Source organism: Janthinobacterium sp. JC611, from assembly GCF_018682595.1.
Taxonomy (GTDB): domain Bacteria; phylum Pseudomonadota; class Gammaproteobacteria; order Burkholderiales; family Burkholderiaceae_D; genus Janthinobacterium.
The window spans coordinates 1-56884 of sequence record NZ_JAFLJN010000087.1 but is presented as its reverse complement, the minus strand read 5'-3'; the positions used below and the strand labels follow the sequence as shown (position 1 = coordinate 56884).

Annotated in this window: 51 protein-coding genes and 1 tRNA gene (1 of these 52 cut by a window edge); 38 read left to right on the top strand and 14 right to left on the bottom strand. The window is 64.8% G+C overall.

Annotation, left to right across the window (positions count from 1 at the left end; all coding sequences use genetic code 11):
* Together J0O65_RS27645 and J0O65_RS27640 are read right to left on the bottom strand one after the other, a co-directional pair.
* On the bottom strand, positions 1 to 1311 hold the 5' portion of the coding sequence (locus J0O65_RS27645) for a sensor histidine kinase (protein WP_215410314.1). It extends 186 nt beyond the left edge of the window; the window shows 1311 of its 1497 coding nt (coding positions 1–1311); its start codon is at positions 1309 to 1311; the stop codon falls past the left edge of the window.
* Entirely contained in the window at positions 1308 to 2030 is a 723-nt protein-coding gene (locus J0O65_RS27640; protein ID WP_152250110.1) for a response regulator, read from the bottom strand. The genes J0O65_RS27645 and J0O65_RS27640 overlap by 4 nt, the downstream gene beginning before the upstream one ends.
* A gap of 214 nt (positions 2031 to 2244) precedes the next feature.
* Here J0O65_RS27640 and J0O65_RS27635 point away from each other — a divergent pair, with 214 nt between their 5' ends.
* The 28 genes from J0O65_RS27635 to J0O65_RS27500 all read left to right on the top strand — a co-directional run bounded on the left by J0O65_RS27635 (position 2245) and on the right by J0O65_RS27500 (position 30277).
* Positions 2245 to 3306: a porin gene (locus J0O65_RS27635; protein WP_215410313.1), complete on the top strand. Its 1062-nt coding sequence runs from the start codon at positions 2245 to 2247 to the stop codon at positions 3304 to 3306.
* A 3-nt stretch (positions 3307 to 3309) separates the two neighbouring features.
* Entirely contained in the window at positions 3310 to 4290 is a 981-nt protein-coding gene (locus J0O65_RS27630) for a Bug family tripartite tricarboxylate transporter substrate binding protein (protein ID WP_215410312.1), read from the top strand.
* Positions 4291 to 4335: 45 nt separating this feature from the next.
* A complete protein-coding gene (locus J0O65_RS27625) occupies positions 4336 to 5433 on the top strand; it encodes an ABC transporter substrate-binding protein (RefSeq protein ID WP_215410311.1) in 1098 nt (365 codons plus the stop codon).
* Between the two features lie 69 nt (positions 5434 to 5502).
* Positions 5503 to 7293, top strand: coding sequence for an ABC transporter permease (locus J0O65_RS27620; protein ID WP_215410310.1), 1791 nt, complete (start codon positions 5503 to 5505; stop codon positions 7291 to 7293).
* 20 nt (positions 7294 to 7313) lie between these two features.
* Positions 7314 to 8387, top strand: a complete 1074-nt coding sequence (locus J0O65_RS27615; protein WP_215410309.1) for an ABC transporter ATP-binding protein — start codon at positions 7314 to 7316, stop codon at positions 8385 to 8387.
* Between the two features lie 2 nt (positions 8388 to 8389).
* Complete coding sequence (locus J0O65_RS27610) at positions 8390 to 9454, top strand: AbrB family transcriptional regulator (protein ID WP_215410308.1); 1065 nt, start codon at positions 8390 to 8392, stop codon at positions 9452 to 9454.
* A 936-nt stretch (positions 9455 to 10390) separates the two neighbouring features.
* Positions 10391 to 11092 (top strand): beta-ketoacyl synthase chain length factor, encoded by a 702-nt coding sequence (locus tag J0O65_RS27605; RefSeq protein WP_353056257.1) that lies wholly within the window; start codon positions 10391 to 10393, stop codon positions 11090 to 11092.
* Positions 11085 to 11876 (top strand): lysophospholipid acyltransferase family protein, encoded by a 792-nt coding sequence (locus tag J0O65_RS27600; RefSeq protein WP_215410306.1) that lies wholly within the window; start codon positions 11085 to 11087, stop codon positions 11874 to 11876. The genes J0O65_RS27605 and J0O65_RS27600 overlap by 8 nt, the downstream gene beginning before the upstream one ends.
* Positions 11869 to 12123, top strand: a complete 255-nt coding sequence (locus J0O65_RS27595) for a phosphopantetheine-binding protein (protein WP_215410305.1) — start codon at positions 11869 to 11871, stop codon at positions 12121 to 12123. Before J0O65_RS27600 ends, J0O65_RS27595 begins: the two co-directional genes overlap by 8 nt.
* 30 nt (positions 12124 to 12153) lie before the next feature.
* Entirely contained in the window at positions 12154 to 12411 is a 258-nt protein-coding gene (locus tag J0O65_RS27590) for an acyl carrier protein (protein ID WP_034750398.1), read from the top strand.
* Positions 12412 to 12414: 3 nt separating this feature from the next.
* Positions 12415 to 12960: a COG4648 family protein gene (locus tag J0O65_RS27585; protein WP_215410304.1), complete on the top strand. Its 546-nt coding sequence runs from the start codon at positions 12415 to 12417 to the stop codon at positions 12958 to 12960.
* On the top strand, positions 12953 to 14782 hold the full coding sequence (locus J0O65_RS27580) for an ApeI family dehydratase (protein WP_215410303.1): 1830 nt from the start codon (positions 12953 to 12955) through the stop codon (positions 14780 to 14782). Before J0O65_RS27585 ends, J0O65_RS27580 begins: the two co-directional genes overlap by 8 nt.
* Positions 14776 to 15864 carry a class I SAM-dependent methyltransferase gene (locus J0O65_RS27575; protein WP_215410302.1) on the top strand — a complete coding sequence of 363 codons (1089 nt, stop codon included), beginning with the start codon at positions 14776 to 14778 and terminating at the stop codon, positions 15862 to 15864. Before J0O65_RS27580 ends, J0O65_RS27575 begins: the two co-directional genes overlap by 7 nt.
* 1 nt (position 15865) lies before the next feature.
* Positions 15866 to 16612 (top strand): glycosyltransferase family 2 protein, encoded by a 747-nt coding sequence (locus J0O65_RS27570; protein WP_215410301.1) that lies wholly within the window; start codon positions 15866 to 15868, stop codon positions 16610 to 16612.
* Positions 16609 to 17607, top strand: coding sequence for a lysophospholipid acyltransferase family protein (locus J0O65_RS27565; RefSeq protein WP_251374035.1), 999 nt, complete (start codon positions 16609 to 16611; stop codon positions 17605 to 17607). The genes J0O65_RS27570 and J0O65_RS27565 overlap by 4 nt, the downstream gene beginning before the upstream one ends.
* A complete protein-coding gene (locus tag J0O65_RS27560) occupies positions 17594 to 19162 on the top strand; it encodes an HAL/PAL/TAL family ammonia-lyase (protein WP_215410300.1) in 1569 nt (522 codons plus the stop codon). Before J0O65_RS27565 ends, J0O65_RS27560 begins: the two co-directional genes overlap by 14 nt.
* On the top strand, positions 19155 to 19622 hold the full coding sequence (locus J0O65_RS27555) for an acyl-CoA thioesterase (RefSeq protein ID WP_502793604.1): 468 nt from the start codon (positions 19155 to 19157) through the stop codon (positions 19620 to 19622). The genes J0O65_RS27560 and J0O65_RS27555 overlap by 8 nt, the downstream gene beginning before the upstream one ends.
* Positions 19619 to 20230, top strand: a complete 612-nt coding sequence (locus J0O65_RS27550) for a LolA family protein (RefSeq protein WP_215410299.1) — start codon at positions 19619 to 19621, stop codon at positions 20228 to 20230. Before J0O65_RS27555 ends, J0O65_RS27550 begins: the two co-directional genes overlap by 4 nt.
* A gap of 5 nt (positions 20231 to 20235) precedes the next feature.
* Positions 20236 to 22620 (top strand): MMPL family transporter, encoded by a 2385-nt coding sequence (locus J0O65_RS27545; RefSeq protein ID WP_215410334.1) that lies wholly within the window; start codon positions 20236 to 20238, stop codon positions 22618 to 22620.
* On the top strand, positions 22620 to 23174 hold the full coding sequence (locus J0O65_RS27540) for a DUF3261 domain-containing protein (protein WP_215410298.1): 555 nt from the start codon (positions 22620 to 22622) through the stop codon (positions 23172 to 23174). The genes J0O65_RS27545 and J0O65_RS27540 overlap by 1 nt, the downstream gene beginning before the upstream one ends.
* Entirely contained in the window at positions 23175 to 24365 is a 1191-nt protein-coding gene (locus J0O65_RS27535; protein ID WP_215410297.1) for a beta-ketoacyl-ACP synthase, read from the top strand. It abuts the gene before it with no gap.
* Positions 24362 to 24835 carry a hotdog family protein gene (locus tag J0O65_RS27530; RefSeq protein ID WP_215410296.1) on the top strand — a complete coding sequence of 158 codons (474 nt, stop codon included), beginning with the start codon at positions 24362 to 24364 and terminating at the stop codon, positions 24833 to 24835. Before J0O65_RS27535 ends, J0O65_RS27530 begins: the two co-directional genes overlap by 4 nt.
* The gene (gene fabG, locus J0O65_RS27525) at positions 24828 to 25553 is read left to right on the top strand and encodes a 3-oxoacyl-ACP reductase FabG (protein WP_502793603.1); all 726 of its coding nucleotides are present in this window, start codon (positions 24828 to 24830) and stop codon (positions 25551 to 25553) included. Before J0O65_RS27530 ends, fabG begins: the two co-directional genes overlap by 8 nt.
* Positions 25550 to 26782: a beta-ketoacyl-ACP synthase gene (locus J0O65_RS27520; RefSeq protein ID WP_215410294.1), complete on the top strand. Its 1233-nt coding sequence runs from the start codon at positions 25550 to 25552 to the stop codon at positions 26780 to 26782. The genes fabG and J0O65_RS27520 overlap by 4 nt, the downstream gene beginning before the upstream one ends.
* Positions 26783 to 26835: 53 nt before the next feature.
* A complete protein-coding gene (locus J0O65_RS27515; protein WP_215410293.1) occupies positions 26836 to 27987 on the top strand; it encodes a serine hydrolase domain-containing protein in 1152 nt (383 codons plus the stop codon).
* Positions 27988 to 28024: 37 nt separating this feature from the next.
* Positions 28025 to 28666, top strand: a complete 642-nt coding sequence (locus J0O65_RS27510) for a hypothetical protein (protein WP_215410292.1) — start codon at positions 28025 to 28027, stop codon at positions 28664 to 28666.
* Between the two features lie 260 nt (positions 28667 to 28926).
* A complete protein-coding gene (locus J0O65_RS27505) occupies positions 28927 to 29523 on the top strand; it encodes a hypothetical protein (protein ID WP_215410291.1) in 597 nt (198 codons plus the stop codon).
* Positions 29524 to 29653: 130 nt separating this feature from the next.
* A complete protein-coding gene (locus tag J0O65_RS27500; RefSeq protein ID WP_215410290.1) occupies positions 29654 to 30277 on the top strand; it encodes a 4'-phosphopantetheinyl transferase family protein in 624 nt (207 codons plus the stop codon).
* Between the two features lies 1 nt (position 30278).
* On the opposite strand, the gene J0O65_RS27495 is transcribed toward J0O65_RS27500, so the two are convergent.
* From J0O65_RS27495 to J0O65_RS27485, 3 genes are read right to left on the bottom strand one after another with little or no spacing between them, the layout of a single operon-like run.
* Positions 30279 to 31058 carry a DUF2145 domain-containing protein gene (locus tag J0O65_RS27495; protein WP_215410289.1) on the bottom strand — a complete coding sequence of 260 codons (780 nt, stop codon included), beginning with the start codon at positions 31056 to 31058 and terminating at the stop codon, positions 30279 to 30281.
* Between the two features lie 4 nt (positions 31059 to 31062).
* The gene (locus J0O65_RS27490; protein WP_215410288.1) at positions 31063 to 31473 is read right to left on the bottom strand and encodes a hypothetical protein; all 411 of its coding nucleotides are present in this window, start codon (positions 31471 to 31473) and stop codon (positions 31063 to 31065) included.
* A gap of 24 nt (positions 31474 to 31497) precedes the next feature.
* On the bottom strand, positions 31498 to 31920 hold the full coding sequence (locus J0O65_RS27485; protein WP_215410287.1) for a hypothetical protein: 423 nt from the start codon (positions 31918 to 31920) through the stop codon (positions 31498 to 31500).
* A gap of 160 nt (positions 31921 to 32080) precedes the next feature.
* Here J0O65_RS27485 and J0O65_RS27480 point away from each other — a divergent pair, with 160 nt between their 5' ends.
* A complete protein-coding gene (locus J0O65_RS27480; protein WP_251374034.1) occupies positions 32081 to 32824 on the top strand; it encodes a helix-turn-helix domain-containing protein in 744 nt (247 codons plus the stop codon).
* A 28-nt stretch (positions 32825 to 32852) separates the two neighbouring features.
* Here J0O65_RS27480 and J0O65_RS27475 read toward each other — a convergent pair whose 3' ends face one another.
* Together J0O65_RS27475 and J0O65_RS27470 are read right to left on the bottom strand one after the other, a co-directional pair.
* A complete protein-coding gene (locus tag J0O65_RS27475) occupies positions 32853 to 34307 on the bottom strand; it encodes a DUF3999 family protein (protein ID WP_215410286.1) in 1455 nt (484 codons plus the stop codon).
* Positions 34304 to 37486: a DUF2339 domain-containing protein gene (locus J0O65_RS27470; protein WP_215410285.1), complete on the bottom strand. Its 3183-nt coding sequence runs from the start codon at positions 37484 to 37486 to the stop codon at positions 34304 to 34306. The genes J0O65_RS27475 and J0O65_RS27470 overlap by 4 nt, the downstream gene beginning before the upstream one ends.
* 231 nt (positions 37487 to 37717) lie before the next feature.
* On the opposite strand from J0O65_RS27470, the gene J0O65_RS27465 reads away from it, so the two are divergent.
* Positions 37718 to 39604, top strand: a complete 1887-nt coding sequence (locus J0O65_RS27465; protein WP_215410284.1) for an MFS transporter — start codon at positions 37718 to 37720, stop codon at positions 39602 to 39604.
* 3 nt (positions 39605 to 39607) lie between these two features.
* Here J0O65_RS27465 and J0O65_RS27460 read toward each other — a convergent pair whose 3' ends face one another.
* A complete protein-coding gene (locus J0O65_RS27460) occupies positions 39608 to 41149 on the bottom strand; it encodes a hybrid sensor histidine kinase/response regulator (RefSeq protein ID WP_215410283.1) in 1542 nt (513 codons plus the stop codon).
* Between the two features lie 8 nt (positions 41150 to 41157).
* Complete coding sequence (locus tag J0O65_RS27455; RefSeq protein WP_251374033.1) at positions 41158 to 42672, bottom strand: ATPase domain-containing protein; 1515 nt, start codon at positions 42670 to 42672, stop codon at positions 41158 to 41160.
* A gap of 420 nt (positions 42673 to 43092) precedes the next feature.
* Here J0O65_RS27455 and J0O65_RS27450 point away from each other — a divergent pair, with 420 nt between their 5' ends.
* The 5 genes from J0O65_RS27450 to J0O65_RS27430 all read left to right on the top strand — a co-directional run bounded on the left by J0O65_RS27450 (position 43093) and on the right by J0O65_RS27430 (position 49773).
* Positions 43093 to 44286 (top strand): efflux RND transporter periplasmic adaptor subunit, encoded by a 1194-nt coding sequence (locus J0O65_RS27450; RefSeq protein ID WP_215410282.1) that lies wholly within the window; start codon positions 43093 to 43095, stop codon positions 44284 to 44286.
* Between the two features lie 15 nt (positions 44287 to 44301).
* Positions 44302 to 47466, top strand: coding sequence for an efflux RND transporter permease subunit (locus J0O65_RS27445; protein ID WP_215410281.1), 3165 nt, complete (start codon positions 44302 to 44304; stop codon positions 47464 to 47466).
* Position 47467: 1 nt separating this feature from the next.
* Positions 47468 to 48916 carry an AdeC/AdeK/OprM family multidrug efflux complex outer membrane factor gene (gene adeC, locus J0O65_RS27440; protein ID WP_215410280.1) on the top strand — a complete coding sequence of 483 codons (1449 nt, stop codon included), beginning with the start codon at positions 47468 to 47470 and terminating at the stop codon, positions 48914 to 48916.
* Positions 48917 to 48979: 63 nt separating this feature from the next.
* Positions 48980 to 49594 carry a TetR/AcrR family transcriptional regulator gene (locus tag J0O65_RS27435; protein WP_215410279.1) on the top strand — a complete coding sequence of 205 codons (615 nt, stop codon included), beginning with the start codon at positions 48980 to 48982 and terminating at the stop codon, positions 49592 to 49594.
* A 102-nt stretch (positions 49595 to 49696) separates the two neighbouring features.
* A tRNA-Pro gene (locus J0O65_RS27430) sits at positions 49697 to 49773 on the top strand.
* 222 nt (positions 49774 to 49995) lie between these two features.
* On the opposite strand, the gene J0O65_RS27425 is transcribed toward J0O65_RS27430, so the two are convergent.
* Positions 49996 to 50241 carry a hypothetical protein gene (locus tag J0O65_RS27425; RefSeq protein ID WP_215410278.1) on the bottom strand — a complete coding sequence of 82 codons (246 nt, stop codon included), beginning with the start codon at positions 50239 to 50241 and terminating at the stop codon, positions 49996 to 49998.
* 124 nt (positions 50242 to 50365) lie between these two features.
* The gene (locus J0O65_RS27420) at positions 50366 to 50779 is read right to left on the bottom strand and encodes a hypothetical protein (protein ID WP_215410277.1); all 414 of its coding nucleotides are present in this window, start codon (positions 50777 to 50779) and stop codon (positions 50366 to 50368) included.
* Here J0O65_RS27420 and J0O65_RS27415 point away from each other — a divergent pair.
* Both J0O65_RS27415 and J0O65_RS27410 read left to right on the top strand, forming a co-directional pair.
* A complete protein-coding gene (locus J0O65_RS27415; protein ID WP_215410276.1) occupies positions 50778 to 52790 on the top strand; it encodes a S9 family peptidase in 2013 nt (670 codons plus the stop codon). The genes J0O65_RS27420 and J0O65_RS27415 overlap by 2 nt on opposite strands.
* A gap of 119 nt (positions 52791 to 52909) precedes the next feature.
* Positions 52910 to 53200, top strand: coding sequence for a DUF6916 family protein (locus J0O65_RS27410; protein ID WP_215410275.1), 291 nt, complete (start codon positions 52910 to 52912; stop codon positions 53198 to 53200).
* A 54-nt stretch (positions 53201 to 53254) separates the two neighbouring features.
* On the opposite strand, the gene J0O65_RS27405 is transcribed toward J0O65_RS27410, so the two are convergent.
* From J0O65_RS27405 to J0O65_RS27395, 3 genes are read right to left on the bottom strand one after another with little or no spacing between them, the layout of a single operon-like run.
* The gene (locus J0O65_RS27405; protein WP_215410274.1) at positions 53255 to 53788 is read right to left on the bottom strand and encodes a phage tail protein; all 534 of its coding nucleotides are present in this window, start codon (positions 53786 to 53788) and stop codon (positions 53255 to 53257) included.
* Between the two features lie 36 nt (positions 53789 to 53824).
* Positions 53825 to 54358 (bottom strand): phage tail protein, encoded by a 534-nt coding sequence (locus tag J0O65_RS27400; protein WP_215410273.1) that lies wholly within the window; start codon positions 54356 to 54358, stop codon positions 53825 to 53827.
* Positions 54359 to 54406: 48 nt separating this feature from the next.
* On the bottom strand, positions 54407 to 54940 hold the full coding sequence (locus tag J0O65_RS27395; protein WP_215410272.1) for a phage tail protein: 534 nt from the start codon (positions 54938 to 54940) through the stop codon (positions 54407 to 54409).
* Between the two features lie 270 nt (positions 54941 to 55210).
* Here J0O65_RS27395 and J0O65_RS27390 point away from each other — a divergent pair.
* Positions 55211 to 56884: Ig-like domain-containing protein (locus J0O65_RS27390; RefSeq protein WP_353056256.1), on the top strand; the 1674-nt coding region annotated here is incomplete at its 3' end.

Genomic DNA, 56884 nt, shown 5'->3' with positions numbered 1-56884 from the left:
TTCGGCCGGCGGGATGCCGGGACCGCTGTCTTCCACTTCCAGTACGGTGTCGCTTTCCTCGCCGTCCTTCTCCGGTGCGCGCACGCGCAGGATCACGCAGCCGCCCTGCGGCGTGTAGCGCAGCGCATTGTCGACCAGGTTGACCAGCAGTTCGTGCAGCAGCAAGGCCTGGCCATGCACGGGCGCTTCGTCGGGCGCTTCCAGCGACAGGTCGATGTGCTTGCCGACGGCGGCCATGGCCATTTCCAGCCCCACCTGCTGCGCCACGTCGCGCAAGGGCACGGTATCCATGGACAGGCTGTCGCCGCCATGCTCGATGCGCGCCAGGGTCAGCAGGCGGTTGGCCAGCAGCACGGTCGAATCGGTGGTGGCGGCGATCGAACGCACGATGTCGCGCAAGGCGGCGATGTCCGGCGGCGCGCCCGCCTGGCGGTCGCATTCGCGCATGGCCAGTTCGGCCTGGGTTTTCAGCACCGTCAGCGGCGTGCGCAGCTGGTGCGAGGCGTCGGCGATGAAGCGGCGCTGGCTGGCGATCAGCTGCTGCAGGCGCGACATGGCGCCGTTCATGGCGCTGACCAGCGGACGCATTTCCTTGTGCACCAGCGTGGGATCGACGTCGGACAGGTCGGACAGGGTGCGCGTCTCGACCTCCGTCTTCAGGCGCATCAGCGGCTGCAGCACCAGGCGCACGGCGAACCACACGAGGGCGCCCATCGCCAGTATCATCGCCGCCTGCCAGATCAGGGTGTCGAACAGGATCTGGTTCGACAGGCCGCGCCGCGCGTCCAGCGTCTCGGCCACCTGGATCAGGGCGATGCCGCGCATCGAGTCGTCGTACACGGGTTGCAGCAGGGCGGCGATGCGGATCGGCTTGCCGTGGTAATCGGCGTGGTAGAAGCGCACCAGGGCCGGATAATTCTGCGAGCGGGGCACGTTCTTCGGCACGGGCGGCAAGTCGCCATAGCCCGACACCAGTTCGCCGTTGATGCCCGTCACCTTGTAGTAGATGCGGCCCAGGGTATCGGTCTCAAAGCTGTCGAGCGCCACGTAGGGCACTTCGGCCACCACCTTGCCGCCGACGATGGAGACGCGCTCGGCCAGCGCCCGCGTCGAGGCCAGCAAGGAGCGGTCGTAGGCCATGTCGGCCGCATCGAGCGCGTTGCGGTAGACGAAGACGGCATCGAGCAGCACCAGCATCACCAGGGGGATGAGGAGCCAGCGCAGCAGCTGGCTGCGCAGGCTGCCCAGCGGCCGGCCCTGCGTCCAGCGCCGGCGCAGGCGTTCGGCCAGTGGCGGACGGGGCGCGCTCATTTTGGCGCGGCCGGCGCCATGGCGCTGCGCGGCTGCAGCAGGTAGCCGATGCCGCGCAGGGTGGTGATCACGGCGCCGTCGGGCGCGCCGCTCTCCACGCCGTTTTCCAGCTTCTTGCGCACGCGGTGGATGTACAGTTCGATGGCGTCCAGGTTGGCGTCGTCGGCCAGCGCGAAGACTTCGTCGAACAGCTTTTCCTTCGACACGGCGCGCCCCGAGCGCGTGATCAGCGCTTCGAGCACGGCGTGTTCGCGCGGCGTCAGGGCCAGCGCCGCGCCGGCATAGCTGAACATGCGCGTGACGGTGTCGAAACTGAGCGCGCCGCAAGTGTGCACGAGGGCTTCGTTGCCCTGGCTGCGGCGCAGCAGGGCTTTCACGCGCGCTTCCAGTTCGGCCAGCTCGAACGGCTTGGCCATGTAGTCGTCGGCGCCCAGGTTCAGGCCCTGCACTTTTTCATCGAGGCCGCCGCGCGCCGTGAGTATCATGACGGGAGTCTTGCCGCGCGTGCCGCCGCGCGCGCGCAGGCGGCGCAGCACGTCCAGGCCATCCATCTTCGGCAGGGTCAGGTCGAGCAGCACCAGCGAGTATTCCTGCGTGTGCAGCAGGGCGTCGGCATCGGCGCCGTTGTGGGCGGTCTCCACCGTCAGGTGCGCGTCGCGCAGGGCCTTTGCCAGCCAGTGCGACAGCTCCAGATGGTCTTCCACTAATAATATGCGCATGGTCTCCGCCATTCGTTTGAAACGGTGCAGTGTAAGCCTGCCGGCGCCGCGCCGACAGGGGCGGCGATGAATATGTTTGTGCTCTTTGTGGCTGGCTGGCGACACCTGTCAGTCTGAAAGCCAATTGAAAGGATCGCGCTCATATAGTGTGATCCTGATTCATGAAATTGATCAGGCATATCACTAATAACTATATCTAAGGGAGATACTCTACATGAAGAAGACCGCATACGCGCTGGCCGCTCTGGCTGTCCTGGCCGCCGCTGGCAGCGCCCAGGCGCAATCGAACGTCACCCTGTACGGCCGCCTGGACGCCGGCATCAGCAACACCAGCAACGCCGGTCCGAACAAAAGCTCGATGACGCAGGTGAGCTCGGGCGGCATGAACACCTCGCGCTGGGGCATCCTGGGCAGCGAAGACCTGGGCGGCGGCCTGAAGGCCGTCTTCAACCTGGAAGGCGGCATCCTGGTCGACACGGGCGCGGCCGACGGCGCGCTGTTCAAGCGCCAGGCCAATGTGGGCCTGGAAGGCGCGTTCGGCCGCGTCGTGCTGGGCCGCTCCTTCACCACCGTGTACGACTTCGTGCTGCCGTTCGACCCGATGGCGTATGCGCCGTTCTACTCGTGGGCCACTTCGGGCAATGCGACGGGTCCGAGCAAGTACGGCATGACGACGGCCTTCGACAACATGGTCAAGTACTCGGGCAAGACGGGCGGCTTCAGCTACGGCGCATCGTACGGCTTCGGCGAGCAGACGACGGGCAGCTCGGACAGCGCCAAGCTGTCCACCGCCGTCACCTACCAGACGGGCCCAGTCAGCCTGCTGGCCACGTATGAACAGGTGAACGGCAACGCCATCGCCGGCGGCGCGCGCGACAAGACCACCGTGTATCACCTGGGCGCCATGTATGACGACGGCCCGTGGAAAGTGCAGGCGGCGGCGCGCGACTACAAGCTTGACCCGGCAGCGGCAGGCAAGGCCGACGTGCGCGGCACCCTGTACTGGGGCGGCGTCAGCTACAAGACCACGCCGGTCATCACCCTGACGGGCGTGATCTACTACCAGGACGTGAAGAACGTGGCGGCCAACCTCGATGCCGATCCGATCATGTACGTGGCGCGCCTGCGCTACGCCCTGTCCAAGCGCACCGACCTGTATGTGGCCGGCGCCTACGCCAAGGCCAAGCACAACCAGCTGGTCAGCCTGTCGCGTGACGATGCCGGTTTCGGCGACACGCAGCGCGGCCTGATCGCCGGCATCCAGCACCGCTTCTAAGCCATGACGATGCTGCGCGCCCTGTTCCTGTCGTTGCTGTGCCTGTTGCCCGCTCTCGCGGCGGCGCAGGCGTCGGCGCCGGCCGAGTGCGTGGTGCCGTCCAAGCCGGGCGGCGCCATGGACCTGACCTGCAAGCTGGCGAAAAAAGGCCTGGCGCAGGAGGGCGTGGCCGCCGCGGGAGCGGCGATGCGCATCAGCTATCTGCCCGGCGGCATCGGCGCCGTGGCCTGGCACTCGATGGGCTCGCAGCGCCGCCGCGCCGAAGCGAACACGCTGGTGGCCTTTTCGGGCGGCTCGCTGCTCAATCTGGCGCAGGGCAAGTTCGGCAACGCCAAGGCGGGCGACGTGCGCTGGGTGGCGGCGCTGGGCGCCGATTACGGCATGATCGCCGTGCGCAGCGATTCGCCCTACAAGACGCTGGGCGACCTGATCGCGGCATTGCGCCAGCATCCGGACAAGGTGCTGATCGGCGTCTCCGGCACCATCGGCAGCCAGGATTGGCTGAAGATGGCGCTGGTGGCGCGCCATGCCGGCATCGATCCGAAAGTGCTGCGTTTTGTCGCGCTCGAAGGCGGCGGCGAAGTATTTACGGCGATGCAGGCCGACTACGTGCAGGTGGTCTCGGGCGACACGTCCGAGGCCACCCTGAACGCCGGCGCCAACCATGCGCGCGTGCTGGCGGTGCTGTCGGAAAAACGCCTGCCCGGCGTGCTGGCCGGTGTGCCGACGGCGCGCGAGCAGGGCTTCGACGTGGTCTGGCCCATCATCCGCGGCGTGTGGATGGGGCCCCAGGTGCCGGAGGCGGACTACCAGCGCTGGGTGGCCACCTTCGACCGCGTCATGGCCACGCCGCAGTTCGCCGAGTGGCGCGCCCAGGCCGGCCTGTACCCATTCGCCCTGACGGGGCCGAAGCTGACCGCGTACGTCAAGAAGGCGGTCGACGAGTATGCCAGGCAGGCGAATGAGCTTGGCCTGATGCGCTGAACGACATCCCATTAAAAAAACCTATTCATAGACGGAGACAAACCCATGCAAACCAAGACCATCCTCAGCATCGCCATGGCTGGCGCATTTGCCAGCCTGGCCGGCGCCGCCTTCGCGCAAGTGCCAGCCGGCTATCCGGCCGACTACCAGAAGGTCATCGACGCCGCCAGGAAGGAAGGCAAGCTGGTGATCTACAGCGCCACCGACAGCAAGGCCGCCGCGCCGCTGATCAAGGATTTCAGCGCCCTGTATCCGGGTATCTCGGTCGAATACAACGACATGAATTCGACGGAAGTGTACAACCGCTTCATTTCCGAAGTGGCCGCCGGCGGCAACACGGCCGACGTGATGTGGTCGTCGGCGATGGACTTGCAGATGCGCCTGGCCTCGGACGGCTATGCCCTGAAATACAAGTCGGTCGAAGCGGCGAAGATTCCCGGCTGGGCCATGTGGGACGACCAGGCCTACGGCACCACGTTCGAGCCGGCCGCCATCGTCTACAACAAGCGCTTGCTCGATGCTAAGGAAGTGCCGAAGAACCACGACGATTTCGTCAAGCTGATCGCCACGCCGAAATTCAAGGACAAGGTCACCACCTACGACATCGAAAAATCGGGCGTGGGCTTCATGTTCATGGCGCAGGATGCCAAGGAATATCCACAGTTCCTGGCGCTGGAAAATGCGTTTGGTACCGCCAAGGTGCGCGTGCAGTCGTCGACGGGCACCATGATGGAGCGCATCTCCTCGGGTGAAAACCTGATCGGCTACAACGTGCTGGGCTCCTACGCCCTGGTGCGCGCCAAGACCGACCCGTCGATCGGCGTGGTGCTGCCGAAGGATTACACGCTGATCCTGTCGCGCGTGCAGTTCATCAACAAGAACGCGAAGAACGTCAACGCCGGCAAGCTGTGGCTCGATTACATCCTGTCGCACCGCGGCCAGACCATCATCGCCAACGGCGCCAAGCTGTTCGCCATCCGCGCCGACGTCACGGGCGAAACCACCTCGGCTGACCTGATCAAGGAAATCGGCGCGGCCAACGTCAAGCCGATTCCCGTGCATCCGATCATCCTGCAATTCCTGGGACCGGCCAAGCGCATGGCCTTCCTGAAACAATGGAAAGAAACAGCCGGCAAAAAATAATGCCGTCCTGGCCGTCCGCGGGCGCCTGCCCGCGGACGGATGCCGCACCCTTCATTCATTGGATTCATCATGCAAACTGCCATCTTGCCGCTGCCTGCACGGTCGCGCTCTCCCTTGTCGCGCCTGAACTGGCCGCGCGGTGTGGTCGTGACGATCACGCTGATCGCCATCTTCCTGCCGTTGTTCCTGATTTTTTACCAGAGCTTTTTGAACGCGCCGTTCTTCATGCCCGCGCGCGAATTCGGCTTTGACTCTTACCGTTTCATCTTCGATGATCCCGATTTCTCGATGGCCTTCAAGAATGGCCTGATGCTGGCCTTGGGCCTGACCGTCATCGCCGTGCCGCTGGGCGGCATGCTGGCCTTCCTGATGGTGCGCACCGACTTGCCGGGCCGCGGCTGGGTGGCGCCCATGCTGCTGGTGCCCATTTTTGTGTCGCCGATGGTGATGGGCTTTGGCTACGTCGTCTCGATGGGGCCCGTGGGCTTCTACTCGATCTGGGCCAAGGAACTGCTCGGCTTCGTGCCCTGGAATATTTACTCCTTCACCAGCATCGTCATCATCGCCGGCCTGACGCACGTGCCGCACGTTTACCTGTACGCCTCGTCGGCGCTGAAAAGCCTGGGCTCGGACGTGGAGGAAGCGGCCCGCGTGGCCGGCGCCTCGCCGGTGCAGGTGATGCTCAATGTGTCGCTGCCGATGATCATGCCGGCGCTCGCGTATGCGGGCGTGCTGGTGTTCTTCCTCGGCTTCGAAGTGTTCGGCCTGGTGCTGGTGCTCGGCGATCCGGAAGGCCACCTGGTGCTGCCGACCTATCTGTACAAGCTGACCAACAAGCTGGGCACGCCGTCCTACCACCTGATGGCCGCCGTCGCCGTCTGCCTGGTGATGGTGACCATGCCGCTGGTGATGATACAGCGCTGGCTGCTCAAATCGGCCAACAAATACGTGTCGATCAAGGGCAAGGGCGCGCGCAGCAAGGCCATGCCGCTGGGCCGCTGGAAGTGGCTGGCGTTTGCCCTGCTGGCGGGCTGGCTGATCTTCACCATCATCCTGCCGTTGACGGGCATCGTGCTGCGCTCCTTCGTGCAGTACTGGGGCGAGGGCGTGCACCTGGCCGACGTGCTGACCTTGCAGCATTTCCGCGATATCTTCGACCAGCCCTCGCTGGTACGCGGCATCGTCAACACCATCCTGATCGGCGTCGTCGGCGGCGCGCTGGCCGTGGGCTGCTACAGCTTCATCGCGCTGGCCATGCACCGCAAGCAGGATGGCATCACGCGCCTGCTCGACTACAGCGTGCTGGTGCCGCGCGCCGTGCCGGGCTTGCTGGCCGGCCTGTCGTTTCTGTGGGTGTTCCTGTTCGTGCCGGCCTGGCTGGACGGCATTTTGAAGGGCATGGACAATGGCGTGGCCCTGTGGCTGAGCGGCCATGTGATCCCCGTGCTGCGCGAACTGCGCTCGACCATCTTCGCCCTGTGGCTCGCGTATTCGGTAGTGTGGATGGCCTACGGCATGCGCCTCATTTCCACCGCGCTGCTGCAGGTGGGACCGGAACTGGAAGAAGCGGCGCGCGCCGTCGGCGCCAGCCGCGGCCAGGTGACGCGCGACGTCACGCTGCCATTGATCAAATACGGCTTGCTGGGCGCCTGGCTGATGGTGTTCCTGATCTTCGAGCGCGAATATTCGACGGGCGTGTACCTGCTCTCGCCGGGCACGGAAGTGATCGGCGCCATGCTGGTGTCGCTGTGGGCGGGCGGCTCGACCGACCTGGTGGCGGCGCTGTCCTTCATCAATATCACCCTGGTGGCCATCGGCCTGGGCATCGCCTTGCGTTTCGGCGTGAAACTCCATAATTAATAGAAGACTGAGACCACATCATGAATGAATTGACCGTCAATGAATTGCACCTGGACTATGGCACGGGCGCATCCGCCAACCAGATCCTGAAGGGTGTCTCGATGCACCTCCAAAAAGGCGAAGTGGTCGCCCTGCTGGGGCCTTCGGGCAGCGGCAAGACCACCTTGCTGCGCGCCGTGGCCGGGCTGGAAAGCCCGAAGGCGGGCACCATCCAGATCGGCGAGCGCAATGTCTTCGACGGCGCGCAGCAGTTCGAGATGCCGGCCGAGCAGCGCAACCTGGGACTGGTGTTCCAGTCGTACGCGCTGTGGCCGCACAAGACCGTGTTCGATAACGTCGCCTACGGCCTCAAATTGCGCAAGATGGGCAGCACGGAAATCGCCGCGCGCATCAAGGAAGTGCTGACGCAGCTGGGCCTGGGTCATCTGGGCGAGCGCTATCCGCACCAGCTGTCCGGCGGCCAGCAGCAGCGCGTGGCGATCGCCCGCGCGCTGGTGTACAACCCGCCCGTGATCCTGCTCGACGAACCGCTGTCGAACCTGGACGCCAAGCTGCGCGAGGAGGCGCGCGCCTTCCTGCGCGAACTGATCGTGCGCCTGGGCCTGTCGGCCCTGATGGTGACGCATGACCAGGGCGAGGCGATGGCCATTTCCGACCGTATTTTGCTGCTCAATAACGGCAAGATCGAGCAGCAGGGCACGCCGCAAAGCATGTATGAAACGCCGGACACCTTGTTTACAGCCGAATTCATGGGCAGCAACAACCGCCTGCCCGGCAAGGTGGTGCAGCGCGAAGGCAATCAGGTGCGCCTGCTGGTCGACGGCGCGTCCATGCAGGGCGTGGCGCGCGGCGCCAACGTGGGTGCGGAAGTGACGACCATGATACGCGTCGAGGAAGTGAAGATCAGCGCCACGCAGGTGGAGAATGCCATCGAGCTGCCGCTGCTGACCTGCATGTACCTGGGCGACCGCTGGGAATGCCTGTTCGAGCGCGGCGGCGCCGAGAACATCAGCCTGCGCGCGTATTCGCGCCACAAGCTCGAGGCGGGCAAGTACTGGCTGCACATGCCGGCCGATAAGCTCTGGGTATTTTAACGGTGCCGTGGTGGCCACGCTGGCGCGCCGTCGGCGCCGCGCTGGCCGCCGGGCTGGCGGGCGCCGCCATCTGCCTGTGGCTGCACACGCCGCTGCCGTGGATGATCGGCCCCCTGTTCGCCACGGCCGCGCTGCGCCTGGCGGGGCGCGAACTGGCTTGCCCCGTGCGCGTGCGCGAGGCGGGCCAGTGGGCCATCGGCACGGCCCTGGGCCTGTATTTCACGGCGCCCGTGCTGGCCGTCCTGACTGTCTATACGCCGTGGATCGCCGGCGCCGTGCTGTTCGCGCTGGCGCTGGGCGCCGCTGGCGCCATGCTGCTGCGGCGCCTCTCCGGCGTCGACCATGCCACCGCCTTCTTTGCCATGGCCGTCGGCGGCGCGTCGGAGATGGCCGTGCAGAGCGAGCGCCATGGCGCCGACGTGGGCAAGGTGGCGGCCGCGCACAGCCTGCGCATGATGCTGGTGGTGGCGACGATTCCGTTCGGCGTGCGCTACTGGGGCAGCCATGGCCTGGCGCTTGGGCATGAAAACTTCGTGCCCGGCGCCGCGCTGGTCGATGATGGCGGGCTGGCGCTGCTGGTCGGCATCACGGTGCTGGCGGCCCTCGCATTGAAACGGGGCCAGGTGCCCAACGCCTGGGTCATCGGCCCGCTGCTGGCCGCGCTGCTGCTGACGGCCTGCGGCATCCATCTGACGCGCCTGCCCGAGTGGATGATACGCGCGGGCCAGCTCTTCATCGGCATCGCCCTGGGCACGCGCTTCAGCCCCGCCTTCCTGCATGCGGCCCCGCGCTACCTGGCCGGCGTGGCCCTGTGCAGCTTGCTGATGCTGTTGCTGGCGGCCGCCTTCGGACTTGGCCTGGCGCACTGGCTGGAGATTCACCCCGGCACGGCCATCCTGGCCACGTCGCCCGGCGGCATCGCGGAAATGTCGCTGACGGCCAAGGCCCTGCATCTGGGCGTGCCCATCGTCACGGCCTTCCACGTGGCGCGCATGGTGGTGCTGGTATTGCTGATCGGCCCCCTGTTTTCATTGCAGGACAGGCGGCGCGGCCGCAATGGAAGCTGATGTCAGCGTCAAGTGGGGAGGGCGCTCCCGGCCTGGTTGAGAGTAATGCCGCTGGCGAATGGCTGCGCCGGACAGCGGGCAGTCATCGCCTCCCGGCTAATTCGGCAGGCGGCCGTGATGGCCATTAACGTCCTGCGTGCAGGGTGTCCCGGATGGCTGATGCCGCCCCGGCGCCGGGGGGGGGGGTCCAGCGGACGAGCTGTGCGATAAACCGCGGCCATCTGGCTGGCCGCATGGCGATTCGCTGCAAGCAAGTATGCGAAATCAGGGCACGCAATCACGGAAAGATTCCGGTATTTTCCCTGCGGGCCGATGGCAGAGTCAAATTGAATGCAGGGCGGGCAGAACCGGATAAAGCAAGTGCTCGTTTTTTCACGTTTTAGCGCCATATTTCATCCAATATCCCCTGTATTGCTGCTACTTTCCCACGCCGGTGGCCGAGAATGCCGTGCGGCGCTTCCGGCTTATGTGCAGGGCGGGGCGTGCGCACATTCTTGCTCGAAGCGCAGTGTCAATCTGGCACCGTGGGCGATGTTGCGGCGGGGGTGCTGCTTGTTATCTAAAAACAACGCTCGCGGCATGGATTTGACACGCTGGTTTTTATCGTTGGTAAAAAATCCTTTTTTTTAAAATGCGCTTTATCTGCTGGAGAAAAGCCGTTTCTCAATCGCAGGGTATTGTCGGTGATGTTACAAATAGTAATTGGCGCCGATGGCGATTAAATACGGGGTGATTCTGGCTGTCTTAAAAAAGTTGCCCCAAGGCCATTTATTTTAGTTATTTTGACTTCCTTCGTTTATAATTTGAAAAGAACGCCGGCGGGGCTTTTTGCGCAGTTTTGACGTGAGTTCGACCTTTTTTGAACTCAGGGAAATGTATATGCGCACCGACGGTGTCCGTTTTTCAATTGTCAGACATGCTGCCTGGGCACCGGGAGTGGAAACGCCGCAGCAATGGCTGGCCTGGGCGCAAGCCGCCTCGCCCGTCGCGCCGATCGCCGTCGCCGGTGAGCCGGGCGTGCGCGGCATGGCACCCCTGCTGCGCCGCCGCGCCGGCCAGTTGGGCAAGATGGCGCTCGAAGTGGCCTATGCCTGCCTCGGCGAGCAGCGCGATACCCCCCTGGTCTTTTGTTCGCGTCACGGTGAAGTGAGCCGCGCCGTCGACCTGTTGTCGGCCCTGGCGCAGGGGGAACCCTTGTCGCCGACGGCATTTGGCATGGCCGTGCACAATGCCAATGCCGGCCTGTTCTCCATCGCCCGCGTTGATACCGCACAGCAGGTGGCCATGGCCGCGGGTGCCGCCAGCGTCGAGGCGGCGGTGATCGAAGCGTGCGCCTTGCTGGCCGATGGCGCGCCGCAGGTCTTGCTGGTGGTGGCTGATCGTCCCTTGCCTGCCCCTTTTGCCTCCTTTGAAGACTGTCATGAGCAGCCGCACGCATTTGCCTGGCTGCTGCAGGCGGCCGACGTGCCGGGCGCCGTTTTTGGCCTTTCCTGGCGCGCGCGCGGCAGCGCCGATGCGCCACGGCCGGCCAATGCCATGCCCGCCAGCCTGGCCGCATTGCGCTTCATGCTGGGCGATGCCGCCACGTTTGAGCATGTCGCCAACCGCCAGTGCTGGCGCTGGAGCCGCCATGCATAAGCTGGCGCGTTTCCGTGCCAGCGCTTCGCTTGTCTGGCGCACGTTTGCGACGGCACTCAGTTTTGCCGCCTTCGGCGTGGGCGGCCTGCTGCTGCGCGTGCTGGTCTTCCCCCTGCTGCACCTGCTGGTGTGGCGGCGCGAGGCGCGCGTCGCTGGCGCACGCGCCATCATTCGCTGGAGTTTTCGCCTGTATATCGGCCTGATGCGATTGCTCGGCGTGTTGCGCTACGACTTGCGCGGCCTCGACAAACTGGAGCGGGGCGGCCTGCTGATCCTGGCCAACCATCCGACCCTGATCGACACGATTTTCCTGATGGCGTATGTGAAGCAGGCCGACTGCATCGTCAAGTCCGACTTGTGGAACAACCCGTTTACGCGCGGTCCCGTGCGGGCCGCCGGCTATATCAACAACACGGGCGGTGCCGAACTGGTGGACGCCTGCCTGGCGTCGCTGGCGCGTGGCAATAACCTGATCATTTTCCCGGAAGGCACGCGTACGCCGTACAGCGGCGAGATCGTGCTCAAGCGGGGCGCGGCGAATATCGCCGTGCGCGGCCGCCGCGACGTGACGCCGGTGCTGATCCGCTGCCTGCCGAAGACCCTGGGCAAGGGGGAGCAGTGGTGGCGCGTGCCCGCCCGCCGCGCGCATTTCGAGATCGCCGTGCAGGACGACCTGGCGATCGGCGAGTTTACCGGCGGTGGCGCCAGCGACGTGATGGCGGCGCGCACTTTGACCAATCATCTGCAACATTACTTTAGCGGGAAACAGGAACAACATGCTTGAACAAGAAGTGAAGGAACTGATCATCGAGGCGCTGCAACTGGAAGACATGAGCGCCGCCGACATCGACACGGATGCGCCCCTGTTCGTCGAGGGCCTGGGTCTCGATTCGATCGATGCGCTGGAACTGGGCGTGGCCCTGCAGAAAAAATACGGCATTTCCCTGTCGGCCGAGTCGGCCGATACGCGCCGCCACTTTGCCTCGGTACGGGCGCTGGCGGCCATGGTTGACACTCACAGAAAGAAGTAAGGGAGCAGCAAAATGGTAGATATGAGCGCAATGAGCCGCGACGAACTGTACGCGTGGGTAGTGCAACTGCTGGCCGAGATGTTCGAGCTGGATCCGGCGGCGCTGACGCCGCAGTCGAATCTGTACGCCGAACTCGATATCGACAGCATCGACGCGGTCGACCTGGCGGTCAAGCTGAAACAGCTGACGGGCAAGCGCCTGCAGCCGGAAGTGTTCAAGACCATCCGCACCATCGACGACGTGGTCGAGGCGTTGCGGGCGATGTCGGTGTCGGAACAGGCGGCATAACGCGTGCTGCTCAATGCCGTCGCGTTGCTGCTGACCGTGCTGTATCCGCTGGCGATCTGGTTTGGCCACGGACTGGTCGAGCCGCGCTGGCTGGCGCTGCTGCTGGTGCTGGCCATCGCCTGCCGCCTGCCCGCGCTCAAGCTGCAGCGCGCCGCGCGCTGGTCGGCGGCGGCCGCGCTGCTGCTGGTGGCCGTTGCGCTGTGGAGCAATCTGCTGCTGCCGCTCAAGCTGTATCCGGTGCTGGTGAATGCCGTGCTGCTGGCCACCTTCGGCTACAGCCTGTGGACGCCGCAGTCGATGGTGGAGCGCCTGGCACGCCTGCGCGAGCCGGATTTTCCGCCGGCGGCCATGCGCTACACGCGCCGCGTGACGCAAGTCTGGTGCGGTTTTTTCATCGTCAACGGCGGCATCGCCCTGGTGACGGCAGTGTGGGCCAGCGACGCCGTCTGGTCGCTGTACACGGGCGTGATCGCCTATATCCTGATGGCCCTGTTATTTGGCGGCGAGTACCTCGTCCGCCTGCGTTTTAAGCGTTTGCACCATGCCTGAATCCTCCCTGCCGCAAGCAGCATCCCCGATTTCCCCGTTGGCGCGCCTGGCGCAATGCCTGCATGCTCACCCGCCCGCCCGGGTGGCTGGCTGGCGCGATGGCGTGGCGCTCGATCATGCGCATCTCGCCGCGCGCATGGGGGCGTGGGCCGGTATGCTCGAACGCCAGCCAGGCCGGCATTTCGCCCTGTACCTGGATGACAGCCTTGAATTTGGCGCGGCCTTGCTTGGCGCCTGGCAGGCAGGCAAAACCATCTGGCTGACGGCCGATACACTGCCGGCCAGCTGTGCCTCGCTGGCCGCGTCGGTCGACGGCTTTCTTGGCCAGTTCCCGGCCGCGCATGCGCCCTTGCCGGTACCGGCCGGTGGCGCGCCGGCGCCTGCGTGGAGCGAGCTTGCCGACGATTTCCCCGCGCTGGTCGTGCACACCTCCGGCAGCACGGGCGTGGCGCAGGCCATCCCGAAAAAGCTTTTGCAGCTGTGCAGTGAGGTGGCGACCCTGGAACAGCTGTTCGGCGCCCATGCGCATGGCGCGGCCGTTGTGGCCACCGTCACGCACCAGCACATCTATGGCTTGCTGTTCAAGGTCTTGTGGCCGCTGGCCGCGGGGCGTGCCGTGCATGCGCACAGCGTGGACTTCCCGGAGCAGCTGGCTGCGCTGCTGGCGCAAGGACCCTGCGTGCTTGCCGCCAGTCCCGCGCACCTGAAGCGCCTGCCCGAGCACCTGGACTGGACTGGCGCGCGCGCGCAGCTGCGCGCCGTGTTTTCCTCGGGCGGCCCGCTGGCTCTCGATAGCGCGCTGGCGGCGGGAACGTTGCTGGGCCGCGTGCCGCGCGAAATCTATGGCAGTTCGGAGACGGGCGGCGTGGCCTGGCGCCAGCGCTCGCAGGAGCATCCCGACGACGAGAGCTGGCAAGCGTTTCCCGGCGTGGCCTGGCGCCTGCAGGACGACGGCGCGCTGGCGGTGCGTTCGGCGCACCTGGCCGACGATGGCTGGCTATGCCTGGCCGACCGTGCGCGGCACGCGTCGGCGGGGCGCTTCCAGCTGCTGGGGCGCAGCGACCGCATCGTGAAGATCGAGGAAAAACGCATTTCGCTGAGCGCCATCGAGGCCGCGTTGCTGGCCACGCCGTTGGTGGACGAGGCCAGAGTGCTGCTGTGCGATGCACCTGCCGGAGAGCGCCAGAAAGTCGCTGCCTTCATCGTCTGCACCGCTGCTGGCCAGGCGCTGCTGGCCGCCGACGGCAAGCTGGCCCTGAACCGCCAGCTGCAGCTGGCGCTGGCTGGCCAGGTGGAGGCGGTTGCCGTGCCGCGCCGCTGGCGCTACCTGGAACGACTGCCCATCAATGCGCAGGGCAAGACGACGCAGGCGCTGCTGCTGGCGCTGCTGGAGCACAAGGATGCTGCGCCGCGCCTGCCGCATGCGCAGCTGCTCGAAAGCGAGACTGGCGGCGTAGCTTCGCGGCTGCTGTTCGAACTGCGCGTGCCCGCGAACCTGTTCTATTTCGATGGCCATTTCACGGATGCGCCGCTGCTGCCCGGCGTGGTGCAGGTGGAATGGGCGCTGCACTACGCGCGCCTGCACCTGGACTTGCCCGCGCAGTTCCGTGCCATGCATGCCTTGAAATTCCAGCAGCCGGTGCTGCCGGACCGGCCCGTGCGGCTGACGCTGGAATTTGACGCATCCAAGGCCAGCCTGCAGTTTCGCTATCTGTCGGACGCCGGCCAGCATGCCAGCGGCCGCATCCTGTTTCACCCGCAAGCCGCCACCGTTCCCGGTGTCGGCGCCGATACACCCACTCCAGCAGCGAGCGCATGTTAGATAAAAAATTCTCACCCGAACGCCAGACCGCCTTTGCCGCCCGTTTCGAGGCGCAAAAAATCGCTTTCGGTCCCGTCGTCTTTCAATGCGTGCGCTATGCCTGGAAGCGCGGCATGCTGCAGGCGCTGGCCGACACGGGGCAAAGCGGCTTGAGCGTGGCCGACATGGCCGCCAGCGGCCGCTGGACGGAATATGCGCTGAAGGTGGCGCTCGAGTCATGCCTGTCGGCCGGCGTCGTCTCGCTGCGCGAGGGCGCGTATGTGCTCGACAAGGTGGGTTTCTGCATGCTTACCGACAGCATCACCCAGGTCAACCTGGACTTCATGCACGACGTCTGCTACCAAGGCTTGTTCGACCTGGACCGCTCGCTCGACGCCGAGCAGCCCCTGGGGCTGACGGCGCTGGGCGACTGGCCGACCCTGTACCAGGGCCTGTCGGCGCTGTCGGAACCGGCCAAGGGCAGCTGGTTCGCCTTCGACCATCACTATTCGGACACCTCGTTCCCCGAGATTTTCCCGGACGTCTTCGCCACGGCGCCGCGCCGCATCATGGACATCGGCGCCAACACGGGCAAGTTCGCCAGCGCGGCGTTGGCCTACCATGCGGGCGTGGAGCTGCACCTGGTCGACCTGGAACGCCAGCTGGCGGTGGCCGACCGGACCTTGACGGATGCGGGCGTGCGCGAGCGGGCCCATTTGCATGCCTGCGACCTGCTCGACGACGACGCTGCGCTGCCGGCCGGCATGGACCTAATCTGGATGAGCCAATTTCTCAGCTGCTTCTCCGAGGCGGCCATCGCCAGCATCCTGCGCCGCGTGGCGCGGGCGCTGGGACCGAACGGGCAAGTGCTGATCATGGATACCTTCTGGGACCGCCAGCAGTATGACATCGCCGCCTACTGCCTGATCAACACCTCGCCATACTTCACGGCCATGGCCAGCGGCAACAGCAAGATTTACCAGAGCGCCGACTACATCCGCCTGGCCGGGGCGGCCGGGCTGGAACTTCTGACCACGCGCGACGGCATCGGCTATTGCCACTCGCTGCTGCGCTTTGGCCGTGCCGGAGCACGCGGTGACTGAAATGCGTTTCCTTCCCTGCATCGTCATCCCCGTGTTCAACCATGAACATGCGATCGGCGCCGTGGTCGGGCGCCTGCTGGCGCACGGCGTGCCGCTGATCCTCGTCGATGACGGCAGCGCCGCTGCCGGCGCACGCACGCTCGACGCGCTGGCGGCTGCGCACCCGTCGCGCGTGACCCTGCTGCGCCATGCGCACAACCAGGGCAAGGGCGGCGCCGTGCTGACCGGCTGCCGCCATGCGCAGGCGCAGGGCTACAGCCATGTGCTGCAGATCGATGCCGACGGCCAGCACGAGACGGACGATGTGCCGCGCTTCCTGGCGCAGGCGCAGGTCGCGCCGGCGGCGGTGGTGGTCGGCTATCCGGTGTACGATGAATCGGTACCGGCTTCGCGCTTCTACGCACGCTATGCCACGCACGTCTGGGTATGGATCAATACCCTGTCGTTGCAGATCCGCGACTCCATGTGCGGTTTCCGCGTGTATCCGCTGGCGCCCTTGATGGCGCTGGCAGGGCGGCGTCAGCTGGGACAGCGCATGAATTTCGATACCGATGTGCTGGTGCGTTTGTACTGGGATGGTTTGCCGATGGCGAACCTGCCGACGCGAGTCGGTTATCCCAGCGACGGCGTCTCGCATTTCCAGCTGTGGCGCGACAACGTGCTGATCTCGCGCATGCATGCACGCCTGTTCTTCGGCATGCTGTGGCGCGCGCCGCGCCTGCTGGCGCGTCACTGGCGCGCGCGATGACGATGGCGTCGCAGCAGCAAGAGCGGCAAGCGCAACAGCGCGGGCACTGGGCCGGCTTCAACGAAGTGAGCTTCGTGGCCGGCATGCGCCTGCTGTTCTGGATCTGCCGCGTCTTTGGCCGCTGGCCGTTCCGCATCGTGCTGTATCCGGTGCTGGCCTGGTATGTGCTGACGCATGCGCGCGCGCGCCGCGTCTCGCGCGCCTACCTGGCGCGCATCGCCGCCTGTGGCGGACCGGCGAAGCTGGGCGTGCTGCGGCATTTCGGCGCGTTTGCCGAAACCATCCTCGACAAGATGCTGCTGTGGGGCGGCCTGTACGACACGCGCGGCGTGAGCCTGCACGGCGTCGATGGCCCCGATGGCCCCGATGGCATCGACCGCTGCATCGACGAGGGCCGCGGCGCCTTGCTGGTGTGCGCCCACCTGGGCAACCTGGAGCTGTGCCGCATGCTGTCGCAGCGCGATATGCGCCTGAAGCTGACGGTGCTCGTGCATACGCGCCATGCGCAGGCGTTCAACCGCATGCTGGCGCGCCTGAACCCCGACAGCCAGCTCAATCTGATGCAGGTAACGGAAATCACGCCCGCCACGGCCATGCTGCTGGCCGAGAAGGTGGCGCAGGGCGAATTCGTGGTGATCGCCGGCGACCGCATTCCCGTCTCGCCGCAGCCGCGCGTAGCCGTGGCGCCTTTCCTGGGCCAGCCGGCCGCGTTTCCGATCGGCCCGTATGTACTGGCCAGCGTGCTGCAATGCCCCGTGTATTTACTGTTTTCGATGCGCATCGGCCAGCGCTCGGAAATTCATTTCGAGCGGCTCCGCGAGTCCCTGCACCTGCCGCGCAAATCGCGCGAACCGATGCTGGCCGAACTGGCCGCCGCCTATGCCGCGCGGCTGCAACACCACTGCCTGCGCGCGCCGCTCGAATGGTTCAATTTTTACGATTTTTGGCAACTCCCCGATACTTCAAGACTGGATATTCCCGATGCAACTCGCTGACCTGAAAAACACCCGGCGCGCCGTCCGCTTCGACCGCGAGCGCCTGCGCATCGAAGACATTACCGATATCGCGCACGGCCGGGCCAGCGCCGAACTGTCCAGCGATCCCGTCTTTCTGGCGGCGATTGCGCGCGGTGCCGATTTTCTCGACCGCCTGCTGCGCGAGGATGGCACCATCTATGGCGTGACCACGGGCTACGGCGATTCGTGCACGGTCACCGTGCCGCCGGAACTGGTGGCCGAACTGCCGCACCACCTGTACACCTATCATGGCTGCGGCCTGGGCGAATTTTTCACGCCCGCGCAGACGCGCGCCATCATGGCGACGCGCCTGGCGTCGCTCTCCAAGGGTTTTTCCGGCGTCAGCGTGGAACTGCTGGCGCAGATCGCGCGTCTGCTCGACGCCGGCCTGCTGCCGCTGATTCCGTCCGAAGGCTCGGTGGGCGCCAGCGGCGACCTGACGCCGCTGTCCTACCTGGCGGCGGTGCTGTGCGGCGAGCGCGAAGTCTGGCGCGACGGCGTGCAGGTGCCGGCGGAACAGGCGCTGCGCGAAGCGGGCATCACGCCGCTGCGCCTGCGTCCGAAGGAAGGCCTGGCGATCATGAACGGCACGGCCGTCATGACGGCCCTGGCCTGTCTGGCGTATGAGCGTGCCGAATACCTGGCGCGCCTGACGACGCGCATCACGGCCATGGCCTCGTTCGCGCTGGACGGCAACGCGCACCATTTTGATGAAACGCTGTTCTCCGTCAAGCCCCATCCCGGCATGCAGCAGGTAGCGGCCTGGCTGCGCGCCGACTTGCCTACCGATAGCTGGGAACGCAATGGCAAGCGTCTGCAGGACCGCTACTCGATCCGCTGCGCGCCGCACGTGATCGGCGTGCTGGCCGATGCCTTGCCGTGGCTGCGCTCGTCCATCGAGAATGAGCTCAACAGCGCCAACGACAATCCCATCATCGATGCCGAAGGCGAGCGCGTGCTGCATGGCGGCCATTTCTACGGCGGCCATATCGCCTTCGCCATGGACAGCATGAAGAACACGGTGGCCAACCTGGCCGACCTGCTGGACCGCCAGATGGCCTTGCTGGTCGACAGCCGCTACAACCAGGGACTGCCGGCCAACCTGTCGGGCGCCACGGGGCCGCGCGCGGCCATCAACCATGGCTTGAAGGCGCTGCAGATCAGCGCATCCGCGTGGACGGCCGAGGCGCTGAAGCTGACGATGCCCGCCTCGGTGTTCTCGCGCTCGACGGAATGCCACAACCAGGACAAGGTCAGCATGGGCACCATCGCCGCGCGCGACTGCCTGCGCGTGCTGGAGCTGTGCGAGCAGGTGGCTGCGGCCCTGCTGATCACCGTGCGCCAGGGTGTCTGGCTGCGCTGCAAGGGCAACCCCGACGTGCTGCCGCAGGCGGCGCTGACGGCCATGATGGATGCGCTGGCGGCCGATATCGCTCCCGTGGAAGAAGACCGCCGCCTCGACCCGGAACTGCGCGTGCTGCTCGAACGCATGCGCGCCCAGGCGTGGCCGCTGTACGGAGCCGAGCATGGCTGACCTGCAGAACGCTACGCACAAGGTGCGCGACAGGAAGGCCGCGCCCAGCCGCTGGCACGCGGAAGTGGAGATGCAGGTGCAGTTCTTCGATCTCGACCCCATGGAAATCGTCTGGCATGGCCGCTACGTCAAATACCTGGAAGTGGTGCGCTGCGCGCTGCTCGACAGCATCGGCTACAACTATGTCGACATGAAGGCGTCCGGCTACGCCTGGCCCGTGATCGACATGCACTTGCGCTACGTGGCGCCGGCCACGTTTGGCCAGCGCCTGACCTTGCGCGCCGACCTGGTGGAATGGGAAGACCGCCTGAAGATCGAGTACCTGGTCAGCGACAGCGCGACGGGCAAGCGCCTGAATCGTGCCAGCACGACGCAGGTCGCCGTCGATATCGCCAGCGGCGAGATGTGCTTTGCCTCGCCGCCCGTATTGTTTGAAAAATTGGGATTGAAGGCCGTATGAAAAACCAAATCAACATCCTGCTGGCAGGTGTGTGCCTGCTGGCGCTGTCCACCGTGCACGCGGCCGCGCCCGTGGCGAAGATCGAGTCCATGCTGGCCAAGCCGCAGCAGCTGTGCGGCCGCTTCGACCAGAGCAAGCAGCTGGCAGGCATGAAGAAGGCGCTGGCCTCGAATGGACGCTTTTGCGTGGTGGCGGGCAAGGGGGTGCTGTGGCGCACCTTGCAGCCATTCCCGAATACCCTGCGCCTGACGCGCGACGAGATCGTGCATTTCCAGGGCGAGCGCGTGGCCATGCGCCTCGATGCGAAGACGGAGCCGGTGGTCAAGATGATCAACAGCGTGCTGTTCTCGCTGCTGGCCGGTGACCTGGGGCAGCTCGATACCCTGTTTGAAGTCGATGGCAGCATCGATGGCGGCACCTGGCAGGTGGCGCTGAAGGCGCGCCAGCCGGCGCTGGCCAAGGCCATCGGCAGCATCCGCCTCGATGGCGGCGCCTTCGTGAAGAATATCAGCATCAGCGAAGCAAGCGGCGACCGCACCAGCATCGTGTTTTCCGCGATTGAAACGGGACCAGCCGCCATCACGGCGCAAGAGGCGGCCCTGTTTTGAACGCACTGACGAAGCACGGCCGCGACGCGGGGCGCCTGCTTGCCATCGCCTGGGCGCTGGTGGTGGCGCTGCTGCTGGCGCATAACGCCTACCTGTGGCTGGGCAAGCGCATCGCGCCGGAAACGGACATCCTCGCCCTGCTGCCGGTGCAGGAGCGCAACCCGGTGCTGCAGGCATCGTTTACGCACATGGTCGACGCGGCGCAGCAGCGCCTGGTGGTGCTGGTCGGCGCGCCCGACTGGGCCGATGCCAGGCGCGCGGCCGACGCCTACGGCGCCGTGCTGGCGCACCATGCGGACCTGTTCCAGTCCACGCCGCTCGACGAGCAGACGCAGAATGACTGGCTGGCCCTGTTCCAGCAGCATCGATTGACGCTGCTGGCGGCGCCGCAGGAAACGCAGCTGCGCCAGGAAGCGCCCGCGTACTGGCGCGATGCCGCCCTGAGCCAGCTGTATAGCCCGTTTGGCGGGCCGAAGCTGGGCGCCTGGCAGGACGATCCTTTCGGCCTGTTCAGCGGCTGGGTGCAGGAACGGGCACAGGAAACCCCCGTGCGGCCGCGCGACGGCCATTTGTTTGTCGCCGACGGCGAGCGCCAGTACGTGCTGCTGCCGATGACCTTGACCTTGCCCGCCTTTTCGCTGGGCGCGCAGGAAAGCGTGCTGCCCGTGCTGGCGCAAGCCGAGGCGGCGGCGCGGCAGGCCGTGGCGGGCGTGGACATCATCAGCGCCGGCGTGATCCTGCACGCGGCCGCCGCCAGCAGCCAGGCGGCGGGCGAAATGTCGACCATCGGCCTGGGGTCGCTGGCCGGCATCGTCCTGCTGACGTGGCTGACCTTCCGCTCGATCAAGCCGATTTCGCTGATCCTGCTGTCGATCGGCATCGGCTGCCTGGGTTCCCTGTCCGTGTGCTGGCTGCTGTTCGGTAAAGTCCACCTGATGACCCTGGTGTTTGGCGCCAGCCTGATCGGCGTGGCGCAGGATTACGGCATCTATTTCCTGTGCAACCGCCTGGGCGCCGATCCCGCGCTCGATTCGCGCACCCTGCTGCGCCGTTTGCTGCCGGGCCTGTGCCTGACCCTGCTGGCCGCCGTCATCGGCTACATGGGGCTGGCATTGACGCCCTTCCCGGGCCTGCGCCACATGGCCGTGTTTTCCGTCCTGGGCCTGGTGTTCGCCTGGCTGACCGTGGTGTTCTGGTTCCCCGCGCTGGTCAGCGGCGGCACCTTGAAGAGCGGCGCGCTGGTCGAACGCTACGGCGCGGCGCGCGCGCGCTGGCCGCTGCTGCGGGCCAACCGCGCCACTCTCATCGGCGGCGTGATGTTCTTCCTGTTTGCCGCCTTCGGCATCAGCCGCCTGGGCGTCAACGACGACATCCGCTTGCTGCAAACGCCGCCCGCACACCTGGTGCGCGACCAGATCAAGTTGAGCAAGCTGCTCGACGCGCCCACGCCGGTGCAGTTCTACCTGGTGCGCGGCGACAGCGCGGAAGCCGTGCTGCAACGCGAGGAAACCCTGAAACAGCGGCTGCTGCCGCTGATCGCGCAAAAGCACATCAGTGGCGTGCAGGCCATGTCGAACTGGGTGCCGTCGCTGCGGACGCAGGCGGAGCGCCGGGCCTTGCTCGGCACGGCCATCCTGCAGCCGGGCGCCGCGCTCGACCTGCTGGCGCAGTCCGTCGATGAAGGCCCCGAGTGGGCTGGAAAAGTGCGCGCGCAATTGGCGCAGACGGGTGCGCCGCTGTCGATCGACGCCTTCCTGCAGGTACCGGCCAGCGAACCGTGGCGCCATCTGTGGCTGGGCAAGGTCGACGGCGGCTATGCCTCCATCGTCGCCCTGCGCGGCATGCAGTACGCGGCCATTCCCCTGCTGGCACAGGCGGGCGAGGGATTGCCCGGCGTGCAGTGGGTCGACAAGGTGAGCGAGATTTCCTCGGTGCTGGGACGCTACCGCGTCTACATGGGCGCCGTGGTGCTGGGCGCCTATGTGGTGGTCTTCGGCCTGCTGCTGCCCCGCTACCGGCGCCGTACCTGGCGCGTGCTGGCGCCCACGGCGCTGGCCAGCGTGGCGGCCCTGGCCCTGCTGGGCTATTTGAATCTGCCGCTACAGCTGTTCCACGTGCTGGCGCTGATGCTGCTGCTGGGCGTGGGCGTCGACTACGGCATCTTCATGCAGGAACACCCGGATCGCCGCAACAACACGCCATGGCTGGCCGTGGGACTGTCGGCGGCCAATACCATTCTGTCTTTCGGCTTGCTGGCACTGAGCAAGACGGCCGCATTGCAGGCATTTGGCCTGACCATGCTGATCGGCACGGCGCTCGTATGGCTGCTGTCGCCATGCTTTGCCGAAGCGGACAACCGTAGCGCGGCCGATGCCGCAGGAGAAATCTGATGTTCTTGCACTGTCAACGATGGGCGCCGGCACTGCTGCTGGCACTGGCCGGCTGCGCCAGCACGCTGCCCACGGCGCCGGCGCGCCTGGGGTTGAAGCTGGCGCCGCAGGCGCTGGGCGCCGCCGTCAGCGTGCAGCAGCACCTGGTCGTCGAGCGGGCAGGGCGCATCGATGAACTCGACGCGGCGCTGGAGGTGGAAGCGTCGCACCTGGACCTGGTGGGCCTGGCGTTCGGCCAGCGCGTGCTGTCGCTGCATTACGACGGCAAGAAAATGACGTCGTGGCGCCACCTGATGCTGCCGGCGCAGGTGCGCGCGGAGGATGTGCTGGAAGACATGCAGCTGACCCTGTGGCCGCGCGAGACGATCGAGCAAGCCTTGCCGGCCGGCTGGCGCATCGAGGACAGCGGCTTGCGCCGCACCCTGTTCCTGCACGACGAGGCCGTGACGGTGATCGACTACAGCGCCATGCCGCGCTGGAGCGGCACGGTGGTGCTCGACAACCTGCGCTACCGCTATCGCCTGACGATACAGAACGCACCGGAAGGAAGCTGAATGACTGGCTTGACCGTGTATTTGAATGACTGCGGCATCGTCTGCGCGCTGGGCGCCAGCCGCGACGAGGTGCGCGCGCGCCTGTTCGCCGCGGACAGCGGCGTGCTGCCTACCGACCGCCACACGCCGGGCCGCGTGCTGCCGCTGGGCGTGGTCGATGCGGCCCTGCCAGCGATGGCGCAGCACGGCATCGCGGCGCGCAGCCGCAACAACCGCATGGCGCTGGCGGCGCTGGCGCAGATCCGCCCGGCCGTGGAACAGGCCATCGCCCGCTACGGCGCGGACCGGGTCGCCGTGGTGATCGGCACCAGTACCTCGGGCATCGGCGAGACGGAAGAGGCCATCTGCCAGCATGTGGCAGGCGGCGGCTTGCCGGACGCTTTTCATTATGGCCAGCAGGAGATGGCCTCGCCGGCGCTGATGCTGGCAGATGAACTGGGTATCGACGGCCCGGCCCTCGTGCATTCGAGCGCCTGTTCGTCGAGCGCCAAGGCGATGGCCAGCGCGGCCCGCCTGATCCGCATGGGCTTGTGCGACGCCGTGCTGACGGGCGGCGTCGATACCTTGTGCGGCTTTACCGTGGCCGGCTTTTCCGCGCTGGCGTCCGTCAGCGAACGGCGCTGCAATCCGCTGGGCGCGGACCGCGACGGCATCAATATCGGCGAAGGCGCGGCCCTGTTCCTGATGACGGCGCAACCGGCCGCCGTGGCCTTGCGCGGCTGGGGCGAGTCGTCGGACGGCCACCACATGTCGGCACCCGATCCCGAGGGCGGCGGCGCGCGCCTGGCCATCGGCCAGGCACTGGCACGCGCGGGCATCACGGCGGCACAGGTCGATTACGTGAACTTGCACGGCACGGCCACGCAGCAGAACGATGCGATGGAGTCGCGCGTGGTGGCGGAGCTGTTCGGCGGGCACGTGATGGCCAGTTCCACCAAGCCGCTGACGGGCCACGCGCTGGGCGCGGCGGCCGCCATCGAGGCGGCGCTGTGCTGGCTGGCGATGCAGGACGATAACGAGCAGGGCTTGCTGCCGCCGCACCTGTGGGATGGCGTGGCGGACGACGCCCTGCCGGCGCTGCGCCTGGCCTTGCCCGGCGCGCGGCTGGGGCGTCCGCTCGACTGGGCATTGAGCAATTCGTTTGCCTTCGGCGGCTCGAACGCCGCCCTGCTGTTCGGGAGGGGCGCATGAGTTTTCCTCCTATCCGCGAGCTGGTGCCCCATTCCGGCGCCATGGTGCTGCTCGACCGGGTGCTGTCGGCCGATGCGGAAAACCTGTGCGCCGAGGTGGCCATCCATGCGGGCAGCGTGCTGTATGACGCCGCGTCCACGGGCGTGGGCAGCTGGGTTGGCATTGAATACATGGCGCAGGCGATCGCCGCGCATGCGGGCTACCGCGCCCGTTTGGCCGGTGCGCCCGTGAAGATCGGTTTCTTGCTGGGGGCGCGGCGCTACGAAGCGCAAGTGCCCCTGTTTGCCGCTGGCAGCGTGCTGCAGGTGCATGTGCAGCAGGCCTTGCAGGGCGAGAATGGACTGGGCGCGTTCGAGTGCCGTATCGAGATGGCCGGCACCGTGCTGGCGCAGGCGACGATTACGGTATTCCAGCCCGAAGATGCAAAGCAATTTCTGCAGGAGAGTATGAATGGAGCGCAGCATGAGTAAAAGTGTGTTGGTAACGGGATCGTCGCGCGGCATCGGCAGGGCGATCGCCTTGCGCCTGGCGCGCGATGGCTTTGACGTGGTACTGCATTGCCGCAGCGCGCGCGCCGAAGCCGAGGCGGTGGCGCAGCAGGTGCAGGCGCTGGGACGCGCGGCGCGCGTGCTGCAATTCGATATCGGCGACCGTGCAGCGGCAGCCGCCGCGCTGGAAGCCGATATCGCTGAACATGGCTGCTATTACGGCGTCGTGTGCAATGCGGGCGTGGCGCGCGACAATGCGTTCCCTGCCATGTCGGGCGAGGACTGGGACATTGTCCTGCAAACCAATCTCGATGGTTTCTACAATGTGCTCAACCCGCTGGTGATGCCGATGGTACAGCGCCGCAAGCCGGGGCGCATCGTCACCATGGCGTCCGTCTCGGGCCTGATCGGCAACCGCGGACAAGTCAATTACAGCGCCGCCAAGGCGGGCATCATCGGCGCCACCAAGGCGCTGGCGCTGGAACTGGCCAAGCGCGCCATCACGGTCAACTGCGTGGCGCCTGGCCTGATCGAGACGGACATGATCAGCGAGGTGCCGCTTGAGGAAGCACTCAAGATGATTCCCGCGCGCCGCGTCGGCACGCCGGAAGAAGTGGCCGCCGCCGTCAGCTTCCTCGTCGGCGAGGAAGCGGGCTACATCACGCGCCAGGTCATTTCCGTCAACGGAGGCATGGCATGAGCCGCCGCGTCGCAGTGACCGGCATGGGCGGCATCAGCCCGATCGGCAACGACTGGCCGGCCATCCGCCAGCGCCTGGGCGAGTACCGCAACGCCGTCGTGCGCATGGACGAATGGGCCGACTATGAAGGCCTGAACACCCAGCTGGGCGCACCGGCCGCGCCGTTCGCGCTGACGGACCGCTATAACCGCAAGGCCGTGCGCAGCATGGGGCGCATCGCGCTGATGGCCACGCGCGCCAGCGAACTGGCGCTTGAGCATGCTGGCCTGGCCGGCCACCCCGTGGTCAAGAGCGGGCAGATGGGCATTTCCTTCGGCTCGTCCGCAGGCACGCCGAGCGCCATCGGCGACTTTGGCCGCATGATGGAAGAGCGCACCACCAAGGGCATCAACGCCACCACCTACATCAAGATGATGGCGCACACGGCACCCGTGAATATCGGCGTGTTCTTCGGCGTCACGGGCAGGGTCATCACCACGTCGAGCGCCTGCACCTCGGGCAGCCAGGGCATCGGCTACGCCTACGAGGCGATCGCCGGCGGCAAGCAGCTGGCGATGATCGCCGGCGGCGCCGAGGAGCTGTGCGCCACCGAGGCGGCCGTGTTCGACACCCTGTTCGCCACCAGCACGCGCAACGACGCGGGCCACACGACGCCGCGCCCCTTCGACGCCAGCCGCGATGGTCTGGTCATCGGCGAGGGGGCCGGCTGCCTGATCCTGGAAGAATTCGCGCATGCGCAGGCGCGCGGCGCCACCATCCACGCGGAACTGGTGGGCTTCGGCACCAACAGCGATGGCTGCCACGTCACCCAGCCGAACGCCGCCACCATGCGCCAGGCGATGCAGCTGGCGCTGGCCGACGCAGGCCTGCAACCATCGGACATCGGCTACATCAACGCGCACGGCACGGGCACGCAGCAGGGCGATATCGCCGAATCGCAGGCCACGTTCGAGGTGTTCGGCGACCGTACGCCCATCAGTTCGCTGAAAAGCTATATGGGCCACACTCTCGGCGCCTGCGGGGCGCTGGAAGCGTGGATCAGCATCGAAATGATGCGCGAGGGCTGGTTCGCGCCCACCATCAATCTGCAAGAGGTGGACCCGCAATGCGCGCCGCTCGACTACATCGCCGGCGAAGGCCGGGCGATTGAAACCGAGTACGTCATGTCGAACAACTTTGCCTTTGGCGGCATCAATACGTCGCTGATCTTCAAGCGCTACCGGCCGTGACCTCGTTGCGATCTGCCTGCCAGCGCTACGCAGGCCGTGCATGCCTGCTGGGCATGCTTCTGGCGCTGACGGCATGCGGTACCCTGTCGCGCATGGAAATCGATACCGACAATGCGTCGGGCGAGCGCTATGCCATCAGTGGCGACTTGCGCAAGGAAGTCGATGCGCTGGCGCAGCCGCTGATCGACAAGGGCGCCACGCCGGGCGTGGTGGTCGGTGTCCTGCTGCCGGATGGCAGCGTGCAGAGTTTCGGCTATGGCACGACCGAGCATGCCGTCAGCGGCCACCGGCCCGATGGCGATACCCTGTTTGCCGTCGGCTCCATCAGCAAGGGTTTTTTGAGCGCCACCACGGCGGTCCTGGTGCAGCAGGGGGTGTTTTCCTGGGATGACACGCTCGCGCAGCTGCTGCCAGCCGGGACGCCCTTGAGCGCATCGGCGCGCAAGATCACCCTGCTGCAGCTGGTCACGCATACCTCGGGCTTGCCGCGGCAGCCGTTCACGCCGCAGACGCTCCTGTATTTTGTCGAGTATCTATTTACGGGCGAAAGCTTTTACCGGCATTTCGACCGCGACTACCTGCTGGCCTACCTTGCTGATTTTGATGCGCCGGCAACGGCGGCGCCCAACTATTCGAATATCGGCTACGGCCTGCTGGGCCATCTGCTGGAATTGAAGACGGGGAAAAAGATGGATGCCCTGGTCAGGGAAACCATCTTGCAGCCGCTGGCGCTCGATCACACTGGCTACCACCCGCAGGGCTTGCCCGGCTATGCCGCACGCGCGCATGGCCACGTGGGGGACCAGCCAAAGTTCATGCGGCGCGGAAGCGAAGCGCCGGACTGGGAATTTACCGACGTGCTGACGGGCTCGGCGGCCCTGTATTCGACGGCGAACGATTTGCTGCGCTATGCGCGGGCGAATCTCCAGGGCAGTGACGATCCGGTATTGGACCGCGCCTTGCACGATACCCTGAGCGTGCGTGTCGACCGCCCCGTCGAGGCGGCGGCACTGGCCTGGCTCGTCGATGACATCGACGGCAACAAGATTACCTACCAGGTAGGTTTCGTGGCGGGCTACTCGAGCTATATCGGTCTCGATGTCAAGCAGCGGACGGGTGTGGTGGTCTTGCAAAACAGTTTTAACTGGACGAACAGCATCGGCCACCGTCTGTTGTTGAGAATTTCCAAGCGGAAACATATTTAAGCGTGAAATTGCAGTTCAGATAATTAATGGAGTAATTGTGAAGCCAGTTTCCAAGCTGTTATTCGTGATGATGTGCGGCATCGCCGTAGCCGGATGCAAAAGCCGGCCCGTGCCCCATTCGGCCTATCAGACGACCTTGCCGCCGGTGGGCACGGTGGCGACCACCGGCATCGGCGAGAAAATGCTGATCAATAGCGATGCGGTGGAAACCCGGGCACTGGTGCTGGCCCAGGACCAGCCGCTCGGCGAGTTTATCGTGCGCAAGGGAACGTACCCGCTAATTGCGGACAAGGCAGAGTACCAGACCTTTGGCGGCGTGGTGATGGCCACCGCGGCCGGCACGGCGGCCAAGCAGAACAAGCTGCATCTGTTCAGCAAGGACGGCAGCATCTGCATCGGGCGTGCGCCATGCGCCAAGTTCGATTACGTGATGGGCGTGACCACCAATTATCAGGCGGCGAGCTTCCAGACTACCTTGATCTACAGCGGACGTATCGGCGACAAGATCACCTTGGGCTACCGCGAATTCCAGCGCAACGTGGCACGCCCCGCCTTCAATAACGACGTGACCTACGATTTGTCCGAGTCCATGATTCTGGGCTACAAGGGCGCACGGCTGGAAGTACTGCACGCGAGCAATACTGAAATCAGCTACAAGGTGCTGGCAGGCTTCGATTGACGCTTGCCCGGCTTGGCGCAAACGGCGGCAGCAGGAGGCGCGATGCCGATCCTGGCAGTGCGGCGGCCATGCCGTCTGTCGCAAACAGGCCGCAAACCAGCGGCACGCAAGCAGCAAACCAGTCGCAAAAAAGCAGCAAACGAGTAGCAAGCAGTAGCAAGCAGTAGCAGGCAGTTGGCAGGGAAGTCGTCCAATCGGTGACGGGGGCCATCTGGCAAGTCGATGGCACCGGGAACCATCCTAAAAAATAGAAAGAGAATATGCAAAAAGTATCAAAAGCAGTCATCCTGGCAGGCGCACTGCTGTCCGTGTCGTTGTTGCAAGGTTGTGCCACCAGCATCAGGGCATCGTCGACCTACAATCCGGCACCGGCCGAAGCGTTCTCGTCGTTCGGCCGCATCGAAGTCAAGTCGACGGTGTTTGCCGCAGGCTACCAGGGCAACCAGGCCGCCATGAGGAAAATCGATGAGAATATCCGCAAGAACCTGGCCGAATCGCTGACTACCTGGAATGCGGGTGCGACCAATGGGCGCGTGCTGATCATTGAGCCGGTCGTCGAAGAGATCCAGTTTACAAGCGGCGCCAAGCGCGTATTCTTCGGGCCGTTGGCCGGCAGCTCGGGCGTGCGCATGCGCGTGATGATCCGCGATAGCAAGGGGGCGTTGGTCGCGACACCGGAATTCTTCCAGCGTGCCGGTGCCATGGCGGCCGGTTTTACTCTTGGCGTGCACGACAACCTGATGCTGACGCGCGTGGCTAACCTGACCAGTTCGTACATCAAGGCCAATTATGTGCGTGCCGAAGGCGGTCCGACGGGCGCCGATGAGAAGGCAATCGAAGCATCGATGACGAACTAGGACGGGCGCGGCGCGCAAGCGCACGCACCCCTGGCGGCAATGGCAGCGACGGGCAACCGCGTTGCCATTTTTTTGCCGCATGCCTGCGCCGATTTGTGGCAGACTGCATTTTTGTTTTCCCATCCCGTTCATGTCCCCAGTCTTGCCCAATGGCGGCGCCAGCATCTGGCTGGCCGATCTGCGCACTATCGACGTCGCACAATTGCGCGCATGTGAAAGCTGGCTGGGTGCGGCGGAAATGGCCCGCCACGCACGTTTCGTGCGGCCGCTGCGCCAGCGCCAGTTCCTGCTGGGACGCGTCTTGCTGCGCGTGGCGATGGGGCTGCTGCTGGACGTGTCGCCGGCCGCCATCGTGCTGGAAGAGCGCGCCGGCCAGGTGCCGCTGCTGCTGTCGCCCGCGGAGGGCGCGCATTTCAGCATTTCGCACAGCGGCCACTGGGTTGCCTGTGCACTGAGCATTACTACGCGGCTGGGGCTCGATATCGAGCTGCGCGATCCGGGCCGCGACGTGCTGGCCCTGGCCCGCCAGGCGTTTGGCGCGGCCGTGGCCGACGAGCTGCAAGGATTGCCGGAGGATGCACGGCTGGCGCTGTTCTACCGGCGCTGGAGCGAGGCCGAGGCGCGCTACAAGCTGGGCGTGGAAGCGGGCAGCTGCATGGCCGTGGCGCACGCCGAGCTGTCCATCGTGCTGTGCAGTGCGGACCGCCTGGCGCGGCCGCCCGTGCTGGTCTTGTCGGGACTGGCACAGGCTTAACTCAACGCACGACGATTTCCTGCGCCTGCGGTTCGCGCTGGCGCACGAAGCGCACGATCGAGTCGACGGTGACGACGTCGATCTGGCGCGTCATGCGGCGCTCGAACGGGTGGTCGTCAAAAGCGATATTGGCGCGGAACATGCGCGCGCCCAGGCGCGTGGCGGCGGGTATGCTGAGCGTTTGCGGCGCGTAGCTGGCGCTGCGCAGCCAGCCTTGCGCTTCGGCGCGCGTCTCGATCTTGCCCGGCTCGTTGCTGGCGGCGGCCAGGGTTTCCAGCACCCACTGGTTCGAATTCTGGTACTTGGTGGAAAACGGGTAGGCCAGCATATTGTAGTGCGGCTCATGCAGGCGCTTGGGCGTGTTCGACGCCAGCAGTCGCACCAGTTGCTGCTGCGTATCCTGGCCGGGAATTAGGATCAGGGTTTCATACATGAACACATCATCCATGAAGAAATTGCCCAAGCCTTCGTTGTACAGCGACGACTGCGCCGTGCCGCACTCGTTGAGTTCATGCACGACCAGCCAGCGGCCCTTCGGATGGTCGCGCCAGGCCAGCGCCATGTGCGAATAGCGCAGATGGTATTTCGACAGGTCCTGGCCGGCGCGCGCCACTAGTGCCACCTGCGCGCCCGAGGCGTCGAGCGCCTGCAAGGTCTTTTGCGCCAGGTCCATCGATTTGACGAGGGTGGAGGCATCCGTTGGCTTTTCCTCGCACGAGCGTCCCGCATGGGCGGCGCCGGCCAGGGCCAGGCTGATGATCATGACAGTCAGGCGTTTCATGGGTTCACGCTTTCGAATGGTGAAGGATGGCATTGCCGGCCGCATCCGGCACATAGGCGATGGCCTTGCCCGACAGCACCAGCATGTGGCCCGTCGAGACGGCCACTACCTGGATGGCCGTGCCGGCCGCCAGCGACAGGCCTTGCGTGGCTTGCTTGCTCAGCTTGACGGAGGCCGTGGCCGCCTGCGAGGCGCCCTTGGCCGCGCTCTTCAGCACGAGGACGCTGCCGTCAGCCACGTCTTCCACCTTGTCGATGACGATCTCTCCGGCGGCGGCCAGCACCGACATGGAGCCGACGAGCACGATGGCCGAGGCCATGCTGGCGTTGTCGGACGCGTTGGTGGTATCGGAGTTGGCGGCCTGGGCCGTCAGGGTGGCGGCGCACAGCAGGGCGGTGGCGAGCAACTGTTTCATGGAATGGCGGCTTTTCATGGGTGTTTACACTTTGGAATGGTGCAGCAGGGCCTTGCCCAGTTCGTTCGGGATGAAGGCGATGGCCTTGCCGGACAGCACCAGCATGTGGCCGGTGGACAGCGCCACCACATTGACCACGGTGCCGGCCGCCAGCGACAGACCCTTGGCCGCTTGCGTGCTCATCTGGATGGACGCGCCGCCCGCCTCGGAAGCGCCCTTGAGCACGATGACGATGCCTACGCCCACCGTTTCCACGCTGGCGACCACCACCTGGCCGGAGGCGACCAGCATCGACATGGAACCGGCGACGACGACGGCGGAACCCTGGCTGAGGTTTTGCGAGCCGTTCGACAGGTTTTCCGAGGCGGCGGCGTGGACCAGGCCGGGAGCGGCCGCGGAGAGCGTCAGCAGCGACAGGGACAGGCAGAGGGGCAGCAGGCGTTTCATGTGTTTCTCCTTCAAGTGTGCCAAGTGGCAGCGCCATCATTGTAGACTGTGGGCAATTGGTCAATGAAAACGCTACTCGTAGCGGGCAGGCATACCGCAGGTAGCGTATTGCGCTACTTTTTTGCTGCCAGAATCGATGCCATTTTTATAAAGGAAGTGCATGCCGCAAACCCACGCCTTGATCGAAGCCTTGAAACGCCTGTTGAAGGCGCGCGCCGTCACGTATGCCGAGCTGGCCCAGCGCATCGGCGTGTCCGAAGCCAGCGTCAAGCGGATGTTTTCGCAGAAGCAATTTACGCTGCAGCGGCTGGACCAGATCCTGGTGGCCATCGGCAGCGATTTCCAGCAGCTGGCGCTGGCCGTGCAGGCATCGCAGGCCGCGCCCACCCTGATCACGGGGCTGACGTATGCGCAGGAAAAGGAAATCATCGAGGACACCCGGCTGTTCGTGGTGGCCGTGTCCGCCCTGAACCTGCTGCCGCTGGAGCAGATCGTCGCCATCTACGACATCAGCGAGGCGCAAGCCGTGAAATACCTGCTGCGCCTCGACAAGATCGGTTTTTTGGAACTGCTGCCGAATAACCGGGTCAAACTGTTGGTGGCGCGCACGTTTGCGTGGATACCGAACGGTCCCATCCATACGTATTTCAAAAAGGAAGCCTATGGCGACTACTTGAATTCGCAATTCGATGGCGAGACGGAATTGTTGCGCCTGGTAAACGTGATGCTGTCGAAAAAATCCACGGCCGCCCTGCTGGAACGCTTGAAGCAAGTGGCGGTGGAATTCTCGCAGCAGCACCAGGAAGACGCGCGCCTGCCCGGCGATGAGCGCCTGGCCATCAGCTTCATGCTGGCGGCGCGGCCATGGATGCCGCAGACGTTCAAGGCGCTGCTGCGGCAGTGAGGCAGCGATATTGATCGCGTCCGCGCGGCTAATGTTCCTGCTTGTTGCTACTGCCTTGTTCCTCTTTCATCTGTGACAGCAAACGCCAGGCAAAAAAGCCCAGCACGGCCACGCCCAGCAGCAGTGCCGCCCATAGCGCGGCCAGGCGCAAGCCTGCGCCGTCGGGCGTTTTCTCGACGGGGGCGTCGCTGGTCAGCGCCACTACTTTGGCTGCCGTGGCGACAGGCAGCGCCAGCAATTCTTCCTGCGTGAAGCCGGGCGCCACCTGCGACAGGGGCAGTGCTGCCGAGGTTGCGCCATTCTTGCCGAAAACCAGTTGATATGGCCCCTTGCCGCTGGTCAGGAACACCAGGCTGGCCGGTGTCCAGCCCAGGCGCAGGACGGAGTTGAGGTTCGGGTTCGTGCCGCTTTGATATTGCGGGCGCAGCACCCATTGCGCCGTTTGCACGACGGGCATGGACAGGTCGCCGGACACGCGTTCCTTGCCATCCATGCTGATGCGGTAGAAGGTGGTAGTGAGCAGTGGCTCGAAGTAGGCCGCTTGCGTGGCGCGCGCCTGCGGGCGCAGGTGCAGGCGATGGCGCGGCGCTTCGCTGGCCGGGTGATACACGCCCAGGGTGACGGGCATGGAGGTGTTGCCTTCATCCAGCTGCAAACCGATGCTGTCGGCGGGAATGGCGATCGGCGTGGCATACAGGCGCTCGTCCACGCTCTTGCCTGTCGTTCCTTTCAGCGCGATGGTGGCGCGCGGCGGGACAAGGGCCGTAACACTGACTTGCTGCGCGGCGATGCTGGCGAAAGTGATGGGGTCGCCATATTGCCAGCTCAGCCGCGCATAGCGGAAGCTACGCGGGGAGAATTCGATGCGGTCGTTGGCCAGGGTTTGCGTGTCGCTGTTGCGCAGCCAGTTCAGGGCGGTGGTGGCGATGGCGTCCCATTGCTTCAAATCGTCGCTCACTTCCAGCAGCACTTGCGCATTGTAGTTGTCGGTTCCCGGTGGCAAGGTAAAACGCAGGGCGTCGATGCGGCTGTCCTTGGCGGGCGGACCCGCGTCGAGGATCAGCTCCTGCAAGCCCGGCGTTGCATCGTGCGCACTGCCGCCACGCGCCGTCACGGATAACAGGCGGCCGTCATTGCCGGTGCGGATATCCACGTTGTCCAGTTCGTAGTAGCCGATGTGGCTGCCGTTGACGGGAAAGATGCGCATGGCAATCGTGTCGCGCTGCGTGCGCGACTGCGTTGGCGGGGCCGTCAGGGCGAACGCCAGTGGCTTGCCCGTCGCGTCAAACAGGCGCACATCGGCCAGGCTGGCCGAGCGCGCGTGCAGGTACACGTCGGTGGGCACGCTTATGCGGCTCAGGCCGGCACCTGGCTGCAGCGTTAGCGCGATGCTCCAGCGATAATCCTGTGGCCTGTCCTGAGGCTGGGCGGCCAGCGCGGCGCCAGCCAATAACCATGTGTAAAAGAGGAATGCGGCTTTCATGCGGCTCCTTGTTGCGGTTCGGCCGGCGCTGGCGCGGCAGCCTTGGGGAAGGGGGCCAGGTAGCCGATCAAGACCATCAGCAAGCCGACGCCGACAAACGAGACGATGCGTTCGATGCCGCCCACGTTCGACAGGTCGATCAGGAACAGTTTCACGACAACCAAGCCCAGCAAAACGGCGCCGAGGCTCCACTGCTGGCGCCGTTGATGGCGCGCCGCGTGGCGCATCAGCAGCAGGGCCGTGACGCTCCACACCAGCGACAGCATCGCCTGCACGAATTGCGAGGCCAGCATGGCGTCGAAGGTATACGGCACGCCCAGGTAATTCGACACGGTGCGCAGCAGCATCAGGTTGAACCAGCCATACAGCAGGCACGCGGCCATGACGGGCAGGCGCGCCTGCCACACGGCGGGCAAGGGCGACAGCTTCGCGGGCAGCAAGCGGTAGCTGGCGATGGCCAGCAGGACGGCAAATCCCGTGCTCAGGTCCAGCGGATTGAGCAACGGCAAATAGGGCAGGGGCGCCATGGCGCCGTCGTCGAGGATGTTCCACGCGGCGATCAGCAGCAGCGACCACAGCGCGCCCAGCGGTATCAGGGTGCGCTGGTACCACGCGGCGATCGGCGCCACCGGCCAGGCGCCGGCGCGGCAGCGGCGGATCAGCCAGGCCAGGACCAGCATCATGGCCCAGGCCGGCAGATAACGCGACCAGGCGGGGCTGACGCTGCCTTCATGCTGTGCCAGCCAGGCGTCGAGCTGGATGGCGCCGACGGGCCACAGCATCAGCCATGGTCCGGCCGCGCGCACGGTGTGCAGCAGGCGCAGCACACGCGGGCTCAGGTGCCAGCCGGCACGCGGCCAGGTATGCAACATGAACTCTCCGGAGGCCAGCGCGCAGGCCAGCGCCAGCCAGCTCAAGCCCGTCGGCAGGTAGTCGAGCAGATACAGCGCCAGCAGCACGGTGGCGCTGTACAGGCCCAGGCCGAGCCAGACGGCCACGCTGATCCAGCGCAGTTGCGGCCAATGGAGGCGCCGCGCCAGGAGGGCGAACGCGGGCGTCGTGACGGACACGGCGATCAGGTACAGCGCCAGCCAGTATTCGCCCGCGTGCGGCTGCATGGCGAGGTCGCCGTCGATCAGGCGCAGCAGCCAGCTGACGAGCGGCACGAGGATGGCGGCAAACCACAGCAAGCCGCTCCAGACCAGCAGGGGGCGTGCTACCAGGGCCAGCAGCTCGTCGCCGCCACGCGCGCGCAGCGCAAGGAAACGGGCGCTGGCAAAGGCGGCGGCGCCCAGCAGCAGGGCGCTGAGGAAGGAGCCGTCGAACAGGCTGGCCGGATGCTGGTCCCAGGCCCAGCTGGCGCGGCTGAGCAAGATCATGCCGGCGAGGACCTGCACGGCCAGCAGCAGGGCGCGCGGCGCATGCCATTGCTCGCGCCGCGCCAGCCATGCCAGCAGGGCGGTCACGGCCAGCGCGCTGACGGTCAGCAGGTTCAGTTGCGTGGATGCATCCGTGCGCAGCAGGATTTCGCTCCAGATACCGCCCAGCAGCCAGGCCGTGGCGGCCGTCAGGAACAGCACGGACAGGCTGCTCATGAACTCAGGATGCAGGTGGCTGGCGTGGCGGCGGAAATTGTAGGCCATCACCAGCGCGGCGGCGGCCAGCAGCGCGCAGCCAAGCCAGATGTTGGCCTGCAAGGCCGCCGCCGTATCGAGTCCCTGCATGGCGCCAAGGAAGGCAAGCCAGGCAGCCCCCTGCACCAGCAGGCCGAAGGCCCAGGCCAGGGTCTGGCGCTGGCGCAAGCCGACCCAGACGATGGCCGCGCCTTCCAGCGCCCAGGCGGCGGACGTCCAGCGGCCGTCGAGGGCGAACGGGATGGCCAGGGTGCCGAAGACGACACCCAGCGCGAGGAAGGCTTCGGCCAGCAGCTTGAAGCCATTCCTGCGCCACAGCGCCACGGCCAGGCCCGTGTAGGTCAATCCGGCAAGCAGCGCGGAAAACGCCAGGCCGAAGTCAAAGTGCCGGACCAGGCCGTATTGCAGGCCCATGGCCGCCAGCGGCGTGCCGAAGACGAGCGTGCCATCCACATAGTGTTTCAGGCGCGGCGCCTGGCGCGCGCAATAGGCGATGGCGATGCCGATATAGAACAGCACGAACAGGATCAGGAACAGCTGCGTCGACAGGTAGTGCTCGGGCGTGTAGCGCAGCAGGCCCCAGGTGGTGGCGACGACGAAGGTGAAGCCAAAGCTCAGCACATTGAGCACGCGCCAGGCGCGTCGCAGGGCGATGGCGAAGACGCCCGCATTGAGCAGCGCGTAATAGCTGAACAGGCCGATATGGTTGCCGCTGCCCGTCGACACCAGCAGCGGCACGGCAAAGCCGCCGACGATGCCGAAGACGGCCAGCCAGACGGCGTTTTGCAGCACGGCCAGCAAGCACGTGAACGCCGTCAGCACGAACAGCACGGCAAACGCCAGGCCGGCCGGGATCAGCTCATACAGGCGGAAGGCGCCAAACGTCACCAGCATCAAGATCGCCAGCGCCGTGCCCTGCAGCGGCAAGCTGATGCCGGGACGGCTGAGGCGGATGCGCCAGGCCCAGGCCAGCAGGGCGATATCGGCCAGCGCGATACCGGCCAGGCGCAGTTCGATGGGCAGCGTCACCTGCGCCGACACGTACTTGAGCAGGAAACTGACGCCGAGGAAGAGGATCAGCAAGCCCAGCTTGGCAACCAGGTTGCCCGTAAATAACCAGTTCTTCGCCTTGGCAACGAGACCGTCAGGGTGGGCGATCCAGGAAGGGGTATTGGGGACGGCGGGAGCTGGCCTGGCGGGAACCGGCGGACTTGCCGGGATTGGTTTCGGCGGCACCGGTGCGGCTGGCGCGGAAACTGCTGCCGGCGCGGCCTGCGCCACCTCGGCCACCTTGATCGGGGCCGCTTGCGGCACGGGCAGGGCCACGGGCTGTGGCTTGGCCTCCGGCGCCACGCTGGCGGGCGCGGCCACTGGCGCTTCGGCCTGGCCTTCCAGCGCGCGCAGGCGCTGCCCGATGGCGTCGACTTCCTTGCGCAGGCGCGCCGTCAGCAATTCCAGATCCGCTACTTTCCTGCGGTGCTGCAGCACCAGCACGAAGGCGGTGACCAGCAGGGCCAGGATGGTCAATGATGTGAATCCAGACATGGAGGCAGCTTTCGGAGGGGCGGGCAGGGGCGCCAGCGATATGCGCACATTACCTTATTATTAAGAAACAGGCGATTTCTGTCGTGTCAGGGAAAGGCGTCGGGTGCGGGGCCAGCACGGCGCGGCGCGGCGCTTTCGGTATTGATGCCAAGCAAGATGACGACATTCAGATTGTCGTGCGCAAGATAGTGCTGTATTTTAGCAATTCCTTAATTGCCGGTCCCCCATGCCATGAGTCAAAGCAGCCAGTTTTCCTTATTGTCGCAGCGCCGTTTCGGGCCCTTCTTCTGGACCCAGTTCTTCGGCGCCTTCAACGACAATCTGTTCAAGACGGCCCTGATGGTGATCCTCGCCTACGATGCGCTGAGCTGGACCACGCTCGACCCGTCCACCATCACCAACCTGATTCCCGGCCTGTTCATCCTGCCTTACGTGGTGTTTTCGGCCACGGCGGGCCAGCTGGCCGACAAATTCGAAAAAGCGGGCCTGGCGCGTTTCGTGAAATGGATGGAACTGGCCATCATGGCCATGGCCGCCGCCGGCTGGATGACGCATACCCTGTGGCTGCTGGTGGCCGCCGTGGTAGGCATGGGCGTGCATTCGACCCTGTTCGGTCCCGTCAAGTATGCCTACCTGCCGCAGCAGCTCAAGCCCGAGGAACTGGTCGGCGGCAACGGCCTGATCGAGATGGGCACCTTCGTCGGCATCTTGCTCGGTGAAATCCTCGGCGCCGTGCTGATCGTGCACAAGCCGCTGGGCGTGGAACTGGTGGCCGGCGCGACGATTGCCGTGGCCGTGTTCGGCCTGGTCGCCAGCTACCGCGTGCCGCGCACGCCCGCGCCGGAGCCGGACTTGAAGGTGAGTCTGAACTTCGTCGCCGAATCGTTGCGCAACCTGAATTTTTCGCGCAAGAACCGTCCCGTCTTCCTGGCCATGCTGGGCAACTCCTGGTTCTGGTTTTACGGCGCCCTGATCCTGGCGCAGTTCCCCGTGTATTCGAAGGATTTCCTGCATGGCGACCACAGCGTGTTCGTGCTGCTGCTGACCGTGTTTTCCGTCGGCATCGGCACGGGCTCCCTGCTGTGCGAGCGTTTGTCGGGCCACAAGATCGAGATCGGCCTGGTGCCGTTCGGCTCCATCGGCCTGTCGCTGTTCGGCATCGACCTGTATTTCGCCAGCAATGCGTATGCGAACACGCAAGTGGTCGATGCGCTGGCTTTTGTGGGCCAGGCGGGCGTGCCGCGCATTTTGCTCGACATCGTCATGATCGGCGTGTTCGGCGGCTTTTTCATCGTGCCCCTGTTCGCCCTGATCCAGACGCGCTGCGACCCGAAACACATTTCGCGCACGATCGCCGGCATGAATATCCTCAACGCGCTGTTCATGGTGGCGGCGGCCGGCGTGGCCATCGTGCTGCTGGGCCAAGGATTTACGATTCCCCAGCTGTTCCTCGTCACGGCCATTTTGAACGCGCTGGTGGCCGCCTACATCTTCTCGCTGGTGCCGGAATTCCTCATGCGCTTCCTCGCGTGGATACTCATCCAGACCGTGCACCGCGTGAAAGTCGTCGATGGCGAGCGCATCCCCACGGAAGGGGCGGCCGTGCTGGTGTGCAACCACGTCAGCTATGTGGACGCCATCGTCATCATGGCGGCCAGCCCACGCCCCATCCGTTTCGTCATGGACCACCGCATCTTCAAGATGCCGCTGATGGGCTGGATTTTCCGCACGGCCAAGGCGATCCCCATCGCGCCCGCCAAGGAAGACCCGTTCCTCATGGAAAAGGCCTTCATCGATATCGCGCAAGCGCTGCACGAAGGCGAACTGGTGTGCATCTTCCCCGAAGGCAAGCTGACCCGCACGGGCCAGATCAGCGAATTCAAGGGCGGCATCGCCAAGATCGTCGAACGCAGCAAGGTGCCCGTGATTCCGCTGGCGCTGCGCGGCTTGTGGGGACATTTGTTGAGTCATCGCAATGGTCACTTGTTCGAGCGCGCCTTCAAGGCCGGCTTGCGCTCGCGTCTGTCGCTGGCCGTCGGCATGCCCGTGCCGCCCGAGGCCGCCACGCCGGAACTGTTGCAGCAAAAGGTGCAGGAACTGCGCGGCAAGTGGAAATAAGCGCTATGGCGCTCGCGTAGCCGCGTCCGCACCCCGCGCCAGGTGCTGTTCCAGCAGGGCGGTGATGGCGGCGAAATCCACCGGTTTCGTCAGGTGATGGTCGAAACCGGCTTGTTCCGTGCGTGAGCGTGCCTCACCCTGTCCCCAGCCTGTGAGGGCGATCAGCAGCACCGGGCGTCCCTGCGCGCGCTGGCGTATCTGGCGTGCCGCCTCGTAGCCATCCATGTCCGGCATGCCCAGGTCCATCACGACCAGTTGCGGCCACGCCTGGTCGACGGCGGCCAGCGCCTGTGCGCCGCCATATGCGGCGCTGGCGGCATAGCCCTCGAGCAGGAACAGGCTTTGCAAGGAATCGGCCGCGTCGCGGTTGTCGTCCACCACCAGCACCCGCACCGGCTGGCCAGCGCTGGCGGGTGCCTCGCTCCTGGCGGCGGCCGACATGGCGGCCGGGGCGTTGCCGACGCTGGCCGGCAAGGTGACGATGAAGCGGCTGCCACGCCCGGGGCCGTCGCTATAGGCTTCGATGCTGCCGCCATGCATCTCGGCAAATTGGCGCGCCAGGCTCAAGCCGATGCCCAGGCCGCTGGCCATCTGGCCCGCCACGGTGGGTCCCTGTTCGAACATGGAAAAGATGCGCGCGATGGCGTCCGGGGCGATGCCGATGCCATTGTCTTCGACCGTCGCCAGCAAGCGGTCCTGCACTTGGCGCGCCGTAATGTGGATGTGCCCGCCATCCGGCGTGAACTTCACGGCATTCGAGACGATATTGGCAAAAATCTGCACCACCCTGGCGTAGTCGGCGTGCAATGTCACTGCATGCGGCGGCAAGTCCTGCGTGATGCGGATATGCCGGCTGGCGGCTGCGGGCTGAGACAACTCGATCACATGGTCGAGCACTTGCTGGAAGGTGAACTCTTTGCGCTGCAGCATGACCTTGCCGCTGGTGATGCGCGCCACGTCGAGCAAGTCATCCACCAGCCGCGTCAGGTGCGTCACCTGGCGCTCGATCACGTCGCTCACCTTGCCGACCTGCTCCGATGCCGGATACAGGTGCTTGAGCAGGGCCACCGAGGTCTTGATGGGCGCCAGCGGATTGCGCAGTTCATGCCCGAGGCTGGCAAGGAATTCGTCCTTGCGCCGCTGCGTCTCGCGCACCTGGTACTGACGTTGGCGCGCGCGCAGCATGGCCTGGGCCGAGGTGATCAGGGTCAAGATGTGCACGGGGCGTTCCAGCAGGGTCAGGTTGCCCAGGGTGGCGACGGCTTGCCGCAAGGGCAGGGAATCGAGTCCCGCGTGCGTCAGCAGGATGATGGGCAAATCGGACCAGTCCGGCTGCTGGCGGGCGTAGGCGTCGAGCACGGAGTACATGCCGGCGGGCAGGGCTTCCTCCACCGTCAGCACGCCGCCGGCGCCCAGCGCCAGCTGTTCGGCCAGGTCGCCGGCGGAGCGGCAGGCGTGGCAGGAAATGCCTTCGCCGGCGAGCACCCTGGCGGCCAGGGCGGCGTCCTGGCCGCCAGGCGCGTAGATCAGGATGCGCTGCTCCATGATCACTCCTAGGGGAAGGGCGTGCCGCCGATGGTGGGCAAGCCCGACAGGATGCCGTGAAAGCCGGCCAGGGGCGGGCCGATGCGGATGCCTTGCGGGCTGATCTGGAAGGGGCGGATGCTGCGCTCGTGCGCGCTGCCGCGCTTCTTGAACACGGAAATGGCTTGCCGCACCTCGCCTTCCGTTTCGTAATAGCGCAGCATGATGACGCCGTCGGCCAGGTAGCTGGCGTCGGCCGCGGTCGTCATCGAGGTGCCCAGCATGTTTTGCTGCACGCCGACGAGCAGGGTGGCCACGCCGCGCTGGCTCAGGTAATTGAGCAGTTCATGCAGGTAGGTGCTCTGGAAGCGCTCGTCGGGCACGGCGTGCATGTAGCCGTTCAGGCTATCGATGACGATCACCCGGGCGCCCCGTTCCGCCGCGTCGACCACGGCCTGGGCGAACTCGCCGGGGGTCAGCTCGGCCGGGTCGACTTGCTGTACGCTCAGCAGGCCGGTGTCGAGCGCCGCCTGCAGGCGCATGCCCACGTTGTCGGTCCGGTTCAGCAGCTTGCTGCGCGCTTCCTCGAACAGGAACATGGCGCACGGTTCGCCGCGCATCGTGGCCGCATGCACGAATTGCGCCGCCAGCGTGGACTTGCCGCTGCCGGCGGGGCCGGAAATGAGCGTGCTCATGCCCTCTTCCAGGCCGCCGCCTGTCATGGTGTCGAGTTCCGGCACGTCGCTCGACAGGCGCCGATGGTCGCCATCGCGGCGCGTATCGGCCGCCACCAGGCGCGGATAGACGACCAGGCCCTCGTCGGCGATCTTGTAGTCATGCGTGCCGCTGCGAAACGACACGCCCCGGTATTTCACCACCCGCACGCGACGCCGGTCATTGCCATACGCCTGGTGCTGCAATTCCAGCGCGATCACGCAATGGGCCACGCTACGCACTTGCAAGCCGTCATTGAGGGCGGAACGGTCGTCGATCAAGAGGGTGGTGCAGTGCCGGCTGGCAAGGTATTGCTTCAACGCCACGACCTGGCGCCGGTAGCGCAGGGGGTTTTCCGCCAGCAGCTGCAGTTCGGACAGCGAGTCGAGCACGAGGCGTGCAGGGCGGTGTTTTTCGATGGCGGCGAGGATGCGCTGGTTGGTCGACGCCAGTTCGATTTCCGACGGGTGGAAGATGGTGTACTGGCGCTCGGGGTCGAGGATATCGTCGCTGGGCGCCACCTCTTCGATGGCGATGCCGGCCAGGTCCCAGCCATGCGACAGGGCCGCGCCACGCAGCTCGATCGCGGATTCCGCCAGGGCGATATACAGCACGGACGCGCCGCTGCGCGCGCCTTCGGCCAGAAATTGCAATGCCAGGGTGGTCTTGCCCGTGCCGGGCACGCCTTCGATCAGATACAGGCGCTCGGCCAGCAAGCCGCCCGTCAGGATGGTATCGAGGCCGGCGACGCCGGTCGACAGCAGTGGCGGCGTGCCTGGGCCGTGCGCGCCATCGTGCTGTGTTTCTCCTTGCGCCTGTGCCGTCATCATCGCGCCTCCGCTCCGCCACACCATGGCCAATATAGTAGCGCGTCCGTCGCGGCATGTCTTTTCGATACCATTGGTAAAGAATTATTTTTTCGACGCCTGCCTGGCGGCCGGTGCCGCACCCTTGTCGTTCAGTTCAGCAAAGAAATCTTGACCCTGCTACAGTATTCACTCAATCCACCTTTACCGCATTGCCGTTTTTGCCGTCGTCCGCCAGGTTCGTAGCTGACTTTGCTGGCGTGCCGCCGCTGTCGCTGTCCTCAATCTGTTGCCTCATTGATAATTTAATTCGCTTGATAGTTACTATGTTTCAATTGTAACGATGCTTGACGATTTTAGAATGATCGTTCATTCTTTGATCTGCGTTAATAAATTTAGTCATTTCTAACGACACTAGCCAGCTTCTTTTTCAGAAAGTCCAAGATGCAACCAACCTTTTCCTTGACGTCGCCGCGTACGAGCGGCGCTATTGCCGTTCTGTGCGCCACTGTAATCATGGCCGGCTGCAGTAAAAAACAGGAAGCACCTCACGCGCAGCAAGCGCCACAGGTGGTCGTGTTTACTGTTAATCCGGCCGCGTTGCCGATGAGTGCCGAATTGCCCGGCCGTACGAATGCCTACCAGGTCGCCGATGTGCGTCCGCAAGTCGGTGGCTTGATCCAGAAGCGCCTGTTCGTCGAGGGTAGCGATGTGAAAGCGGGCACGGCCTTGTACCAGATCGATTCCGCCACCTACCAGGCTGCCTATAATTCGGCCAAGGCCGCGCTGTCGAAAGCCAAGGCCAACCTGCTGACGGCCGGTCCGAAAGCGTCGCGCTACAAGGAACTGGTCGCCATCGAAGGCGTGAGCCGCCAGGAATACGATGATGCCGTCGCCGCCTTCGAGCAAGCCAAGGCCGATGTCGAATCCGCCACTGCGGCGCTGGAAACGGCCAACATCAACCTGCGCTACAGCACCGTGACGGCGCCGATCAGCGGCCGCACCAGCCGCTCGACCGTGACGGCCGGCGCGCTGGTCACGGCGGGCCAGGCGGAAGCCCTGACCACCGTGCAGCAACTCGATCCGATCTATGTCGACGTGACCCAGTCGAGCACGGACCTGCTGCGTCTGAAACGCCAGATGGCCGACGGTTCGCTGAAAAAAGTGGGCGAAGGCCAGGCCAAGGTCGACCTGATCTTGCCGGACGGCAGCAAGTATGGCGAATCGGGCAAGCTGCAGTTCGCCGGCGTGACGGTCGATCCGACCACCGGCAACGTGGTCTTGCGCGCGCTGTTCCCGAACCCGAAAGGCGAATTGCTGCCTGGCATGTACGTACGTGCCCAGCTGGAAACGGGCGTCGATGAAAAAGCCATCACCGTGCCGCAGGTGGGCGTGACGCGCAACCAGAAGGGCCAGGCCACCGCCCTGATCCTGAACAAGGAAAACAAGGTCGAGCAACGCGTGCTGACCACCAGCGGCACCGTCGGCACCGACTGGCTGGTGACGTCCGGCCTGGCCGCAGGCGACCGCGTGATCGTGGAAGGCTTGCAAAAAGTCAAGCCAGGCGCGCCAGCCGTTGCCGTGCCGGCCAAGGCCGCCGCCGCTTCTGCCGCCGCATCGGTTGCCAGCGCCCACTAATCCAGGAGAATATTAATGGCCCGTTTTTTCATTGACCGCCCGATTTTTGCCTGGGTGGTCGCGATCGTCATCATGCTTGCCGGCGTGATTTCGATCCTCAGCCTGCCGATCGCGCAGTACCCGAGCATTGCTCCGCCGTCGATTTCGATCAGCGGCTCCTACCCTGGCGCTTCCGCCAAGACCGTGGAAGACGCCGTCACCCAGGTCATCGAACAAAAGATGAAGGGCATCGATGGCTTGCGCTACATGGCTTCGTCGAGCGATGCGACTGGCGGCATCAGCATCACGCTGACGTTTACCAGCGGCACCAATCCCGACATCGCCCAGGTGCAGGTACAGAACAAGCTGCAGCTGGCCACGCCACTGCTGCCGACGGCTGTCACGCAACAGGGTCTCGTCGTGTCGAAAGCGACGAAGAACTTCCTGATGGTGTTCGGCTTCATTTCCGAAAACGGCAAGATGGACCAGACCGACTTGAGCGACTATGTGGCCGCCAACGTCGTCGATCCGCTCAGCCGTGCCGCCGGCGTGGGCGACGTGACCCTGTTCGGTTCGCAGTACGCGATGCGCATCTGGCTCAATCCGGCCAAGCTGCAAAGCTTCAACCTGACCCCGGCGGACGTGATCACGGCCGTGCAGGCGCAGAACGCGGAAGTGTCGGCCGGTGAGCTGGGCGGCACGCCATCCGTCAAGGGCCAGCAGCTGAACGCCACCGTGTCGGCCCAGAGCCGTCTGCAGACGGTCGAGCAGTTCGGCGCCATCTTGCTGAAAACCACCACCGACGGCGCCATGGTGCACCTGAAGGACGTGGCTACCATGGAACTGGGCCGCGAGAATTACAACACCGTGGCCCGCTACAACGGCCATGCGGCAACGGGCGTGGCGATCAAGCTGGCGACGGGCGCCAACGCGCTCGACACGGCCAACGCGGCGAAAGCCATGCTGAGCAAGCTGAGCAAGCAATTCCCTGAAGGCATGACCTACCAGGTGGCGTTCGACACGACCCCGTTCGTGAAACTGTCCATCGAAGAAGTGGTCAAGACCCTGGTCGAGGCGATCATCCTGGTGTTCCTGGTGATGTACCTGTTCCTGCAAAACTTCCGCGCCACCCTGATCCCGACCATGGCCGTGCCGGTCGTGCTGCTCGGTACCTTCGGCATCCTGAACGCGTTCGGCTATTCGATCAACACCTTGACCATGTTCGCCATGGTGCTGGCCATCGGCTTGCTGGTCGATGATGCGATCGTGGTGGTGGAAAACGTCGAGCGCGTGATGAGCGAAGAGGGCTTGTCGCCGCTGGAAGCGACGCGCAAGTCCATGACGCAGATCACGGGCGCGCTGGTCGGTATCGCCATGGTGCTGTCGGCCGTGTTCGTGCCGATGGCCTTCTTCGGCGGCTCGACGGGCGTGATTTACCGCCAGTTCTCGATCACCATCGTGTCGTCGATGGTGCTGTCCGTCATCGTCGCGCTGGTGTTTACGCCGGCCTTGTGCGCCACCCTGCTGAAACCGGTCGAGAAGGGCCACCACGCCACCAACAAGGGTTTCTTCGGCTGGTTCAACCGCAGCTTCGACAGCAGCAGCAACACCTACCAGGGCTGGGTCGGCGCCATGATCACGCACCGCGCCCGCTCGATGCTGCTGTACGTGCTGTTGCTGGCCGGCCTGGTGTTCATCTTCATGCGCCTGCCGACGTCCTTCCTGCCGGAAGAAGACCAGGGCATCCTGTTTACGCAGATTCAATTGCCGACGGGCGCCACGCAAGAGCGCACCCTGAAAGTGATCGAGCAGGTCGAAGACCACTTCATGAACAGCGAGAAAGACAACGTCGCTTCCGTGTTTGCCGTGGCCGGTTTCAGCTTCGGCGGTAACGGCCAGAACACGGGTATCGCCTTCGTGCGCCTGAAGGACTGGGCGTTGCGCAAGGACGTGTCACAGAAAGCGCCGGCCGTAGCCGGTCGCGCCATGGGCAAGTTGTTGCAGATCAAGGATGCGATGGTGTTTACGTTTGCGCCGCCCGCCGTGCTGGAACTGGGTAACGCCACCGGTTTCGACATGCAACTGCAGGATATCGGCGGTGTCGGCCACGACGCCCTGATGGCGGCGCGTAACCAGCTGCTGGGCATGGCGTCGCAAAACCCCGTCATGGTGGGCGTGCGCCCGAACGGCCAGGAAGATACGCCGCAGTACAAGATCGACATCGACCAGCAGAAAGCCACCGCGCTGGGCTTGCAGATCTCGGAAATCAACCGCGTGCTGAGCGTGGGCTGGGGTAGTTCCTATGTCAACGACTTCCTCGACCGTGGTCGCGTGAAGAAAGTGTTCATCCAGGGCGATGCCAGTTCGCGCATGCTGCCGGAGGACTTGAACAAGTGGTTCGTGCGCAATGCCGCCGGCCAGATGGTGCCGTTCTCCGCCTTTGCCACCGGCAAGTGGATCTACGCGTCGCCACGCCTGGAGCGCTACGAAGGCTTGCCGTCGGTCGAGATCCTCGGCACGCCGGCGCCGGGCCAGAGCACGGGCGCCGCCATGAACGCGATGGAAGAGATGGTGGCCAAGCTGCCGCCTGGCATCGGCATGAGCTGGACCGGCGTCTCGCTGGAAGAGCGCGAATCCGGTTCGCAGACGCCGCAGCTGTACGCGCTGTCGCTGCTGATCGTGTTCCTGTGCCTGGCCGCGCTGTATGAGAGCTGGTCGATTCCGTTCTCCGTGCTGCTGGTGGTGCCGCTGGGCGTGATCGGCGCCGTGCTCGGTACGTGGATGTTCGGCCTGTCGAACGACGTGTACTTCCAGGTGGGCTTGCTCACGGTGGTGGGCCTGTCGGCGAAGAACGCGATTCTGATCGTCGAGTTTGCCAAGGAAATGCAGGAATCGGGCATGTCGCTGCTGGACGCGACCTTGCACGCGGTGCGTCTGCGTCTGCGTCCGATCCTGATGACCTCGATCGCCTTCGGCCTGGGCGTGTTGCCGCTGGCTATTTCCAGCGGCGCCGGTTCCGGCAGCCAGAACGCCATCGGTATCGGCGTGCTGGGCGGCATGTTGACGGCCACCTTCCTCGGTATCTTCTTCGTGCCGGTGTTCTTCGTGCTGGTGCGCGGCTTCTTCTCGAAGCAGGACGCGCCCGCCACGCCGGCGACGCCTGGCTCGCCAGCCGTCACGCTTTCCAAGGATGCACATTAATATGAAAAAATCGCTACTCTCCATGGCGGCGCTGGCCTTGCTGGCCGGCTGCAGCCTGGCTCCCACGTACGAGCGTCCGGCTGCGCCGGCGCCCACGGCCTGGCCGACCGGGCCTTCCTACAAGGCCGATGCGGCCGCCGCCGACGCCAAGCCGGTGGCGGACCTCGCCTGGCGCGAGTTCTTTGCCGACGCGCGCCTGCGCCAGGTGCTGGAACTGGCGCTGGCCAACAACCGCGACCTGCGCGTCTCGATCCTGAACATCGAGAAGGCGCGCGCCACCTATGGCATCGAACGCGCCGCGCTGATCCCGACCCTGTCCGCTTCCGGCGGCCAGTCGGCCAGCCGCGTGCCGAAGAACGCCAGCGCCAACGGCGAAGCGTCCATCAACCGCCAGTACACGGCGAACCTGGGCGTGTCGGCCTACGAGCTGGACTTCTTTGGCCGCGTGCGCAGCCTGTCCGACAGCGCGCTGGAGCAATACCTGGGCACGCAAGAAGCCCGCCGTGCACAGCAGATCAGCCTGGTGGCCGAAGTGGCCAGCACCTATCTGAACCTGGTGGCCGACCAGCAGCGCCTGCGCGTGGCGCAAGATACCCTGAAGAGCCAGCAGTCGTCGTATGACCTGGCCGTGCGCCGCTTCAGTGCCGGCGCCACTTCCGGCCTGGACAAGTACGACGCCCAGACCAGTGTCGAGTCGGCCCGTTCCGACGTGGCCGTCTACACGAGCCAGGTGGCGCTCGATCAAAACGCGCTGGTCTTGCTGGTGGGCGGCCCGGTGCCGGCCGAGCTGTTGCCGCAAGGCGAGTTCGGCGCCGTGACGGCGCTGGCGGACATTCCGTCCGGCGTGCCGTCGGACGTGCTGCAACGCCGTCCCGACGTGCTGGCGGCCGAGCGCACCTTGCGCGCCGCCAACGCCAACATCGGCGCGGCGCGCGCGGCCTTCTTCCCGCGCATTTCGCTGACGGCCACGGCCGGTTCGCTGAGCGACAACCTGTCGGGCCTGTTCAAGGCGGGCAGCGGCACGTGGAGCTTCATCCCACAGATCAGCTTGCCGATCTTCGATGGCGGCGTGAACCGCGCCAACCTCGATATCGCCAAGGTGCAGCGTGAAATCTCCGTGGCGCAATACGAAAAGGCGATCCAGGTCGCCTTCCGGGAAGTGTCCGATGCGCTGGCGCAGCGCGGCACCATCGACGAGCGCCTGCAATCGCAGGTCTCGCTGGTCGAGGCGTCGACGAAGAGCTACACTATCCACGACGCGCGCTACAAGCAGGGTGCCGAGTCCTACCTGAACGCCCTGGTGGCCCAGCGCGCGCTGTACGCGGCGCAGCAAAGCCTGATCACGGCGCGTTTGGCCAAATCGACCAACCTGGTGACCTTGTACAAGGTGCTGGGCGGCGGTTGGCAGCCTGAGCAGACAGCCGTCGCGGCGGCTGGCGGCGTCCAATAATCACGGGGACGCCGACGCCGGCCTTGCCCGCAAGGGCAGGGCCGGCGCGCTACTGGAAAAGTCATGAACCAAGTTGAAAAGAAGCATCCGGATCCCGAACGCGCCAACACGCGGCGCAAGCAGGTGCTCGATGCGGCCGAAAGCTGTTTCAGCCGCCGCGGCTTCCACGGCGCCAGCATGGCCGAGATCTCCAAGGCGGCCGGCATGAGCGCGGGCCACATCTATAATTATTTTGACAGCAAGGATGCGATCATCGCCGCCTTCGTCATGCAGAATACGGAGCGGGTCTCGAACCTGATGCAGGACCTGGCGCAGCGCGACGACCCGCTGCAGGCCGTGATCGACAATGCGGGCGAGCATGTGCTGGAAGCGCTGGATCCGAAAACGTGGATGATGCCGCTGGAAATTTTTGCCGAGGCATCGCGCAATCCCGCCATCGCCGAAATGCTGCAATGCTCTGACCGGCGTTCACGCCAGATGTTCCTGTCCATTATCAAGGATGCGCGCATCAAGCGCGGCTTGCCGGCCGACGAAGAGATGCTGCAGGGGCGCCTCGATGCCCTGGTCGCCATGTACCAGGGCTTGCCTGTGCGCTTCATTCATAATCCAGACGTCAAGGTGGAGCCCCTGATCGCCGGTTTCCGCATCGTCCTGACGGCGCTGCTGCTGAGCGAATAGGCCGCTTGCCGGGGGCATGCAAAAAAGTTTGCGCAGTTCGATATGAATCATGCGTAAAGCATGGCAAAAACCTAAAAGCGTCTGCTATAATTCTCACCTCGTCGGGGCGTAGCGCAGCCTGGTAGCGTACATGCATGGGGTGCATGGGGTCGGAAGTTCGAATCTTCTCGCCCCGACCATTAGATTCAAGGACATACAGATTCATCTGTATATAAACCCGGTACTAACAGTATACGTTTGTATACTATTAGTACCGGGTTTTTCCGTTTACGCGGCGTAGGATTTTCCGTGCCTTTGCCGTCGTCGCGTTCGGCCATTGCAGCCAGCGCGCTTGTCGCCATGGCGGCGCGGTCCGGCTCCGCCATTTCCGACTGTTGACATCGCCCGGCCATGCTTCGGCATCAGGGGAAGGTCATCTCCAAACCGACCGTCTTGACGACGAAGAAGGTGACGATTCCCAGGGCCAGCAGCGATAGCATGAAGATTGCGACGACCTTGCCGCTTGCGCGCAGCACCGCGCGATTCTGCTTCGCCTTATCCTTGTCCTTCTTGCCTTGATCGTAATGCCACTTGATGGCGAAGAACATGCCCGTGCAGAGCACGAGAGCCTTGAAGGTAACGAAGACTATAGGGGTCCAATCCAGCATTTTGAGTATTTCCAGGCTATTACTTGAGACTATCCATTGTGAGGAACACTCCCTCAACACGCTGCTTCAGCAGCCACATTTTTTTCTAACCATCCCCCGGCAGGCATCCGGTTTGAAGCTTTCATTATATCCAGCCATGAAACAAGCAGGGCATCAGGCGCAGTGATGTGCCGAATGCGGATGAGAGGGGCGACAAGGCCAGCGACCACCATGCAAGGGTGAGGTGCAGCACCTTCCGATGCATACTACTTGAAAACAATTTCCATACATTGAGACAAAATGTCCCAGTTGAAAACCATGCAAGATGCAGATTTGGCAATTTGATTGCCGCGATTTCCCGGCAGCAAAGGGCCATGTTTCCTGCAGATTGCGGATGCCTTCCAGGCTGCGCCGCCAGCCAGGCCCCATTTTCGCCATTCCATCCCCCGATTTGCGTCCCCTGTCGCCTGGTCAACCTGGCAATACGGTTTTGGCCTATGCTGTGCTGGCACATGTACGTGTGAAGTTTTCCTTCATTCATCAACCATGAGGTGTCCATGATTCGCTATGCCCTGCCTGCCCTGTTGTTTGCCGGCGTACTGCCGGCGCACGCCCAAGCCCCCGTCAACGATACGCCGCTGATCGAGCGGGCGAAGATATTTGGCAATCCCAGCAAGTCCGGTGGGCGCATCAGTCCGGACGGCAAGTGGCTGTCGTGGATCGCGCCGCGCGACGGCGTGCTCAATGTGTGGGTGGCGCCGTCCAGCGACCTGGCACAGGCGCGTGCGCTGACGGAAGAAAAGGTACGGCCGATCCGCGGCAGTTTCTGGTCGCCCGATTCGACGACCTTGCTGTACATCCAGGACAAGGGCGGCGACGAGAATTTCCTGCTGTACGGCGTGAACGTGGCCACCGGCAAGCAGATCAATTACACGCCGTTCGAGAAGACCCGCGTGCGGATCGTGCAGATCAGCAGCAAGGTCAAGGACCGCATCCTCGTTGGCGTCAATAACCGCGATGCGCGCTGGCATGACGTGTACAGCCTGGACCTGGCCAGCGGCAAGCTGACCCTGGTGCAGCGGAATGACGGCTATGCCGGCTTCCTGGCGGACGAGCAGCTCAAGCTGCGCATCGCCAGCAAGGCGCGCGCCGATGGCGGCATGCAGTATTTCCGCATGACCGACGGCAAGGTCGAGAGCGCGCCGCTGGCGGAAGTGGGGCTGGAAGATGCGCAGACGACGGCGCCGCTGGCCTTCACGGTCGATGGCAAGACCCTGTACTGGACCGATTCGCGCGGCCGCAATACCTCGGCGCTGCTGGCGCAGGACGTGGCCAGCGGCAAGACCACGGTGGTGGCGCAAGACCCGCGCGCCGACATCTCGGACGCGCTGTACGACACGCGCACGGGCAAGGTGCAGGCGTATTCCGTCGATTACCTGCAGCAGGAGTACCTGCCGCTGACGGACGAGCTGAAGGCCGACCTGGCCTTCCTGAAGAAGCATACCCAGGGACAGTTCAACGTCACGTCGCGCACGGAAGCGGACGATAAATGGCTGGTCGGCGTCGATGCCGTCACGGCACCCGCATCGAGCTGGCTGTATGACCGCAAGAGCAAAAAGCTGACGCAGCTGTACGTCACGCGGCCGGAACTGGTGGGCGCGCCGCTGGTGCCCATGTATCCGCAGGAAATCAAGGCGCGCGATGGCCTGACCCTGGTGTCCTACCTGACCCTGCCGCAGGCCTCGAAGGCCAGCGCCGGCGGCAAGGCCAGCCATGCGGTGCCGATGGTGCTGCTCGTGCATGGCGGCCCGTGGGCGCGCGACACGTATGGCTACAACAGCTATCACCAGTGGCTGGCCAACCGCGGCTATGCCGTGCTGTCGGTGAACTACCGGGGATCGACGGGCTTCGGCAAGCAGTTCATCTCGGCCGGCGACCTGCAGTGGGGGCGCAAGATGCATGACGACCTGCTCGACGCGGTGCAATGGGCCGTGAAGAGCGGCGTGACCACGGCCGACAAGGTGGCCATCATGGGCGGCTCGTACGGCGGCTACGCGACCCTGGCCGGCATGGCGTTTACGCCGACCACGTTTGCCTGCGGCGTGGACATCGTCGGCCCGTCGAACCTGTTCACCTTGCTGCAAACCATCCCGCCATACTGGGAAGCGGGCAAGCAGCAGTTCTACAAGCGCATGGGCGACCCGACCACGGAGGAGGGCAAGGCCTTGCTGAAGGAGCGTTCGCCGCTGAACTTTGCGCAGAACATCCAGCGCCCGCTGCTGATCGGTCAAGGTGCGAACGACCCGCGCGTCAACGTGGCCGAATCGGACCAGATCGTGGCGGCCATGGCGGCCAAGAACATTCCCGTCACCTATGTGCTGTTCCCCGATGAAGGCCATGGCTTTGCCCGGCCCGTGAACAATATCGCCTTCAATGCGGTGACGGAAAACTTCCTGGGGCAGTGCCTGGCTGGCCGCGCCGAGCCGATCGGCGCCACCCTGAAGGCTTCCACCGCGCAGGTCAAGCACGGCGCCGAGTTTGCGCCGGGGCTGGAGGAAGCGATGCGCTAAATCCGCCAGGCTGGCCGGGGGCCGCCTGTGCGCGGCTCCTGCATGAAAAGAGTTTTAATATGGCAATGATTCATTTAGAATAAATGACTGGCCTGTCTCTATCAAAACGGAAATGCACCATGGATATACTGACCCTCGAGCACTTTGCCTCCCGCCTGAATGAAACGTTTGTCTCGGCCAGCGACGGCAACGCGCCGTTCACCCTGGTGGAGGCGCGCCCGCTGCCTGCACCGACCTTGCAGGGGATGCTGCGCCCGCCATTCAGCTTGCTTTTTCACAATTCTGCCGCCATCGTCTTCAACCAGAAAATCTTCCAGTTGCAGCATGACGCTTTCGGCGAGGTGGGGATTTTCCTGGTGCCCGTGGCGCGCGACAATCACGGCTTTCTCTACCAGGCCGTGTTCAACTAGGCCATGCCCCAGTATGCAGGCCTGGCCGGCGGCGCGCCGGCCAGGCCGCTACGTTCAACCGAAATTCGGAAACTCCCCCTGTAATGCAATGCAGTAATTGAGTGCCAGCAAGGGCTGGCGGTTCTCGTGCGCCTGGCTGCCGCCGGTCAAGCCTATGACCTTGGGCGCCAGCGTGGTATTGGGGGAAGTGCTGAGCGTCATGGCTGCCGTCTTGCCCGGTGCCAGCAGCAATGCGTCTTGTACCGGAACGTTGCTTTGTAGACTGGCCGTCGGCTGGCGGTTGACGGTCATGACATGATTGTGCGCCGGCATTTCCGGCGTCGTCAGCGTCACGCTGGCGCTGCCAAATGGCTGGCCGATATTGCGTGGCGTCAGGCCTGTTCCCGTGCCCTGGCTGCAGGCGGCGCGGCCGACTAGGTTGGGCAGCTGGAAGTTGGTGGTGCCGTTGCCGCCGTAGGTCGTGCCGATCAGCGCATACAGCGTGGAGTATTGCTGCAGTGGCAAGGTGGCGCCGTTGCACAGCGCCCAGCCTGCTGGTGGAAAGCTAAAACCGAAGATTTGAATCTCGCCGATGAATGGTGATGCCACGATTTTTCTCCTGTGAAGTCGGGTGGACTGGCGTTGTTATTGCTGCGTAGGGAATATTCCCTGCCAGGCGATGCAAAATGACACGGCCATCGTCGGCATGCAGTTTTCATGGGGCAGATTGCCGCCAGCGCTGCCACAGGCGGCGGTCGACAGCACCAGGGGTACGCTTCCAGCCGCGCTGGTTGCGTACATATTGTCGCCGCCGGTGGCGGCGCCCAGGGCCAGCGTCGGCCCGGGCGTTGCCACATCGGCCGTGGTGTTGGTGGCGTAATAGGTATGGGTATGCTGGGGAATCGTGGCTGTAGTCAAGGTGACTGTTTCGCTGCCGCCGTATGCGCCGATGACGCGATTCGTCAATCCTGTTCCCTGGCCCTGGTGTAAAGGCAGCTGGCCGCGCAAATCCGGCAGGCCAAAGGTGTTCTGGCCATCGCCGCCATAGGTGGTGCCTAGCAGCACAAACAGTACTTGATAATCTGCAATAGATTTGAGGCTGCCGTCACAGGCAAACCATCCGTTGGGGACGCGTGAAAAGGCAAACTGGCGAATTTCCCCTACATAACAATCAGACATGGCTGTACTCCGTAAAAAGGTGGGACACGGCGGTGTTGTCAGGCGTGGTTAGTTACGCGCTGGATAGGTGCCACTCAAGGCGATCGTGAAGTTGATGGTACGGAAGGGCTGCATATTGTTGTGCGCAGTGCTGCCGCCTATGGCTGCCAGCGTCTGCTGCGACAGCGCCACCTGCGGCCCCGTAGCGGCGACATAGATCGATTCGCTCCCGCTGCCGGCATACAGCGCGCCGGTGGGGTTCTTGATGGCGCCCGCCGTCGTCAGCGCGTTGGCGGTGTGGTTGTGCATCGGAAGCTGGGTCGATAGCAAGGTGACAGCCTCTACACCGGCTGACGTGCCCTGTGTCAGCGGGGCGGGTTGCCATTTCCCGTCGGCGGAAGCGCCTGCACCGCAAGGTGTGCGGCCACGCAGGTCGGGCAAGCCAAAGGTAGATTGTCCGTTACCGCCGAATTGCGTACCCAGCAGGGAAAACAGGGCTTGATTCTGTTGAATCGGCATTAATTGCCCGTTACAAGCGGCAAACCCTTTTGGCGCAAAGGCAAAGCCGGCCATCATGATTTGGCCTACATAGACATCAGACATGACATTTCTCTCCCCATCGTAGCTGTTGTGAAATGGAACAATATTGATACATTTGCTAGCCGCAATTGATTTACATTAAAATATCTTTTTTGGGCAACATTTTTTAGTTGCTTTATTTACTACGCGTAGTAGCATACGTTGATGTAAAGCAAGCGTCAATGATCTTGGGAAGCTTTTTTTTTCTGTCGCAATTCACCGGAAGCGGCGTGGCGGTGGCCTTGAAGTTGTCTGGCCCAGTTCGAACCTTCCACCCCAGAAATGTCTTGAAGGATGATGATGTTTTTAAACTCCACCCGATTTGGATGGCTGTCGGCACCTGCGAGGGGTGCCGGTTTTCGGGCCGATGGCCTGCACGCTGCACTGCGAGCCAAGGCCCTGCCGCCGTGGCTGATGCAGTTTGCGATGGGCCTGTTGTTTGTCCTGTTGTCCCTGTCCTCGTATCAGGCGGCGGCGGCCGCCAGTCCGTGCTCTCCGGTCAACCTCACCGTCCAGGCGGGTGGGACCGTCGAGAGCGAGGATTTTTGGGCTGCGTCTTGCAATGCCTTCGGCCTGACGGGGCGTGTCTTGACGCCGCCGTCATTTGGCGTGTTGGAAGGTGATATGGTAGCCACGAATATCGTGCGCTACAGGAATACGGTCACCAGTGCCACCTTGGATACTTTTGTAGTGGAAGACGGTAGCAATCTCCCACTCACTATCAACGTTACAATTATTCCTGCCATCACAATATCGCCTGCCAGTCTGCCCAATGCCACAGCTGGCCTGGCGTATTCGCCGCAAATCTTGAGCGCGACTGGGGGAGCGACACCATATTCTTATGCGGTGACGACTGGCTCGCTTCCTGCAGGCATGACCCTGTCTGCCGCTGGTACCTTGTCCGGCACGCCGGCGGCAGCGGGGACATTCAATTTCACCGTCAAGGCGACCGATGCGCTTGCTGCCAGCGGCACACGCGCCTATTCTCTTACCGTGGCGCCCGGTGCGCCAGTTGCCGGCAATGTCAGCGCCACGGTGGCCTACGGCAGCGGTCCGACTGCGATCACCCTGAACCTGAGCGGCGGCACGGCGACGTCGGTGACGGTGGCGTCCGTCGCCGCGAACGGCACGGCGACGGCCAGCGGCACCAGCATCAGCTATACGCCGGCGGCAAATTATTCCGGGCCGGACAGCTTCACCTATACGGCCAGCAACGGCATCGGCACCTCGGCGGCGGCCACCGTGACGATCACGGTGTCGCCTGCCGTACCCACTGCCGGCGCCGTCAGCGCCACGGTGGCCTATGGCAGCAGCGCCACTCCGATCACCCTGAACCTGGGCGGCGGCACGGCGACCTCGGTGGCGGTGGCGTCCGCCGCCGCGCACGGTACGGCGACAGCCAGCGGCACCGGCATCAGCTATACGCCGGCGGCAAATTATTCCGGGCCGGATAGCTTCACCTACACGGCCACCAACGCCGGAGGCACCTCGGCGGCGGCCACCGTGACGATCACGGTGTCGCCTGCCGTACCCACTGCCGGCGCCGTCAGCGCCACGGTGGCCTACGGCAGCAGCGCCACTCCGATCACCCTGAACCTGGGCGGCGGCACGGCGACCTCGGTGGCGGTGGCGTCCGCCGCCGCGCACGGTACGGCGACAGCCAGCGGCACCGGCATCAGCTATACGCCGGCGGCAAATTATTCCGGGCCGGATAGCTTCACCTACACGGCCACCAACGCCGGAGGCACCTCGGCGGCGGCCACCGTGACGATCACGGTGTCGCCTGCCGTACCCACTGCCGGCGCCGTCAGCGCCACAGTGGCTTACGGCAGCAGCGCCACTCCGATCACCTTGAACCTGGGCGGCGGCGCGGCGACGTCGGTGTCGGTGGATTCCGCCGCCGCGCACGGCACGGCGACGGCCAGCGGCACCAGCATCAGCTATACGCCGGCGGCAAATTATTCCGGG

What these genes read in the sequence shown, in the direction of transcription:
- J0O65_RS27640 (WP_152250110.1), bottom strand. Translation starts at nt 2,030, where the DNA reads ATGCGCATATTATTAGTGGAAGACCATCTGGAGCTGTCGCACTGGCTG.
- J0O65_RS27635 (WP_215410313.1), top strand. Translation starts at nt 2,245, where the DNA reads ATGAAGAAGACCGCATACGCGCTGGCCGCTCTGGCTGTCCTGGCCGCC.
- J0O65_RS27630 (WP_215410312.1), top strand. Translation starts at nt 3,310, where the DNA reads ATGACGATGCTGCGCGCCCTGTTCCTGTCGTTGCTGTGCCTGTTGCCC.
- J0O65_RS27625 (WP_215410311.1), top strand. Translation starts at nt 4,336, where the DNA reads ATGCAAACCAAGACCATCCTCAGCATCGCCATGGCTGGCGCATTTGCC.
- J0O65_RS27620 (WP_215410310.1), top strand. Translation starts at nt 5,503, where the DNA reads ATGCAAACTGCCATCTTGCCGCTGCCTGCACGGTCGCGCTCTCCCTTG.
- J0O65_RS27615 (WP_215410309.1), top strand. Translation starts at nt 7,314, where the DNA reads ATGAATGAATTGACCGTCAATGAATTGCACCTGGACTATGGCACGGGC.
- J0O65_RS27600 (WP_215410306.1), top strand. Translation starts at nt 11,085, where the DNA reads ATGCATAAGCTGGCGCGTTTCCGTGCCAGCGCTTCGCTTGTCTGGCGC.
- J0O65_RS27595 (WP_215410305.1), top strand. Translation starts at nt 11,869, where the DNA reads ATGCTTGAACAAGAAGTGAAGGAACTGATCATCGAGGCGCTGCAACTG.
- J0O65_RS27590 (WP_034750398.1), top strand. Translation starts at nt 12,154, where the DNA reads ATGAGCCGCGACGAACTGTACGCGTGGGTAGTGCAACTGCTGGCCGAG.
- J0O65_RS27580 (WP_215410303.1), top strand. Translation starts at nt 12,953, where the DNA reads ATGCCTGAATCCTCCCTGCCGCAAGCAGCATCCCCGATTTCCCCGTTG.
- J0O65_RS27575 (WP_215410302.1), top strand. Translation starts at nt 14,776, where the DNA reads ATGTTAGATAAAAAATTCTCACCCGAACGCCAGACCGCCTTTGCCGCC.
- J0O65_RS27570 (WP_215410301.1), top strand. Translation starts at nt 15,866, where the DNA reads ATGCGTTTCCTTCCCTGCATCGTCATCCCCGTGTTCAACCATGAACAT.
- J0O65_RS27565 (WP_251374035.1), top strand. Translation starts at nt 16,609, where the DNA reads ATGACGATGGCGTCGCAGCAGCAAGAGCGGCAAGCGCAACAGCGCGGG.
- J0O65_RS27560 (WP_215410300.1), top strand. Translation starts at nt 17,594, where the DNA reads ATGCAACTCGCTGACCTGAAAAACACCCGGCGCGCCGTCCGCTTCGAC.
- J0O65_RS27555 (WP_502793604.1), top strand. Translation starts at nt 19,155, where the DNA reads ATGGCTGACCTGCAGAACGCTACGCACAAGGTGCGCGACAGGAAGGCC.
- J0O65_RS27550 (WP_215410299.1), top strand. Translation starts at nt 19,619, where the DNA reads ATGAAAAACCAAATCAACATCCTGCTGGCAGGTGTGTGCCTGCTGGCG.
- J0O65_RS27540 (WP_215410298.1), top strand. Translation starts at nt 22,620, where the DNA reads ATGTTCTTGCACTGTCAACGATGGGCGCCGGCACTGCTGCTGGCACTG.
- J0O65_RS27535 (WP_215410297.1), top strand. Translation starts at nt 23,175, where the DNA reads ATGACTGGCTTGACCGTGTATTTGAATGACTGCGGCATCGTCTGCGCG.
- J0O65_RS27530 (WP_215410296.1), top strand. Translation starts at nt 24,362, where the DNA reads ATGAGTTTTCCTCCTATCCGCGAGCTGGTGCCCCATTCCGGCGCCATG.
- fabG (WP_502793603.1), top strand. Translation starts at nt 24,828, where the DNA reads ATGAGTAAAAGTGTGTTGGTAACGGGATCGTCGCGCGGCATCGGCAGG.
- J0O65_RS27520 (WP_215410294.1), top strand. Translation starts at nt 25,550, where the DNA reads ATGAGCCGCCGCGTCGCAGTGACCGGCATGGGCGGCATCAGCCCGATC.
- J0O65_RS27515 (WP_215410293.1), top strand. Translation starts at nt 26,836, where the DNA reads ATGCTTCTGGCGCTGACGGCATGCGGTACCCTGTCGCGCATGGAAATC.
- J0O65_RS27505 (WP_215410291.1), top strand. Translation starts at nt 28,927, where the DNA reads ATGCAAAAAGTATCAAAAGCAGTCATCCTGGCAGGCGCACTGCTGTCC.
- J0O65_RS27500 (WP_215410290.1), top strand. Translation starts at nt 29,654, where the DNA reads ATGTCCCCAGTCTTGCCCAATGGCGGCGCCAGCATCTGGCTGGCCGAT.
- J0O65_RS27495 (WP_215410289.1), bottom strand. Translation starts at nt 31,058, where the DNA reads ATGAAACGCCTGACTGTCATGATCATCAGCCTGGCCCTGGCCGGCGCC.
- J0O65_RS27490 (WP_215410288.1), bottom strand. Translation starts at nt 31,473, where the DNA reads ATGAAACAGTTGCTCGCCACCGCCCTGCTGTGCGCCGCCACCCTGACG.
- J0O65_RS27485 (WP_215410287.1), bottom strand. Translation starts at nt 31,920, where the DNA reads ATGAAACGCCTGCTGCCCCTCTGCCTGTCCCTGTCGCTGCTGACGCTC.
- J0O65_RS27480 (WP_251374034.1), top strand. Translation starts at nt 32,081, where the DNA reads ATGCCGCAAACCCACGCCTTGATCGAAGCCTTGAAACGCCTGTTGAAG.
- J0O65_RS27475 (WP_215410286.1), bottom strand. Translation starts at nt 34,307, where the DNA reads ATGAAAGCCGCATTCCTCTTTTACACATGGTTATTGGCTGGCGCCGCG.
- J0O65_RS27470 (WP_215410285.1), bottom strand. Translation starts at nt 37,486, where the DNA reads ATGTCTGGATTCACATCATTGACCATCCTGGCCCTGCTGGTCACCGCC.
- J0O65_RS27465 (WP_215410284.1), top strand. Translation starts at nt 37,718, where the DNA reads ATGAGTCAAAGCAGCCAGTTTTCCTTATTGTCGCAGCGCCGTTTCGGG.
- J0O65_RS27460 (WP_215410283.1), bottom strand. Translation starts at nt 41,149, where the DNA reads ATGGAGCAGCGCATCCTGATCTACGCGCCTGGCGGCCAGGACGCCGCC.
- J0O65_RS27455 (WP_251374033.1), bottom strand. Translation starts at nt 42,672, where the DNA reads ATGATGACGGCACAGGCGCAAGGAGAAACACAGCACGATGGCGCGCAC.
- J0O65_RS27450 (WP_215410282.1), top strand. Translation starts at nt 43,093, where the DNA reads ATGCAACCAACCTTTTCCTTGACGTCGCCGCGTACGAGCGGCGCTATT.
- J0O65_RS27445 (WP_215410281.1), top strand. Translation starts at nt 44,302, where the DNA reads ATGGCCCGTTTTTTCATTGACCGCCCGATTTTTGCCTGGGTGGTCGCG.
- adeC (WP_215410280.1), top strand. Translation starts at nt 47,468, where the DNA reads ATGAAAAAATCGCTACTCTCCATGGCGGCGCTGGCCTTGCTGGCCGGC.
- J0O65_RS27435 (WP_215410279.1), top strand. Translation starts at nt 48,980, where the DNA reads ATGAACCAAGTTGAAAAGAAGCATCCGGATCCCGAACGCGCCAACACG.
- J0O65_RS27425 (WP_215410278.1), bottom strand. Translation starts at nt 50,241, where the DNA reads ATGCTGGATTGGACCCCTATAGTCTTCGTTACCTTCAAGGCTCTCGTG.
- J0O65_RS27415 (WP_215410276.1), top strand. Translation starts at nt 50,778, where the DNA reads ATGATTCGCTATGCCCTGCCTGCCCTGTTGTTTGCCGGCGTACTGCCG.
- J0O65_RS27420 (WP_215410277.1), bottom strand. Translation starts at nt 50,779, where the DNA reads ATGGACACCTCATGGTTGATGAATGAAGGAAAACTTCACACGTACATG.
- J0O65_RS27410 (WP_215410275.1), top strand. Translation starts at nt 52,910, where the DNA reads ATGGATATACTGACCCTCGAGCACTTTGCCTCCCGCCTGAATGAAACG.
- J0O65_RS27400 (WP_215410273.1), bottom strand. Translation starts at nt 54,358, where the DNA reads ATGTCTGATTGTTATGTAGGGGAAATTCGCCAGTTTGCCTTTTCACGC.
- J0O65_RS27395 (WP_215410272.1), bottom strand. Translation starts at nt 54,940, where the DNA reads ATGTCTGATGTCTATGTAGGCCAAATCATGATGGCCGGCTTTGCCTTT.